Origin of the sequence: Prochlorococcus sp. MIT 0701 (genome assembly GCF_000760295.1) — a bacterium.
Lineage (GTDB): Bacteria > Cyanobacteriota > Cyanobacteriia > PCC-6307 > Cyanobiaceae > Prochlorococcus.
Map to the genome: position 1 here is coordinate 1 of NZ_JNBA01000023.1, position 43,625 is coordinate 43,625.

The 43,625-nt window shown below is 52.0% G+C and carries 50 protein-coding genes and 3 pseudogenes; 26 read left to right on the forward strand and 27 right to left on the reverse strand.

Features of this window, described 5'->3' with window-relative positions:
* A partial coding sequence (locus EV12_RS14445) for a hypothetical protein (RefSeq protein ID WP_036912948.1) occupies nucleotides 1-188 on the forward strand: 188 nt, incomplete at its 5' end.
* A 442-nt stretch (nucleotides 189-630) separates the two neighbouring features.
* Here EV12_RS14445 and EV12_RS05270 read toward each other — a convergent pair.
* Both EV12_RS05270 and EV12_RS05275 read right to left on the reverse strand, forming a co-directional pair.
* Entirely contained in the window at nucleotides 631-2,100 is a 1,470-nt protein-coding gene (locus EV12_RS05270) for a sensor histidine kinase (protein ID WP_241466463.1), read from the reverse strand.
* Nucleotides 2,097-3,083, reverse strand: a complete 987-nt coding sequence (locus EV12_RS05275) for a PhnD/SsuA/transferrin family substrate-binding protein (protein ID WP_036931202.1) — start codon at nucleotides 3,081-3,083, stop codon at nucleotides 2,097-2,099. The genes EV12_RS05270 and EV12_RS05275 overlap by 4 nt, the downstream gene beginning before the upstream one ends.
* 518 nt (nucleotides 3,084-3,601) lie before the next feature.
* On the opposite strand from EV12_RS05275, the gene EV12_RS05280 reads away from it, so the two are divergent.
* The gene (locus EV12_RS05280) at nucleotides 3,602-4,288 is read left to right on the forward strand and encodes a response regulator transcription factor (RefSeq protein ID WP_036912953.1); all 687 of its coding nucleotides are present in this window, start codon (nucleotides 3,602-3,604) and stop codon (nucleotides 4,286-4,288) included.
* 165 nt (nucleotides 4,289-4,453) lie between these two features.
* Nucleotides 4,454-5,002, forward strand: a pseudogene (locus EV12_RS13165) (transposase); the annotation flags it as partial.
* A gap of 227 nt (nucleotides 5,003-5,229) precedes the next feature.
* On the opposite strand, the gene EV12_RS05290 reads toward EV12_RS13165, so the two are convergent.
* The 3 genes from EV12_RS05290 to EV12_RS05300 form a co-directional block, all read right to left on the reverse strand.
* Entirely contained in the window at nucleotides 5,230-6,366 is a 1,137-nt protein-coding gene (locus EV12_RS05290) for a carbamoyl-phosphate synthase (RefSeq protein ID WP_241466464.1), read from the reverse strand.
* A gap of 143 nt (nucleotides 6,367-6,509) precedes the next feature.
* On the reverse strand, nucleotides 6,510-7,760 hold the full coding sequence (gene trpB / locus EV12_RS05295) for a tryptophan synthase subunit beta (protein WP_036913042.1): 1,251 nt from the start codon (nucleotides 7,758-7,760) through the stop codon (nucleotides 6,510-6,512).
* A 112-nt stretch (nucleotides 7,761-7,872) separates the two neighbouring features.
* Nucleotides 7,873-9,783: a heavy metal translocating P-type ATPase gene (locus tag EV12_RS05300; RefSeq protein ID WP_036913045.1), complete on the reverse strand. Its 1,911-nt coding sequence runs from the start codon at nucleotides 9,781-9,783 to the stop codon at nucleotides 7,873-7,875.
* Nucleotides 9,784-9,869: 86 nt separating this feature from the next.
* Between EV12_RS05300 and EV12_RS05305 the strand changes: the two genes are divergently transcribed.
* Entirely contained in the window at nucleotides 9,870-10,211 is a 342-nt protein-coding gene (locus tag EV12_RS05305) for a translation initiation factor (protein WP_036913047.1), read from the forward strand.
* 60 nt (nucleotides 10,212-10,271) lie between these two features.
* A complete protein-coding gene (cysC, locus tag EV12_RS05310; protein ID WP_193742157.1) occupies nucleotides 10,272-10,922 on the forward strand; it encodes an adenylyl-sulfate kinase in 651 nt (216 codons plus the stop codon).
* Here cysC and EV12_RS05315 read toward each other — a convergent pair.
* The 3 genes from EV12_RS05315 to purE all read right to left on the reverse strand — a co-directional run bounded on the left by EV12_RS05315 (nucleotide 10,867) and on the right by purE (nucleotide 13,240).
* Nucleotides 10,867-11,934 (reverse strand): AI-2E family transporter, encoded by a 1,068-nt coding sequence (locus EV12_RS05315; RefSeq protein WP_036912959.1) that lies wholly within the window; start codon nucleotides 11,932-11,934, stop codon nucleotides 10,867-10,869. The genes cysC and EV12_RS05315 overlap by 56 nt on opposite strands.
* Before the next feature lie 30 nt (nucleotides 11,935-11,964).
* Nucleotides 11,965-12,582 (reverse strand): hypothetical protein, encoded by a 618-nt coding sequence (locus EV12_RS05320; protein ID WP_036912962.1) that lies wholly within the window; start codon nucleotides 12,580-12,582, stop codon nucleotides 11,965-11,967.
* Nucleotides 12,583-12,658: 76 nt separating this feature from the next.
* On the reverse strand, nucleotides 12,659-13,240 hold the full coding sequence (gene purE, locus EV12_RS05325) for a 5-(carboxyamino)imidazole ribonucleotide mutase (RefSeq protein WP_255327582.1): 582 nt from the start codon (nucleotides 13,238-13,240) through the stop codon (nucleotides 12,659-12,661).
* Between purE and EV12_RS05330 the strand changes: the two genes are divergently transcribed.
* Together EV12_RS05330 and bchM are read left to right on the forward strand one after the other, a co-directional pair.
* Complete coding sequence (locus EV12_RS05330) at nucleotides 13,225-14,427, forward strand: N-acetylglucosamine-6-phosphate deacetylase (RefSeq protein WP_081939845.1); 1,203 nt, start codon at nucleotides 13,225-13,227, stop codon at nucleotides 14,425-14,427. The two genes, purE and EV12_RS05330, sit on opposite strands and share 16 nt — an antisense overlap.
* 26 nt (nucleotides 14,428-14,453) lie before the next feature.
* Complete coding sequence (gene bchM, locus EV12_RS05335; RefSeq protein ID WP_036912967.1) at nucleotides 14,454-15,167, forward strand: magnesium protoporphyrin IX methyltransferase; 714 nt, start codon at nucleotides 14,454-14,456, stop codon at nucleotides 15,165-15,167.
* 55 nt (nucleotides 15,168-15,222) lie between these two features.
* Here bchM and EV12_RS05340 read toward each other — a convergent pair whose 3' ends face one another.
* The 4 genes from EV12_RS05340 to EV12_RS05355 form a co-directional block, all read right to left on the reverse strand.
* Entirely contained in the window at nucleotides 15,223-15,837 is a 615-nt protein-coding gene (locus EV12_RS05340) for a hypothetical protein (protein WP_036912970.1), read from the reverse strand.
* A 24-nt stretch (nucleotides 15,838-15,861) separates the two neighbouring features.
* Nucleotides 15,862-16,860 carry a pseudouridine synthase gene (locus tag EV12_RS05345; RefSeq protein ID WP_241466465.1) on the reverse strand — a complete coding sequence of 333 codons (999 nt, stop codon included), beginning with the start codon at nucleotides 16,858-16,860 and terminating at the stop codon, nucleotides 15,862-15,864.
* Nucleotides 16,861-16,881: 21 nt separating this feature from the next.
* The gene (locus EV12_RS05350) at nucleotides 16,882-17,607 is read right to left on the reverse strand and encodes a response regulator transcription factor (RefSeq protein ID WP_036912975.1); all 726 of its coding nucleotides are present in this window, start codon (nucleotides 17,605-17,607) and stop codon (nucleotides 16,882-16,884) included.
* A 70-nt stretch (nucleotides 17,608-17,677) separates the two neighbouring features.
* Nucleotides 17,678-18,196, reverse strand: a complete 519-nt coding sequence (locus tag EV12_RS05355; protein ID WP_241466466.1) for a hypothetical protein — start codon at nucleotides 18,194-18,196, stop codon at nucleotides 17,678-17,680.
* Between EV12_RS05355 and EV12_RS05360 the strand changes: the two genes are divergently transcribed.
* A complete protein-coding gene (locus EV12_RS05360; RefSeq protein ID WP_241466467.1) occupies nucleotides 18,195-19,403 on the forward strand; it encodes a cysteine desulfurase family protein in 1,209 nt (402 codons plus the stop codon). The two genes, EV12_RS05355 and EV12_RS05360, sit on opposite strands and share 2 nt — an antisense overlap.
* Nucleotides 19,404-19,497: 94 nt before the next feature.
* Nucleotides 19,498-20,268: a hypothetical protein gene (locus EV12_RS05365; RefSeq protein WP_036912981.1), complete on the forward strand. Its 771-nt coding sequence runs from the start codon at nucleotides 19,498-19,500 to the stop codon at nucleotides 20,266-20,268.
* Here EV12_RS05365 and EV12_RS05370 read toward each other — a convergent pair.
* A complete protein-coding gene (locus EV12_RS05370) occupies nucleotides 20,255-20,791 on the reverse strand; it encodes a DUF456 domain-containing protein (RefSeq protein ID WP_011827295.1) in 537 nt (178 codons plus the stop codon). The genes EV12_RS05365 and EV12_RS05370 overlap by 14 nt on opposite strands.
* On the reverse strand, nucleotides 20,781-21,713 hold the full coding sequence (gene rsmH, locus EV12_RS05375; RefSeq protein WP_036912984.1) for a 16S rRNA (cytosine(1402)-N(4))-methyltransferase RsmH: 933 nt from the start codon (nucleotides 21,711-21,713) through the stop codon (nucleotides 20,781-20,783). The genes EV12_RS05370 and rsmH overlap by 11 nt, the downstream gene beginning before the upstream one ends.
* A gap of 46 nt (nucleotides 21,714-21,759) precedes the next feature.
* Between rsmH and EV12_RS05380 the strand changes: the two genes are divergently transcribed.
* From EV12_RS05380 to EV12_RS14600, 3 genes and pseudogenes are all read left to right on the forward strand, one after another.
* Nucleotides 21,760-22,944, forward strand: coding sequence for an NAD(P)H-quinone oxidoreductase subunit H (locus EV12_RS05380; RefSeq protein ID WP_036912987.1), 1,185 nt, complete (start codon nucleotides 21,760-21,762; stop codon nucleotides 22,942-22,944).
* 143 nt (nucleotides 22,945-23,087) lie between these two features.
* A pseudogene (locus tag EV12_RS14595) lies at nucleotides 23,088-23,147 on the forward strand (DUF2752 domain-containing protein); the annotation flags it as partial.
* A 14-nt stretch (nucleotides 23,148-23,161) separates the two neighbouring features.
* Nucleotides 23,162-23,374: a hypothetical protein gene (locus EV12_RS14600; protein WP_036912990.1), complete on the forward strand. Its 213-nt coding sequence runs from the start codon at nucleotides 23,162-23,164 to the stop codon at nucleotides 23,372-23,374.
* 489 nt (nucleotides 23,375-23,863) lie between these two features.
* On the opposite strand, the gene EV12_RS14105 is transcribed toward EV12_RS14600, so the two are convergent.
* Complete coding sequence (locus EV12_RS14105; RefSeq protein ID WP_193742158.1) at nucleotides 23,864-24,034, reverse strand: hypothetical protein; 171 nt, start codon at nucleotides 24,032-24,034, stop codon at nucleotides 23,864-23,866.
* On the opposite strand from EV12_RS14105, the gene EV12_RS05390 reads away from it, so the two are divergent.
* Nucleotides 24,033-24,488: an acyl-CoA thioesterase gene (locus EV12_RS05390; RefSeq protein WP_036912993.1), complete on the forward strand. Its 456-nt coding sequence runs from the start codon at nucleotides 24,033-24,035 to the stop codon at nucleotides 24,486-24,488. The two genes, EV12_RS14105 and EV12_RS05390, sit on opposite strands and share 2 nt — an antisense overlap.
* A gap of 156 nt (nucleotides 24,489-24,644) precedes the next feature.
* Here the strand turns inward: EV12_RS05390 and EV12_RS05395 are convergent, their stop codons facing one another.
* From EV12_RS05395 to menA, 4 genes are read right to left on the reverse strand one after another with little or no spacing between them, the layout of a single operon-like run.
* Entirely contained in the window at nucleotides 24,645-24,923 is a 279-nt protein-coding gene (locus tag EV12_RS05395; RefSeq protein ID WP_036912996.1) for a TM2 domain-containing protein, read from the reverse strand.
* Nucleotides 24,924-24,925: 2 nt separating this feature from the next.
* A complete protein-coding gene (locus EV12_RS05400; RefSeq protein ID WP_036912998.1) occupies nucleotides 24,926-26,164 on the reverse strand; it encodes an AMP-binding protein in 1,239 nt (412 codons plus the stop codon).
* Nucleotides 26,161-27,129 carry an o-succinylbenzoate synthase gene (locus EV12_RS05405; protein ID WP_036913001.1) on the reverse strand — a complete coding sequence of 323 codons (969 nt, stop codon included), beginning with the start codon at nucleotides 27,127-27,129 and terminating at the stop codon, nucleotides 26,161-26,163. The genes EV12_RS05400 and EV12_RS05405 overlap by 4 nt, the downstream gene beginning before the upstream one ends.
* 4 nt (nucleotides 27,130-27,133) lie before the next feature.
* Nucleotides 27,134-28,108, reverse strand: coding sequence for a 2-carboxy-1,4-naphthoquinone phytyltransferase (gene menA / locus EV12_RS05410; RefSeq protein WP_036913055.1), 975 nt, complete (start codon nucleotides 28,106-28,108; stop codon nucleotides 27,134-27,136).
* A gap of 71 nt (nucleotides 28,109-28,179) precedes the next feature.
* Here menA and EV12_RS05415 point away from each other — a divergent pair, with 71 nt between their 5' ends.
* Nucleotides 28,180-29,601 carry an isochorismate synthase gene (locus EV12_RS05415; RefSeq protein ID WP_036913003.1) on the forward strand — a complete coding sequence of 474 codons (1,422 nt, stop codon included), beginning with the start codon at nucleotides 28,180-28,182 and terminating at the stop codon, nucleotides 29,599-29,601.
* On the opposite strand, the gene gshB is transcribed toward EV12_RS05415, so the two are convergent.
* Together gshB and grxC are read right to left on the reverse strand one after the other, a co-directional pair.
* Nucleotides 29,565-30,491: a glutathione synthase gene (gene gshB / locus EV12_RS05420; RefSeq protein WP_193742159.1), complete on the reverse strand. Its 927-nt coding sequence runs from the start codon at nucleotides 30,489-30,491 to the stop codon at nucleotides 29,565-29,567. The genes EV12_RS05415 and gshB overlap by 37 nt on opposite strands.
* 4 nt (nucleotides 30,492-30,495) lie before the next feature.
* Entirely contained in the window at nucleotides 30,496-30,759 is a 264-nt protein-coding gene (gene grxC / locus EV12_RS05425) for a glutaredoxin 3 (protein WP_036913008.1), read from the reverse strand.
* 80 nt (nucleotides 30,760-30,839) lie between these two features.
* On the opposite strand from grxC, the gene prfB reads away from it, so the two are divergent.
* From prfB to EV12_RS05460, 8 genes are all read left to right on the forward strand, one after another.
* Nucleotides 30,840-31,968 (forward strand): peptide chain release factor 2 gene (gene prfB, locus EV12_RS05430; protein WP_152562288.1). Its coding sequence is split into 2 segments (ribosomal slippage): nucleotides 30,840-30,914 and nucleotides 30,916-31,968, totalling 1,128 coding nucleotides; the frame shifts between segments, so codons are not numbered across the junction.
* A gap of 12 nt (nucleotides 31,969-31,980) precedes the next feature.
* Entirely contained in the window at nucleotides 31,981-32,172 is a 192-nt protein-coding gene (locus EV12_RS05435; RefSeq protein WP_011131429.1) for a DUF3285 domain-containing protein, read from the forward strand.
* Nucleotides 32,173-32,179: 7 nt separating this feature from the next.
* Nucleotides 32,180-32,743: an rRNA maturation RNase YbeY gene (gene ybeY, locus EV12_RS05440; RefSeq protein ID WP_036913014.1), complete on the forward strand. Its 564-nt coding sequence runs from the start codon at nucleotides 32,180-32,182 to the stop codon at nucleotides 32,741-32,743.
* A 24-nt stretch (nucleotides 32,744-32,767) separates the two neighbouring features.
* Nucleotides 32,768-33,226: a diacylglycerol kinase family protein gene (locus EV12_RS05445; protein ID WP_011827314.1), complete on the forward strand. Its 459-nt coding sequence runs from the start codon at nucleotides 32,768-32,770 to the stop codon at nucleotides 33,224-33,226.
* A 14-nt stretch (nucleotides 33,227-33,240) separates the two neighbouring features.
* Entirely contained in the window at nucleotides 33,241-33,849 is a 609-nt protein-coding gene (locus EV12_RS05450) for an anthranilate synthase component II (RefSeq protein WP_036913016.1), read from the forward strand.
* Between the two features lie 26 nt (nucleotides 33,850-33,875).
* Nucleotides 33,876-34,616 (forward strand): MBL fold metallo-hydrolase, encoded by a 741-nt coding sequence (locus EV12_RS05455; protein ID WP_036913018.1) that lies wholly within the window; start codon nucleotides 33,876-33,878, stop codon nucleotides 34,614-34,616.
* Between the two features lie 275 nt (nucleotides 34,617-34,891).
* The gene (locus tag EV12_RS14110; RefSeq protein ID WP_193742160.1) at nucleotides 34,892-35,068 is read left to right on the forward strand and encodes a hypothetical protein; all 177 of its coding nucleotides are present in this window, start codon (nucleotides 34,892-34,894) and stop codon (nucleotides 35,066-35,068) included.
* Between the two features lie 371 nt (nucleotides 35,069-35,439).
* On the forward strand, nucleotides 35,440-35,670 hold the full coding sequence (locus EV12_RS05460; RefSeq protein ID WP_036913020.1) for a hypothetical protein: 231 nt from the start codon (nucleotides 35,440-35,442) through the stop codon (nucleotides 35,668-35,670).
* On the opposite strand, the gene EV12_RS14115 is transcribed toward EV12_RS05460, so the two are convergent.
* Complete coding sequence (locus tag EV12_RS14115; RefSeq protein ID WP_193742161.1) at nucleotides 35,667-35,807, reverse strand: hypothetical protein; 141 nt, start codon at nucleotides 35,805-35,807, stop codon at nucleotides 35,667-35,669. The genes EV12_RS05460 and EV12_RS14115 overlap by 4 nt on opposite strands.
* 46 nt (nucleotides 35,808-35,853) lie before the next feature.
* Here EV12_RS14115 and EV12_RS05465 point away from each other — a divergent pair, with 46 nt between their 5' ends.
* Nucleotides 35,854-36,117, forward strand: a complete 264-nt coding sequence (locus EV12_RS05465; protein WP_152563009.1) for a hypothetical protein — start codon at nucleotides 35,854-35,856, stop codon at nucleotides 36,115-36,117.
* Nucleotides 36,118-36,158: 41 nt separating this feature from the next.
* On the opposite strand, the gene EV12_RS14120 is transcribed toward EV12_RS05465, so the two are convergent.
* The 3 genes from EV12_RS14120 to argS all read right to left on the reverse strand — a co-directional run bounded on the left by EV12_RS14120 (nucleotide 36,159) and on the right by argS (nucleotide 39,732).
* Complete coding sequence (locus EV12_RS14120; protein ID WP_152563008.1) at nucleotides 36,159-36,386, reverse strand: hypothetical protein; 228 nt, start codon at nucleotides 36,384-36,386, stop codon at nucleotides 36,159-36,161.
* A gap of 401 nt (nucleotides 36,387-36,787) precedes the next feature.
* On the reverse strand, nucleotides 36,788-37,921 hold the full coding sequence (locus tag EV12_RS05475; protein WP_052039436.1) for a pyridoxal phosphate-dependent aminotransferase: 1,134 nt from the start codon (nucleotides 37,919-37,921) through the stop codon (nucleotides 36,788-36,790).
* Nucleotides 37,921-39,732: an arginine--tRNA ligase gene (gene argS / locus EV12_RS05480; protein WP_036913030.1), complete on the reverse strand. Its 1,812-nt coding sequence runs from the start codon at nucleotides 39,730-39,732 to the stop codon at nucleotides 37,921-37,923. Before argS ends, EV12_RS05475 begins: the two co-directional genes overlap by 1 nt.
* A gap of 352 nt (nucleotides 39,733-40,084) precedes the next feature.
* On the opposite strand from argS, the pseudogene EV12_RS05485 reads away from it, so the two are divergent.
* A pseudogene (locus EV12_RS05485) lies at nucleotides 40,085-40,540 on the forward strand (transposase); the annotation flags it as partial.
* Between the two features lie 142 nt (nucleotides 40,541-40,682).
* On the opposite strand, the gene EV12_RS14895 reads toward EV12_RS05485, so the two are convergent.
* Entirely contained in the window at nucleotides 40,683-41,183 is a 501-nt protein-coding gene (locus EV12_RS14895; protein WP_072014285.1) for a Nif11-like leader peptide family RiPP precursor, read from the reverse strand.
* Between the two features lie 253 nt (nucleotides 41,184-41,436).
* Here EV12_RS14895 and EV12_RS05500 point away from each other — a divergent pair, with 253 nt between their 5' ends.
* Nucleotides 41,437-42,033: a hypothetical protein gene (locus tag EV12_RS05500; protein ID WP_072014287.1), complete on the forward strand. Its 597-nt coding sequence runs from the start codon at nucleotides 41,437-41,439 to the stop codon at nucleotides 42,031-42,033.
* A 270-nt stretch (nucleotides 42,034-42,303) separates the two neighbouring features.
* Nucleotides 42,304-42,495 (forward strand): hypothetical protein, encoded by a 192-nt coding sequence (locus tag EV12_RS14615; RefSeq protein ID WP_241466468.1) that lies wholly within the window; start codon nucleotides 42,304-42,306, stop codon nucleotides 42,493-42,495.
* 337 nt (nucleotides 42,496-42,832) lie between these two features.
* Here EV12_RS14615 and EV12_RS14125 read toward each other — a convergent pair whose 3' ends face one another.
* Nucleotides 42,833-43,003, reverse strand: a complete 171-nt coding sequence (locus EV12_RS14125; protein WP_193742162.1) for a hypothetical protein — start codon at nucleotides 43,001-43,003, stop codon at nucleotides 42,833-42,835.
* Nucleotides 43,004-43,625: the final 622 nt, after the last annotated feature.

Genomic DNA, 43,625 nt, shown 5'->3' on the forward strand with positions numbered 1-43,625 from the left:
AGCTCTTGATCGAGCAGTTCAGTGTTGTTGTAGTCAGTGTTGAAAGTAGTCATTGTTTTAAAGGTGATAAGTGTGTGAATTGTGTTGGGTTGTTTTCCCTCGACTCCTACAAGATCTCAGACTTTCTGGTGAAAACTCCTATTTCTTTCTGGTGGAGAGAGCAGGGGTTACTGGTGAAAAGCTGGTGAAGCACTTAGCACTTCCCCTGCAGCGCCTCTCACAACTAGATCAATCCCTTACAAGCAATTTAAACACTGTATCAAGCAAGCAATGTGACTTCAGAAAAGCCAATTCCTGCAACCAGAAAAAATGTTGACATCAGCTGCCCGGAGTAAATCTCAGGGAAACTAAGACAAACTCTCAACTGTAGCGATATTACTTATTTAAAGCTGAAACAGCAACTCGAAAGATACAGTGGATGCAGCATTCGTAGTAATGCTATACAGAAAAGAAGCCTCCTCCAAGAGGCTTATATTGGTCGCTTCAGCTAGGGGATCTATTGACCAACAAGCTTGAGCAACTAAAAAAGATAGCGAATTGAGGCCCAGCTATTCAATAGCCAAAAGCGAATGTCACGCAAACCATTAAGCAAGTTGATTAGTCATTAAATCCTGCCAATATTTTAAATATTCACACCTGTTCATCAACCGCTTTCAAATCAATACTGAACTGACTCCCCTCCCCAACTATGGATTTAACCGTTATAAAGCCGCCCATAGCATCTACAAGCATTTTCACAATCGACAGTCCCAAGCCGGAGCTTGAGTCACCATCACGTAGAGATACTCCTTGAGCACGTTTAAATCGTTCAAAAATGATCTCAAGTTGATCTTCAGGGATACCCTGACCATAGTCAATGACAGAAATCCGCACGATATTGTCTAAAGGCATGATCTTTAACTGAACCTCGCCCGACTCTCGTGAATATTTAACAGCATTTCCAATTAGATTTTCAAGACACTGCACTAAGCGATCTGAATCTCCTCTGGCAAATACTAATGAGACTTGGTCAAGATTGTCTTTGATCAAATTTGGGAAGGCCTTTCTTGATAGCCGAAGTGCTTGATCGCATGATTGTTTAACATCAATAATCTCCTGCCTAACCGTAAGCTGATTATTGTCTAAACGACTCAGATCAAGCAAATCACTCAACATCCTATTAAGGCGTAAGGTTTCACCATTTGCGATCAAAAGCGAATCCTTAAATGGTTTGTCTAGATCAATTGCACGCTTTAATACTGATTGGATGAAACCCGATATAACTGTTAAAGGAGTACGAAATTCATGGGATATAGTGGAAGCAAATTGCTTTTGATTTAATGCTGATTGGCGTAATCGTTCAATCATTTTATTGAATTCAACTAAAATTGGCTGTAGCTCCGTGGGCCTACCCGAAACAGTTAATTCTGCAGAATCAAGATGATTTAACTGGATCGATGCAATGTCTTCTTTGATCCTTCTAACGGGTCGGAATATTAACCAGAGTGCTACAAGTAAAAACGCAGAGAGTGAAAACATCATCATTAGCTCAGAAAGCAACTTAGTTCGAGCAAGTTGCTTGATCAATGGCATCTCATAAACCGGTCTTATATATACAAGATGTCCTGTTTGCGGGCCGCCACTTAGCTTTACAGCCATGACAGCGATAGGATTGACTACGCCGTCAGTAACAACCGCAAATCCTGTGTTAGAAGCGATAGCAAGCCTTGAATATCTTTCAAGTTCTTTATTAGAGTAAAAAGCATAAGTTCCTTGTAGAGCCTGATATCCAGCACTGCCAGCTATTAAAAAAGTTTTTTCATCTCCTGGCAGGATTTCTGGAAGAAAAGACCGGTAATCCTCAAGCGAGCAACAGCGTATGGCCTCTACTTCCGTTAATTGATCAAGACGTTCTGAAATTAAATTCAATGGGCCTATAATCTGACGTTCAAGTTTTTGTTCAAGATAATTTTTTAAAAAAGCTGCTCTCAATTGTGTAGAAACCGCAATACTAATTAATGCCTGGCTTGAAATCAATAAAAAGATAATCAAAAACAAGCGACGGACTATAGACCAGCTTCTACGAGAAGAGGCTGATTTTGTTGAAAGCATTCTGCTCATGATGTTTGCCCATAGTCTTTATTACAAGTGGGTAAGCGACCAGATTTCTGAATTAATTTGTCAATCTCGAGATTAATATCCGCCGGGAATGAATCGGTTGGCAGATCAAAGCCTGTATAACCCCAAACATCGAGAACAATCTTATCTCTTACTCGTTTAGAGTTAAGAGATAAGATTGCTTGTTTGACGAGTTCAATATTGGCCCTTTTAGTTTCATCTATATCTCTAGCCTGCGCTATAATATAAGCATTACGCTTGGGTTCACTTTCCCACAATTTTTTGACTTTTGACTTAATACTAGAGGGTACATTCCTTAAAGGGTCCGGATGATAGCTATGGAGAAATGCAAAGTCAAAAAATCCCGTAGCAACAAGTGACGGCAAATTCGATACGATTGGTTCATTATTACAATGAGCAAGATCTGTAATTACAAGACTATTCTTCTGCATCTCTAGAAGAGGGTGCATAAAGGATGAGCCTGAAAAGCGGCTGCCAAAGCCAACACGTTTGCCGTGCAAAAGGGGAAAAGGGGTATTCTTTGCCTCGCCCGGGTTTAGAGCCTGTTTTTGCTTAGGAGCTGTAGTTTGCTGATTAGTGATTAAGATGTTTCTCATTGAAGGCTTCTGAATTGCAATCGGAACTGCTTCTGGATTGTTTTTTAAAATCTGATAGCCTCCGTAAATTCCAACATTTATCAAATCAACATCACCATTCCTAAACAGCGCATAACTATGCGCATAGTTTATGGCCGGCACATATGCAATCTTTAACTTTGTCATATCTTCAAGATATTGTATGAGAGTTGCCATCTTTTTATTTTTATACTTTTGCTTCTCGTATGGTTCTTCAGTAAGCCTGATATCAAACTCTTGGGTTTCTTTGAGTTCTGCTGAAGATGTAAGAGAGCTTGAGGATTTGCATGAAACAAGGCAAAGAAGCATAATTCCTGCCGCAAGGATTGACTTGGCCTTAAGACCAGGCATTGACTCAAAGTTGCTCCACATTTCATTTTAGCCTCTTTATGCAGCTTTTTTATTTAATTCACAAATTATTGCCAGTGCTTCAAGCCAAGTTTTTGGCAACACTGAGCAATCCACGGCAAGAGCAAACCTTCCGGACGAGGAGCAGGCAGGCATTCACTAGAACTTCTGCCAGGCTAGCCGTGCTGTGAACTATGAAACATTGAAATTAATGTCGCGATAGTTCCATCAGTTAAACAATGACTGTTTAACTTGCTTAACTAGAAAGTCCAACCATAGCCATGAAAGAAGTCTGTTATTATAGCGATTAAAGCAGTCTGCATTCTAATAGGTTTTGCAATGGGTCTGGAAAGTCAGATTATTGAAATACTCATACATCCCTATCCTTTATGCCAACATGCGCCAGTCAAAAAACAATCTCCTTCTCAACACCGAGAATATAATTACTCTTTTTAAATAAATCTACTTGCACCCACTGGTCATTTGGCTATAATTGAATAAGATTTAGGCTTTGAAATTGCATGGACCAAGGTCAGACAATTTTAATTGCCGATGATGAAAAAAATATCCTGACGCTCCTTGAAATGGAGCTCAGTGCCGAAGGCTATAAGGTCATCAGCTTTTCAGACAGCACGCAAGCCATGGCTTGCCTCCGACAAGGGGAAGTCGATCTTGCCCTTTTAGATTGGAATATGCCAGTAATGTCAGGTCTGGATATCTGCAAGCGACTGCGAAATACAGGCCAGTTCGTTCCTGTGATTATTATCACAGCACGAGATGAAATGGACGATCAAATTGCTGCATTAGATTCCGGTGCTGATGACTTCATTTCCAAACCTTTTAATATAAGAGAAGTGCTCGCTCGTGCCAAAGCTCTACTTCGTAGATCTAAAGGTGTTTCTTCTGATCTTCTTGTCGTAGGTGAGCTGAAGCTAAATGGAGTTGAAAGAACCTGCTCTTACAAAAGTCAAGAGCTTTTACTCACTGTCAGAGAGTTCGACCTTCTGGAATGGTTTATGCGCAATCCCAGGCAGGCCATCAGTCGCACCAAACTCATTGAGAATGTATGGGGCTATGATTACTTTGGAGATGATAATGTTGTCGATGTATACGTGCGCTATTTACGTCGCAAGCTTGAAGAGATTGATCCGGAAAGAATTATTCAGACCGTTCGTGGTGTTGGTTTTGCTCTAAAGTTTAATGAATAGAGGATTCCAAAGAGCAAGTAGCACGAATCCGGCTATCTACCAATTACTCAAAGAGAATATACTTGGCCAGCCATAAGATGGCTAATTTATGCAGCATATTTAATATCACAATTCCAAAAAGCTAAAATTAATACCAAGGCCTCAAATACGAGTGCTTAAGCTAGGTTTGCTTGGTATTCCGCCATGGCCTTAAACCGCTTGAGCGGGCCTTGTGGACACTTCTGGGAGGCCAGGTATTTCTCAACGCCGATCCACCCAAAAGATCACCTGCGAATGCTGAATACCTTGCGGACTATCCATGCCAATCCAAAGGCTGCAGGAATCAGAAAAGGGTTTTATGACCCCTATTCCAACTATGGGCATTGCGGCAGGTTGGAATGTAATGGCATCAGTGAGTGGCATCCAAGCTTTCTGCAGCTGGCATCAAGCCTGAAAGCTTGTTCCAAACGGTATGCGCGGTTCTGCCAGAACTACCGGCACCAAAGCAAAATCGGCTCAAGGTGCCATTGGGGCTCAAGGATGCTGAAACGACTGGTTGAAAAAGGCAGAGGCAGACAAAGCAGGAAGAACCGGATTTCACCAGGACAGCAAAAATTACCCTTTGCCTTTGATATTAGTCTCAATCAAATTCCAGACGAGTGGTATCAAGTTGTGGTGAGATTTAGAAAAGCCAATGGCATCCGCGATGGTGATATGAGAATGCTGCTTTCATGAATAATTTTCGCAATGAATGTCGCAACAATAGGGCAAATAACTACATTGCTAGAGGAATTAAACACAAAGGCAGCATTCACTGTGCCTGAGTTTTAATGCAACTTAGATTTTAAATAAACCGATCCAACCAAGCCAACTCTATGCTCAGATCGTGCCAGGTATTGAACCGCCAATGAGCTGCTTTTATGAGAGCTTTGATTGGATATTAAATCCCAGACAGGCCAGTACTATTGAGCGTTTTCCCAGCCGCCATTTTTATCATACCCTGGGTTACAGTGCCACTCGCCCGTTTTTTCCCAGAATCCCGTTTTTGCCCCACCAGCCGTCAAGGAAGTTTTAAATATCGTCAAGCCAGTTCGTTCGCTCCCCATGAAGGAACCGATTAACTTGCCGTCGAACGGACTCAACAACTTACACTTCGCTTTTGGATCTGTTGCATCATGAACGCGAATATTTCTGTTTTTAACGCTTTCAGATAAGGCTTGAATGGTTGGTTTTTGCCATGCATTTTTCTTGGTTTCTGCAGCTGAACTATTGCTACCAAAGCGATACTCAATGTTGCCTGAAACTCTGGTTTCAAATGCTTCGTCATAGGAAACATTGATTCCTGCTGTTAAACCATCAGCGATTAGATAATCCAGCCCCACCTGTACGCCAGAACCATCTGCTTCTCCTAGATCACCACTTTGGTAGTAGTAACCAACAGAGGCATTAAGATCAGGCGTGATGAAATAACCAACATCAAGCCCATAAGTATCAAGAGCGCCACCGAGATAACGACTATTGAGCCGCTGCTCTGTATCACCAACAGGGATTAAGGCATAGGCATTGAAGTTCCAGGTATCGGATACAGCTTCTAGACCTGCTGCGATCTGCTGGAAGAAGGCACTTTCCTTGTTGTAGAGCGTGACACCTGAATCAGCATTACCTGTATTCATCGGTCTGCTGTCATAGCCGCCGTTAATGCCATACATCCAGCTACGGTCACTATTCAGCCAGCGGTAGCCAAGTCTTGATGAGGTGCTGATCGTGGTTCCAGCAACCTCTGTATTGACGATGCTGCTGGTGCCGTCGTAATCAGCAAAGTTTGCATTGAGCAGAACATCAGCAAAGAACACACTGTTCTCGCCAACAGCAATTGGAAGGAACCCGCCGATACCTGCTTGATTCGGCGTGCCTGCTCCTTGCAGTGCGCCTTGAAAACCCCAGTTGAATTTGACCGCATCCTTGAGGTTGATCTCCATCACCCCCAGATCTGCTGCACTGCCGTCTTCTTGAGCAGCTAATGGTTGGATGGGAGTACTGGCTAAGGCAAGCGCGGCAGCACCAGTGAGCGATAAGGAAAGGCGGAGGGAACGCTGCACTTGGATTGAACGCTTAGAAGGTCAGCTCATAGTGCTTTAAAAACTGAGTTGCAGAGCAGAGCCTGAGGCAGTCGCTTGGCTGGCAAGCAAGAGAAAATACCTAGATCACAACCCTCGCCTCAGCGACTGCCGGCAGCCATCACTCAAAGCTGATTGCCTAGTTTCTCTGCCACGGTGTTGACATCCTTATCGCCGCGACCAGAGCAATTGATCACCACTTCTGTTCCAGCGGCGAGAGTGGGGCAAAGCGTCTCTAACCAAGCAAAGGCATGGGCTGTCTCCAGGGCAGGAATAATTCCCTCTAATTCACTCACCAGGCGCAAGGCATCCAAAGCCTGCTGATCGGTCACCGCGGCATACTCCGCCCGACCAATCTCACACAAGTAGCTGTGTTCTGGACCAACTCCCGGGTAGTCGAGGCCGGCACTAATCGAATGCGCTTCTTGCACCTGACCTTCATCATCCTGGAGCAACAAACTCATCGCTCCATGCAAGACGCCTACTCGACCTTCGGTGATTGTTGCTGCATGACGACCAGTTTCAACACCATCACCAGCGGCTTCAACTCCAATCATGCGCACAGAGCGGTCCTGCACGAAGGGATGAAACAAACCCATGGCATTGGACCCTCCACCAACGCACGCCAAAAGAACATCAGGCAATCGACCGAAAGCCTCAGCACACTGCTGCCTGGCCTCCTGACCGATCACGGCATGAAAGTCCCGAACAAGCATCGGATAGGGATGGGGACCAGCCACCGAACCAAGGATGTAATGGGTGCTCTCCACATTGGTGACCCAATCACGAATCGCCTCACTCGTCGCGTCCTTCAGCGTGGCCGTGCCTGCGGTTACAGGCTGCACTGTGGCTCCAAGCAGACGCATGCGGAACACATTCAAAGCCTGACGGCGCATGTCCTCAGCGCCCATGTAAACAACACACTCGAGGCCAAAGCGTGCACACACTGTGGCCGTCGCCACTCCATGTTGACCCGCACCGGTTTCGGCAATGATCCGCTTTTTACCCATGCGTAACGCCAACAGGGCCTGACCCAAAGCGTTATTGATTTTGTGGGCACCTGTGTGATTGAGATCCTCACGCTTCAGCCAGATTCTTGGCCCCCCATCAGGGCGGCAGTAATGAGCTGTGAGTCGCTCGGCCTCATAGAGCGGCGTCGCCCGGCCCACATAGCTACGCAGCAACCGATCCAACTCAGTCGTGAAGGCAGGATCTTTCCATGCCTGCGCAGCTGCTTGCTCCAGTTCAGCCAAGGCAGGCATCAAGGTTTCGGGCACGTACTGGCCCCCATATCTGCCAAAACGCCCCTGGGCAGAAGGTCGCGCACTCACAGCGAGGTCCGCATCTTTGGGCTGAGAGGGCAGAGTGCTGGTCACCGGTACGCCAGGCAAGAACGACACCACCCTAGGAATCGAAAGAATCACCCCAAGCAGCAAAGAGTGCTTTCGTTTGAAGCCGCAAAGTTAGAGGGAGTCTTTGCCAGCCAACTCAACTGCGCCAAACGCGCGAGGCATTGAGAATTGCCAGCAAGGCAACTCCTACATCAGCAAAGACAGCCGACCAAAGAGTCGCCGCACCAAAGGCAGCAAAGGCGATGAACAGCCCCTTCACGCTCAGCGCCATAGCGATGTTTTGCAAAACAATCCGCCTGGTGCGCTTGCCGATATCAATCGCCTTGGCGACCTGAGAAGGGGCATCGGTCATGATCACCACATCAGCGGTCTCAATGGCGGCATCAGAGCCGAGTGCTCCCATCGCCATGCCTACATCAGCGCGAGCAATCACCGGTGCATCGTTAATACCATCGCCCACATACGCCACCGTGCCCCCAGCTTGATGGGCGCTGCGCAGCGCGCCATCGAGTGCAGCAACCTTCCCTTCAGGCAACAGATCAGCGCGAAAGCCATCGAGACCAAGCTGATCGGCAATGATTTCAGCCACTGGATGGCTATCGCCTGTGAGCATGGAAACTTCAATTCCACGCTTATGGAGAGCGTTCACCGCATCAACAGCATCCGGCTTGATGGCATCTGCAATCAGGATGCGGCCGCTGTATTCACCATCCACCACCACATGCACCACGGTGCTGTCCACTGCACAGGCCTCATGGACGATGCCATCGCGATGCAGCAATCGATCATTACCAATCAGCACTGAATGTCCGTTCACCTCAGAACGAATGCCATGGCCTGGGATCTCCTCTACCGCGGCGATTCTGGATGAATCAATCGGGGCTGCATAGGCCTGCTTGATCGATTGAGCCACTGGATGTGTTGACTGTGACTCCGCCATGGCGGCCAATCCCAACAGCTGCTGCTCTGAGAAACCATTGGCCGAGATGACTTGCGAAACGCGAAAGCTGCCCTGAGTCAATGTGCCCGTCTTGTCGAACACCACCCTTTTCACCTTGCTAAGGGCATCGAGAAACATCGATCCCTTCACCAGAATTCCCTGCCGCGCAGCACCGCCAACCCCACCGAAATAGCCGAGGGGAATGCTGATCACCAAGCCACATGGGCATGAGATCACCAACAACACCAAAGCGCGATTCAGCCACTCAATTGGATTGGCCTGCACAACTAAAGGAGGCACGACCGCCACAAGCAGTGCCAAAGCCACCACGATCGGCGTATAAACGCGAGCAAAACTGGTGATCAGCTTTTCGGTAGGAGCCTTGCGACTGGCAGCGCTTTCCACCAGTTGAAGAATCTTGGCCACAGAGGATTCTTTCAATGGCCTGATCACCTGCAGCACCAAAGCGCCCGACTGGTTGATCGTTCCGGCCAAAGCCTTATCACCCAATTGAACGGCTCGTGGTTGCGATTCACCAGTGAGGGTCGAGGTGTCCAAACTTGAACGCCCCTCCACTACATCCCCATCCAAAGGCACCTTCTCACCAGGCCGAACCAACACCTTGTCGCCAACCTTGACACTGTTGGGATCAACCTCGATGAGCTGATCACCAACCATCAGATTGGCCCGATCAGGTTTGACTTGAAGCAAGGCCTGAATAGAGCGCCTGGAACGCCCAACCGAATAGCCCTGGAACAATTCACCAATCTGAAAAAACAACATCACAGCCACTGCCTCTGGCAGTTCGCCGATACAGATCGCGCCAATCGTTGCGATGCTCATTAAAAAGTTTTCATCAAATAGCCGACCTCGCAGGATGTTGCGACCAGCCGTATTCAGCACACCCCAACCACTAATCAAATAGGCGGGGATCATCACGGCCAACTCAACCATGCGCCCCATGGGCCCTGCCCAAGCCAGGCCAATAACGAACAGGCTGGCGGCCGCTGCGATTGGAATCAGCTCTCTACTCAAGCTGAATTCCTTCGCGTTAGCGCTGCAATCGTTGTTGCAGCAACCATCCAGCAGAGCATCACCAGCAGCCATCGAATCGCGGAGTTGCATCTGATCCCCTCGAAGATGGCATGCAGAAACACCAACCCCCGTACATTCACAACATTGGCGATCAAACAATGCCCCGAGGTGGCTGGCAAGAATTCACAGGCCCAGGTGGTTTTTCAGGACAATCCAGCGCGATGGAGCGCCCCGATATCAGCCAAGCAAATCCCAAGGAGCAGCAAGCTGTGCGGGTGCAACGCACACGCGGAGGCAAGCGTGGCAAAACAGTGACCCAGATCACTGGGCTGGCACTCCCCGCCACAGAAGCCAAAGCGTTGCTCAAGCGCCTTAAGGCCCTGGCTGGCACAGGCGGAACAGTCAAAGACGATCTACTCGAGCTACAGGGCGACCAGGTGACCCTGGTAATGGACTTCCTGCAAAGAGAGGGCTTCCGTCCCAAACAAGCTGGTGGCTGAAAGGAGCTGACAAATCAGCTAGGCGGAATGGAGAATGGCAGCCCAATCAAAACCAAGACCATGAGCTCTGCCCCGCAAGGAGATACAAACCCCAAGGGCACGAACATTGTCTGGCATGAAGCCTCGGTAGACCGTCAATCGCGAGCACAACAACGCGGCCACCGCAGTGCAATCCTCTGGTTCACTGGCCTATCCGGTTCCGGCAAGAGCACCCTTGCCAATGCAGTGAATGCGGCACTGTTTGAGCAAGGTCTTGCCACCTATGTATTAGATGGCGACAACATTCGCCATAGCCTCTGCAAAGACCTCGGATTCTCCGACTCAGATCGAGAGGAGAACATTCGCCGCATCGGCGAAGTCGCCAAGCTCTTCCTCGATGCCGGTGTCATCGTGCTCACCGCTTTCGTCTCCCCCTTTCGAGCTGACCGTGACAAAGCCCGCAAGCTTGTTGATGTTGATGATTTCATCGAAATCCACTGTGCAGCGGACCTGAACATTTGCGAAGAGCGAGACACCAAAGGGCTCTATGCCAAAGCCAGGGCAGGCGAGATCAAAGATTTCACCGGTATTTCAAGCCCCTATGAAGACCCTGCATCACCCGAACTAAAAATCAATACCGGTGAACACAGTCTGGAAACTTGCGTTGAGATCGTGCTCAAGACTCTGCTGGATCGAAAGGTAATTCCCGCCAAGCATCAACCAGTGTCTTAATGCAACTCGCCACGGGAACGGCCAGCAATAACCCCAAGAGCTGACCAAAACCAAATAATGCTCCTGTTCTGGCACCAATCGGCAGAGCAATGAGCAACCAAGCAGGCTGCAAGCCAACGATGCTTCCCATCAGGCGCGGTTGGATCACTTGATCCACGATCTGACCAACAGCAATCGCAGCGGCCAGAATCTCTAGACCCATGCGGGGGTCCTGTAATGCGAGCAATGCACTAACACCAACAATCGTGAGCGCACTGGCGTAGGGGATCAAAGTCGTAAAACCAATTAAGACCGCAAATAACACTCCAAAAGGAATGTCCAGCAAAGTAAAAACAGCGATTTGACCGCCGCTAAGAATCAATGCAAGCAAGACCTGCCCGGCAAAATAACCACGGAATGTGCCCGTGATGGTATCCACCACAAGCTCCCTCCATTGATCCGGCAGCCAACGAGCCAGCCCAGCAGTGATTGGATCGCCCCCCAGCAAAAGAAACACTGCCAAGACAAGCACCAACAACGTGTTGATGGTGATGCCAAGAGTGGCGCCAAGAATGCCGAGTAATTGCTGACTCAACTGAGTAGCCACGCCGCTAAGTCGTGTCAGTAGATCACTACTGAAGTCTCCGAATTCACTTGGCAATCCCCGACCCGAAGCCCATTCCTGCAGCCGACTCACCCAGCGTTCTGCAGCCACAAGCCAGCCGGGTAATTCATTGATCAACTGGCCAAGCTGATCAATCAGACGGGGCACCAAAGCAACGCCCGCCAACACCAACAAGCCCACCGTCAAGACTGCCACCAGAGCGATGGCCAACCAACGGGACAGTCCGCGCTGATTCAACCATCGACTGGGAATATCTAGCAAAAATGCAATGAGCGCTGCCGTGACAAACAGCCCAGGGAACGGAGCTAAAGGCAGTAGTAACTGACGCAGCACCCAAAGATTGAGGGCGAACAGAGGCAAAACCAGACTGAGCCGCAACCAGATAGGGAATACCAATGGCCCAAGCATCAGAGAACTCTCATTGAGATCCTCAGCAGATCAGTCGCTGGCGCAAAGCTTGGCTCCTCGCAAAGAAGCCTGCCACCAAAAGGCAAGCCAGCAGGCAATCCCAACAAACTTAAAGCCCTCTTCAAACAACTGCACCGTGGCGTAGCCAATGGGTAAAGACTCCTGGAAACGATCACTCAACACCGAGAGGCCCAAAAGCAAGGCCGCCGCCAAGAAAGCCACACCATCAGCCTGGAGCACAAGCTGACGAAAGCGCAACAAAATGATCACGGCAAGAACGGCATAGAGGATGTAGTAAGAGCCCTCGTGCCCTAAAACGTGGCGATCATGCAGCAAGAAGAGATCGTCGAGGCAAAGCGTGGTGGAGAAGATTCCTCCTACGAGCAGCAGCTGACGCCAACCACGCTGAACAACCAATCCCGAGAAACAAGCAAAAAAACTAATCGCCGCAGCCGCAGCCCAAAGCAGAATGCCCAAATTGGAAAGCATGCCCACACCAATTGGGTATTTACAGGTCTGCATCAGGTCACGCACAACCAACCCGGGCTCAATGCCAGCGGCAACCGCAAGGGCGAGGACGACGACATAAACGATCAGAGCCGGAACAACGGCAAAAGCCAGAAGGCGGGCCACTGGATGACTGAGCATCAAACCTCAATACGCAATGATCAAGCCGGGACCATACCCATGGCTTCATCGGAGTTGATCAGTTCCAACAGGACCGTCACATCTGCCCCAAATAAGCCTCACTGCCAAGCTCCAACAAGCGAGCATCCTTGGCTACCACGGCATCGTGAAGATCCTGGCGGTAGGCCCTCAACCGCTCTGCAAGCTGTGGATCACAGATCGCCAGGATCTGAGCCGCCAGCAAGCCAGCATTAAGCCCTCCACCAATCGCCACTGTTGCCACAGGGATTCCCCCAGGCATCTGCACAATCGAATGCAGGGAATCCACCCCGGAAAGAGCCCTGCTCTGCACAGGTACTCCAATCACTGGCAGCGTGGTGAGTGACGCCACCATGCCCGGCAAATGAGCAGCACCGCCGGCACCTGCCACGATCACCTTCAAACCTCTCTGATGAGCCTGCTGCGCAAAGGCCACCATCTCAAGGGGCGTACGGTGCGCGGAAAGCACACGCACCTCCACCTGCACACCGAACTCCTCTAAGACGGTGACAGCCGGTTGCAGGGTTGGCAAATCAGAATCACTACCCATCACCACAGCCACCTGCGGCGGCGATTCAGCAGCTGCCAAAGGCACAGGCAGAGAAGCAGAGGTCACGATGAATAATGACGACAATGCCATGGTCCCGCACTAGCACCACCTGGCCACCTCCCATGCATCGGATCACCCACATCCGCCTGCCCAAACCTCTAAACGCCATAGACACCAAGCTGTGGTGGTTGGCCGTAGATGAGCACGAGCGGGTGCTCAGTGTTCAACCCATGGCAGATGGCTCTGCCATGGACGGGGAGAGCTGGCAGGGCGACTGGATCAGCCCCATGGGCATCGATCTACAAATCAATGGAGGGCTGGGATTGGCCTTCCCCGAGCTCACCGCCAAAGACATTCCCCAGCTCCTGAAGCTGCTCGACAAACTCTGGCAAGACGGTGTACAGGCAATCTGCCCCACGCTTGTGAGCTGCGGGGTAGCAGCCCTGCGTCAATCTTTAACGGTGCTGCATGCAGCCCGAGAACAACACTGCCCACAACGCTGTGAACTGCTAGGGGCCCACCTTGAAGGCCCTTTTCTGGCAACGGCACGCCACGGCGCCCATCCCCTGGAGCATCTCTGTGCTCCGAGCCTAAGGGCACTGGATGAACGCATTCGCGGTTTTGAACAAGACATCAGTCTGATGACCCTGGCTCCAGAACTGCCCAGATCATCTGAAGTGATTGAACGACTAAGAACCCTAGGCATCGTGGTATGCCTAGGGCACTCGAACGCAGATGGGGAAGCATCTGCCGATGCCTTCTCCCAGGGAGTGGGAATGCTGACCCACTCTTTCAATGCCATGCCCGGTCTTCACCATCGTGCAGCTGGCCCAGTTGGGGAAGCCTGCATTCATGGAGAGATCGCTATGGGACTGATCGCCGATGGCGTTCATGTTGACCCCACCATGGCGGTGCTATTGCAAAGACTGGCACCACAACAGCTGGTACTTGTGAGCGATAGTCTCGCTCCCTACGGCCTCAAAGATGGCAAGTATCGCTGGGATGAAAGGGTTCTGCTGGTCGAAAAAGGAACCTGTCGCCTGGAAGATGGCACTCTGGCAGGAGTCACACTGCCCCTCCTGGAAGGAAGTCGACGTTTAGCCACTTGGAGTGGTGAACCTGCCGCGGCCATCTGGGCTGCCACCATGGCCCCTCGGCAGGTGATGGGCAATCGCCGCACACTGGATGAGCTACTTGTGAATCAGCCCTTAACAGACTTACTCCGCTGGCAGTGGAAACCAGATACTGAAGAGCTGATCTGGAAGCATGCTGCTTAAGATCCCGATCGTCTGAACCCAACTCAATGGCCATGGAACAGCGCCAAGAGCTCAAACAGGCTGAAAAAACTGAAGTGGCCAACTACTTCAACGGAACAGGATTTGATCGCTGGAATCGCATCTACAGCGAAAGTGATGACGTCAATAAAGTGCAGCGCAACATCCGCATCGGCCATCAAAAAACGGTGGATGATGTGCTCGCCTGGCTTCAGGAACGCGGTGATCTGAGTGCCATGAGTTTCTGCGACGCCGGCTGCGGGGTAGGAAGCCTCAGCCTTCCTCTGGCCGCAATGGGGGCTGGATCGATTGCCGCAAGTGACATTTCCGCCGCCATGGTGGCCGAAACCAAACGCCGTGCTGAAGATGCGGAGCTGGATCTAAGCCGACTGACCTTCACCACCTCCGACCTCGAAAGCCTGCAGGGCTGCTTTCACACCGTGATCTGCCTGGATGTCTTCATCCACTACCCCCAACAGGCAGCTGAAGAGATGGTCCGTCACCTATGCGGACTCACACAAGAAAGTTTGCTGGTGAGCTTTGCCCCTTACACCCCTCTACTAGCGGTACTCAAACGCATTGGCCAGCTGTTCCCAGGTCCTAGTAAAACCACTCGCGCATATACCCTTCGCGAAGACGGCATCATCAAAGCAGCAATGGGCTGCGGATTCGAACCCATCCGCAGCAAACTCAATCAGGCTCCATTCTACTTTTCACGACTGATTGAGTTCAAGAAAAGTTAAAATTACAGCCAAATCCTCTGGCATAAGCAATAGAGAAAGACAATATCTATTAAACTCAATCAAGCTTGAATTGGTTGAACAAATTAATATCAACCACGACTGCATCTCCGGGCTCAACAAATGCGGTGCCCACCATTCCAGTGTAAGAACCACCCTCGCCAATGACGGAAAGCCTATGGCTCTCAGGAAAGATGTTGGCAAGCACAAGATCAATAGCGCCGGATTGATTAATAGCTTTCCACTTGCTAGCGTTTAAACCGAGAGAACCCAGGCCTCGCAACTGAAGATTGCCTTTCTTCAACCTAAAAGTTCCCTGAAAATGGGTCACAAAAGTCTGCTGCCGATCATGGCCCAAAGCCTGCCTCATCACAATCTGCTCAACAGCATAAAAGGTTGATTGCGACTGAGCACAAGCAGCATCCTCAGAAACATTAAAAACATACGTCATATGATCTCCAACTGAAATTTGTCCGTCCTGATTTGCATCAGAGAAAAACGTAGATTTTATTTTGCAGACTAATAATTGCAGATCCAATCTTTCAGGCTGCAACACTTCATGCTGGCGCACAGAATTCAAAGAGCAGCCTGCAATTCCCATCAAAGAACATGCAATCAGCAACCCACGCTTCAACATCAACAAGTCACGAGCTCTTGGGGATTCAACGATCACCCTAACTGGTAAAATAGGCGCCGCTTATCTTTCCGTCTCCATCTGGAGGTGCCGCGGCGAGCAGGCTGTGAAGCCATGCAGATGGTTGCGGTAGGGCACATCCAGAAGCCTGTGAGCATGAAGACAATAACCACCATCACCTGGTGTTGCTGCTGATGAAATCTGCCCATCAAAGCCATATAAAGGATCTCCAATCAAGGGCGAACCAATCGCTGCCAGATGGATTCGGATTTGATGCGGACGCCCAGTTTGAATTGCTACCTCCAACAAATCTGCATCCGAACGTCGCTCCAGCAATCGCACAGTTGACAAGGCTGTAAGAACACGAGATTCAGACTGCTTTGAATCATGTTGAAGGGATGAATCAGCAGCAACCCAAACCTGGCCCACCATGGGGTGAGCAGTCTGCACAATCGGGACCCTGATCGTGGCAACCTCATCGCAATGGACATTCAGATTGCGGTGCGCCAAAGCGCGATAAATCTTCTTGCAGCCTTGATCACCGGCAGTGGCACGACGAAACATCGCTGAGAGTTTCGCTCGAGTCTCCCTTTGCCTAGCGCAGATCAACAGTCCCGATGTGAACCTTCCCAGGCGATGCACCGGCCGTGGCACCTGAGACTCCCCAGCCAGCTGACAACGACGTTGCAGCAGCCCCGTAAGCGTGTGATCAAGGAACCCCCCACCTGGGATCACCGGCAACCCTGAAGGTTTATTGACAACCAGCAGATCGCCATCATCAAAAATCACCTCCCAGCTCGCCGGAACCGCAGCTTCCAGCCATGGAGGGCGCTGCCAAGACACCTGATCACCTGAGGCGAGCAGCTGATCCAATCGCACCAGCTCGCCATTCAGCCGAATCTGCCCAGCCTGCAAACGCTGTTGCCATACATCGCGACTCGAGTGGGTGTAATGAACCGCAAGCAGCTCCACCAACCCTCGACCAGCATCCACAGCAGCAATGCGTTGGCTGTAGGTCCAGCCATGGTTGAAGCTGGCTGAAAGCCAATCCGCATCAGACACGCCATTGCAGCCTGCCAATGGTCATGTCACTAACTGGTTTTCCAAGGCATAACGAACCAACTCAGTGCGACTTGACGTGCCCGTTTTGATGAACAAACGACTCACGTACTTCTCAACATTGCGAATTGATGTCTCCAACTGCCGAGCGATCTCCTTATTCATCAACCCCTCAGCCACCAATTGCAGAACACTCGCCTCCCGCGGCGTGAAATTGTGAAGCGCTACATCCTTGGATGAACTGCCATCACCATGGGCAAGCATGGTGCGAATCTCTGTGATCTGGCGGGCCATCTGACCCACATCAGTATCCGCGAAACGAGCTGCTTCCCGAAGAAGACGATCTTGCCGACGAACCACGTTGCGGACACGAGCCACCAACTCCTCAGGGTCAAAGGGTTTAGGGATGTAGTCATCCACCCCAGCCAGATAACCCTCGGTGCGATCGGCCGTCATCCCCTTAGCAGTGAGAAAAATCAAAGGAGTGCCACCCAAGCGCTCGTCCTCCCGCATCCGCTTAAGCAGTCCATAGCCATCACAACGCGGCATCATCACATCGCTGATGACCAAATCAGGCAGCATCTCTTGAGCCTTCTGCCAGCCATCGTCTCCATCGACGGCAGTGGTGACCTCAAATCCTTCATCCTCCAGATAAGCCTGCACAGCCGTGCGCAGTCCCGGTTCATCATCAACCAGTAGTAACCGCGGAGACGGGGCAGCCTCCACATTCTGGGGAAGGGTCTCACTCATGGGCCAACAGGATTGCAAGCCATAAAAATCTAGAAGCGATCGCCCCAACAGTCCTGAAGCGATAGGGACCTCAACGGACTGGTCCGACCAAGACTTCTTGGGATTCAACTAACACGGTTGAATAACCGAGTGATAGAGCCTTATCTTTCAGATTGGTTGGATCTGTGCCGCCCAGCTCTGGGACACAAGCCGCCCACCACACAAGATGGTCCTCCCGATTCGCTGGGGTCACAATCCCCCCTGGATTAAGACGACGCACATACACCGCTCTGCTATCTCGGGTGATCCGTAGAGGTTCTGCGGGGCTGCAGCTCACTGACTCAGTGTGAACGTTGAGGTCATATGACCACTCCTGCCAAAGTTTGAAGCGCCGCAGATCCTGATCAAACTTGTCCGTCTTGAGCGCATACATCCCCAAGAGATAGTCGCCACCAACATCAGGGCGCTTGATTAACACCACCAAATTGGCAGGCCGACTCTTCTTCATCTGCTCAATGACCTCCTGAGGCTCAATAGCCTCTGAAGGGCGGAAACACAACAAAAACAACGCTGTGAGGCTCAGACCGACGATCCTGAAAGAACGACGCATGCGCGACAGAGCAACGGAACTTTCCACCATGCTGCCAAGCCTTTCCAGTGGATTCCTAAAACAATCCCCCATTTGCTTGGATTATCAGGCAACCACACCCTGTGCTGCCGAGGTTGTAGAGGCCATGGCCGCCTACTGGAGTGAAGACTGGGGGAATGCCTCAAGCCGTCAACATCGCTCTGGGCTGAAGGCCGCAGCCGCAGTGAGCCTCGCTCGAGAGCAACTGGCCTCCCATCTGCGCGTCACACCGCAACGCGTGATCTTTACTAGCGGGGCCACAGAAGCCAATAACATTGCGCTACTCGGTCATGCCAGGGCAAGAGCAGAACAACGCGGTTCACCAGGCCACCTGATCACGCTGATTACTGAACACCATGCCGTACTCGATCCGCTGCGCCAACTGCAAAAGGAAGGTTTCCGACTAACGGAACTAGAACCACGGGCGGATGGTCTGCTGCGACCGGAGCAGCTGGCTGAGGCATTTGAAAACGACACGCTGCTCGTGAGCGTGATGGCCGCCAACAATGAAACGGGCGTCATCCAACCCCTAGCAAAGTTGGCAGAGCTATGCCGTGCGCGTGATGTGGTTCTGCATAGCGATGCCGCACAAGCCTTTGGTCACGTCCATCTCGATCCAGATGCTCTAGCGCTCGATCTAATCAGCATCAGCGGCCACAAGCTTTACGGCCCTAAAGGGATCGGTGCACTCGTCGTACGTCCTGAAGTGCCAATCAACCCCTTGCAGTGGGGTGGAGGCCAAGAGCAGGGCCTAAGGCCTGGGACACTCCCCGTGCCATTGATTGTGGGCCTCGCTAAAGCCGTAGAACTAGCAATGAAGGACATCACGAGCCGCCAAGACAAGCTCTGCACGCTGCGCAATCAACTCTGGGATGGTTTACGAGAACGCCTCCCCGATCTCATCCTCAATGGATCGCTAGAGCACAGGCTGCCTCACAATCTCAACATCACAATTCCAGGAGTGCGCGGCAGCAGCCTGCATCAACAATTGCGACCGCTGATTGCTTGCAGCAGCGGCTCTGCCTGCAGCCAAGGAGCCCCATCGCATGTGCTGATGGCCTTAGGTCGCACATCAGCTGAGGCGGAAGCCTCGCTTCGACTGAGCTTGGGTCGCAACACCTCAAGCGAAGACATCAGCCAGGCTGTGGAGTCGATTAGCAATGTCGTGACCGACCTAAGAGCTGGCTAGCAACAACTGCCTCACAATCGATGTCGCAGTTTCAAAAAATCCTGAGCAAAACTGTTACTGCGGCTAGTTTTTAACAACATCTGTGTATTAGACGGTGGCAACTACTCCAACCGGCTCCAGCCTTCAGGTGCTCAAAGCCGTCGAGGACGGCTGGAACGCCTTCTGTAAAGCTCCCTGGAGTTTTTTGCTTTTCCAAATCCTGGTGGGGGTGGTAACGCTCCCCTTCATCGGCCTTGCCGCGCTTGGCGGTACTCGCATCGCCGCTGTCAAAGAAGTTGCATGGTTACATCCAGTCCTGGGTTATCTACTGCTGGTCGTTGGCCTGATCGGTTACATCATCGTGGTGCTATGGGGAATTGTGGGACTAATCCGAGGCGCTTGGACTGCACTCGATGGTCAAAAGCCTGACTTCGCCGTCTTTACACGTTGGGATCAAACCTCCAGCTGGCGGCTACTGGGCTCATTGATCCTTTATATCGTCGTGATTGCTGTTGCCTCGGTGATTGCCTACCTGATAGGCCTGGGGCTAGGCCAGATCAATCAAGCCCTGATTGTGATTCCAAGCATTGCCCTAGCAATCTTTGCAATCTGGTTCCTGGTAACCCAACAGTTCCTCGTTCAAAACAGCCTGCTTGGCAGCCAGAACTCAGCCAATGCATTGAGTTCTGGTATCGATGTGATCAACCCTTCCTGGTGGATCGTGCTCTGGCTGCTGATCGTGGAGGCTGTGATCCATGCCATCGCCGCCACCTTCCACTATGGAGGCCTCTTCGTGATGGTTCCTGCCATGGTTTGCATCTCAACTGCTGCCTACCGTCAGTTATTCGGCAGCACAGACAACACTGGCCTGCTTAAGCCCAACTGAGCAGCAAAAAACCAGCGATGCCGAGTAGCGCCAAAACGAATTGGGCTACTCGGCTCACCAATAGGCCAGCAACCACTGCAAGCCCGACCAGCGCACCACGACGAGCTGCAAGCAACCATCCAAGTGCTAACGGAGGTTGACTAGCCGTCAACGTTTCCACCAAAGCAGCACCCAGCCAAGGTCCAAAGAGAGCCCCTAGCAATGGGCCTCCAAAAGGCAAAGCCGGCAACAGACCCACCAAGCCAAGCAGCAGCCCCAATCCAGCACCCAAAACTGCCCAGCGGCTTGCTCGTAAACGAGCAGAAGCAAGAGCTACCGCTAACAGATCAGCGATAAGGCCAAGTAGAAAAACAATGCAGGCCAAACCAAGGCTGAGCCAACCTGCACTCCAGCCCACATGCCAAACCCATAAACCAGCACCGAGCGGCAACCACAACAAACTCGGTAGCACCGGCAACAATGCTCCAGGGAGAGCTAACAGTTGCACTCCAAAAGCCCACCACCAGATTGGATCAGAGGGCATCGGCAGTCATCGCTTGAGGCAAGCGGCGAGCGAATCGACACTTTGCACTACGGCTTCGTGGATTGGCAGCGATCTCCATCTCGCTGGCCACCAAAGGCTTACGGGTTAGCCGCTCCAGGCGCTGATCACGCAAGAAAGCGGTCTTGACGCGACGGTCTTCAAGGGAATGAAAGCTGATCACTGCGAGCAAACCACCTGGTACTAACCAGTCAGGGGCCTTTTGCAAGAAGCGATCTAAGGCATCCAATTCATCATTCACAGCAATGCGCAGGGCCTGAAAAGTGCGGGTGGCTGGATGAATACGACCACGACGGGCCTTCGGCGGATAGCAACCAGCCACCGCATAAGCCAAAGCGGCGGTGCCGGCATAGGGTCCTTGCTCTGCCAGATCGTGCTTAATACGCCGGGCGATGCGACGGGACAAGCGCTCCTCGCCATAGGCATAGATGAGATCTGCCAGCTCGGTTTCTTCGAGACGCCCAATCAGCTCAGCCGCCGTTTCGCCCACCTGGGGGTTCATGCGCATGTCGAGCGGACCATCAAGGCGAAAGCTAAAACCCCTTTTCGCCACATCCAGTTGGGGACTGCTCACTCCCAAGTCAGCCATCACCACCACTGCCGGCTCGGCTGGGCTGAAATCAACAAAATTAGTCGCCACGATCGTGACGCGATCTCCAAATAGCGCCAGTCGCTCAGCCGCCGCCGCACGAGCCGTGGGGTCTTGGTCCAAACCGATCAGGCGGAGATCTGGATGACGTTCCAGCAACAGAGCACTGTGGCCGCCACCGCCAAGGGTGGCATCGATCATCAACCCGCCATCGAGCAGCTGTGCAGGCAAAGCAGCGACAGGCTGCGACACGGCATCTGCCAGTACAGACAGATGCTTGAAACCTGAATCCGAGTTAATGGACGAATCGGGCATGGGTTCCTTCCTAAGATCCCGCTAACGCTCTGCAACTCAAGGCCCCATGTCGCAGCTGGAAACGCGTACGGAGCCAATGGTCGTCAACTTCGGCCCCCATCATCCCTCGATGCATGGAGTGCTGAGGCTGGTGGTCACCCTCGACGGTGAAGACGTCGTGGACTGCGAACCGGTGATCGGTTATCTCCATCGGGGCATGGAAAAAATTGCCGAAAACCGCACGAGTGTGATGTTCGTGCCCTACGTGAGCCGCATGGACTATGCAGCCGGAATGTTCTACGAGGCAATCGTCGTGAACGCTCCGGAGCGCTTGGCCAACATCTCTGTGCCGAAGCGAGCCAGCTACATCCGCGTGGTGATGCTCGAGCTCAATCGCATTGCCAACCACCTGCTCTGGCTTGGCCCCTTCCTGGCTGATGTGGGTGCCCAAACACCCTTTTTCTATATCTTCCGAGAAAGAGAAATGATCTACGACCTGTGGGAAGCAGCCACAGGTCAACGATTGATCAACAACAACTATTTCCGCATCGGTGGCGTCGCCTGTGATTTGCCCTGGGGTTGGCTGGAGAAATGCCAAGACTTCTGCGACTGGTTTGGTCCCAAGATCGATGAGTACGAAAAACTAATCACCAACAACCCAATCTTCCGTCGCCGCATCGAAGGTTTGGGCGCCATTGGACGAGATGAGGCGATCAACTGGAGCCTTTCGGGGCCGATGCTACGGGCTTCAGGAGTGCCATGGGATCTACGCAAAGTGGATCACTACGAGTGCTATGACGACTTCGATTGGGATGTCGCCTGGGAGAAAGAAGGCGATTGCTATGCGCGCTATCGCGTTCGAATCGAAGAAATGCGCCAATCGCTGAAGATCTTGCGACAGGCCTGCGAGATGATCCCAGGAGGACCAACAGAAAACCTCGAAGCTCAGCGAATGGCCGAGGGTAAGAAGAGCCCCTTTACCGGATTTGACTATCAATACGTCGCCAAGAAAGTTGCACCCACCTTCAAGATCCCGAATGGTGAGCTTTACACCAGGCTTGAGTCAGGCAAGGGAGAAATCGGTGTTTTCCTACAAGGCAACAATGACGTCACACCGTGGCGTTTCAAAATCCGTGCTGCTGACCTCAATAACCTGCAAATCCTTCCCCATATCCTCAAGGGAGCGAAAGTCGCAGACATCATGGCGATCCTTGGCTCCATCGACGTGATCATGGGTTCTGTGGATCGCTAAGGCACAAGGCACTGAACCGTTTTCTGCGACGGCTGCAACGGGCTGGTTATCTACTGCCTGCAACACTCACTGGCTGCCTGTGGATCAAGGGTCTGCATCCATCGCTGCCAGGCTGGCCCTGCCCACTCAGAGCTCTCAGCGGCATTCCCTGCCCAACCTGCTTCCTTACTAGGGCCACGACTGAAGCACTACATGGAGATCTGAATAGCTCAGTGCAATGGCATGCTTTTGGGCCAGTAATGGCAGCAATGTTGATCGTCTGGTCGGTGCTGGCAATCCAGCAGCGCCGATTGATGCCCTTTGCCATCCACGCTTGGCAGTTGATCGTGGCAGCCGTTGCGTTGATCAGCTACTGGCTCGTGAGAATTGGCCTGAACTTTGGCCTAGGAATGCAAGGGTTCCCCGCGCATTGAGCGAACCAAACAGATAAAAAACAAGAATAGATTTGGACTGTTAGCGAGGCTTATGCAGCCTTCTACTGAAAGCAAAATACATCGTTTCTAGTTTCTAGTTTAATCTTGTCCAAATCAGCCAAGCTGCTATCACCAATCCATTGAGACCTAATGCCAAGCCAATCGTGATATACGCGAAGACATTACCTACTGCATTCTTCTCCCCGTTGAGGTTGACTCTCATGACTAGCCATTAGGGTTCAAGGTAAGTATATGATTTCGAGAGCCTGACAGTATTAACACCGCTTCATTCACAGCATTAATTCTGATAACTATACAAGGGCCACTTGCCCAATCCATTAAAGATGTTCTTCTTTGGCTTGGATGGCTTGTCTGCCTTTACTCAGTAGATCTGTTACATCATCAGCTCGGTGGTGGAAGTAATGGTCTTGTATGTATTTCATCCTGGCGTCAGTCTTCTCTCAAAAGACAGGAACGGGAACACTGACTCTAAGCCACATGCTTGATTAAACCAATAACATCGCCAGCCAGTTATTGTCCAGCAGGTCAATCGCTAGCGCATCCGCGAAAGCATCTACAACACTCAAACGATCACAGCAGCTACCAATAAAATCTGCCGCCAACACCCCATCACAATGATGATGGTGATCTTCGCCTTCGACCAGAATCCCAAACATGAATCCAGAAAACTGGTTATTGCTGCGCCGCGTCGTGCGTTTTGGCGATACTGATGCCGCCGGCGTGATGCATTTCCATCAGCTATTCCGCTGGTGTCATGAAGCATGGGAAGAAAGTCTTGAGCAATACGGCCTAACCACCGCAGAGATCTTTCCTGGCAGCCGCAACTCTGAGATCACACCAGTAGCCGCCTTACCGATCATCCACTGTCAAGCAGATTTTCGACGTCCGCTAAAAACCGGCGACGCCTTGGTTGTCGAGCTACGCCCAGAGCCACTCAATCCAAACAGCTTCCAAGTTCACTTCGAATTCAACTGCGGAGACCAGATCGCTGCCCACGCTCTCATCCGCCATCTAGCGATCAATGCCCAGACACGTCAGCGTTGTGCACTGCCAGAAGGCATTGATCGCTGGCTGGAGGCTTCCGGCCTGGGGAAGATTGGCTCAATCTGACCCACACCAACGCCCCCAACTGCAGCGGCAAAAAACTTGCCATCAATGCAAAAGGATGAAAGGCATCATGTGGCAAAGAAGCGAAGATACTACAACTCATCAGAGCGGATCCTGCAAGCACCAGCCGTGGCAATGTTCGCATCGAAGGAACAACCATCAGAACCACTCCTTGTCACCATCAAGATAAATCTCCTTAAATTCCTTCGGTGTTTGTGTTAAATAAATAATGCCCTCAATTAAACCTATAACCTGCATGACTGCATATGCAATCCCACATGTAATGGAACCACCCGCAAGCGAAACCACCAACATAATAATAGCCGGGTTATTCTTGCCTATGACGAATTTATGAATACCTAAAGCACCAAGAAAAATCCCTAGCAAACCCGCGGCTAATTTCTTATTACTGAGCTCAGTATCAGAAAGACTGGCCATAGTCAAAGCTCTGTACTTTCCGCTTCTAGCAACCGCAACCATTGCTGCCAATGGCCCCGTTGCCATTTTCCATTAGCCATCGGAGCAAGTATTGGACAAAGCCGCCAATGCATCGGCCGATCGGCAGGAGACCAATCGGCAGTGAGATGGCGTAGTTGCTTGATCAAACCCTCTCCATTTACCCCAGCAGCAGGACGCACAAGCGCAACCAAGCGTTGACCCCATTCCCTGTCTTCAACGGCAAGCAGCAACACAGCCTCCAGAGGCAAACCTTGTGCCGCCGCTTGTAAACGGACCTCCAACTGTTCAGGGAAAACAGTTTCACCACCAGAGTGAATCGCACCATCCAAACGGCCAGCGATGCTGAGTCGAAGCTGGTTGCTCTCAGTTGTCAAACAACCAGCATCTCCAGAGGTCCACCAGCCTTGCTGATCTCGAACATCCTCCAAGCCCTCACCTGACCAGCGCGCCAACGCCAACCGCTCTGTTCGAACTTGCAGCGCACCTGCTTGCGTCAACTGCAGCTCCACATCATCAAGCGGTGATCCACAGCCCGTCGCACCCGCCAGGAAATCCTCAGGAGCTAGCGCTGTCACCATCGCCGCCGTCTCAGTGGCTCCATAGCAGGGTGCCAAGCGCAACCCTTCGGCCCGTGCCGCTTTCATCAACGCTGACGAGAGCACTGCTCCACCAACCCAAATCACAGCACAAGCTTTCAATACACGCACACCAGCGGTGTGCGTCAACAAACGCTGCAGCTGTGTTGGCACCAAAGAAATCAAGACAGGCTGCTCTCCCCATCCCGGCAACGACCCACACAACTGCTCCAAAGCGTCTGGATCCCTCATCAAGCCAGGCTGTAGCCATGCATGCCCAACTCGCCAACAACGACTACGCCACCAAGGCATCAAGCCACTAACGTGATGCAACGGCAAAGGATTAAGCAACATGCATTGCTGCAGGTCGTAACCCTGCTGCTGGAGCCATTGACCTGTGGCCGAAGCTGATAAGTCGAGATGGCTGCAAGGCTGCAAACAGTGCTGCTGTCCGCCGGATGTGCCTCCACTGGCCACCACCACACCAGGACCATCAGGCAAAAGATCCCTAGGGATCAAACCCCGAGTACCACCCACGGGCGGCAGCAATTGCACCCAATCGCCTTTTCCCAAGGCCTGAGCTAGCTGCAAGGCCTTTTGCTCCGCCTGAGCGGGATTGCAACGCAGGGCAACCAACTCCCTCATGCCGCAGCCCAGACCACTTCAGGATCAGCACTAAATAAAAGTCCATCAGGGCACCAACCCGGGGCCAGGCCAGGAGCCACTGGTGTAGGGCCCTGATGCTGCAAAGCAGCGAGATGGTGGAGCCAACGCCGACCAATGCCGGTTTCAAAGGCCGTGCTCAACATCCGGTAGCCCACACCCTCCTGCAGCTCATGTAGCAGAGGTCTTGGATCACCGTCTAAGAGCGGACGCCGCACCTGCCAACCAGACCATGACTCTCGTAGTGATGGCTCAAGCAGAAGCGACTCATCAAGAGCCACGGGAGCCTGTTGAGCCAAAGCTCTTAACCCCTCAAGATCACTAGCAGGCAAAGGTTGTTCCAACCATTCCAGCCTCGGATCCTGCAGACATCGCTCCACCCACCAGCTGACCACACTGCGATCCCAACCGCCATTGCCATCAAGCCTGAAGCGCGCATGGCCTGGCAGCCGATCCAACAGTTGCAACAAGAGACGGCGCTCCAGTGCATCCGGAGCGACCGCTACCTTCCACTTCACAGTGAAGGGATCAGCTGCTGAGGCATCCATCTCAAGCATGGAATCCAACGCATTCAAAAGGGCCTCACCGGCCGGCAACAACACAGCCGAGGCAGGCGCCGCGAGCCAACCGCCTGTTGCCACAGACCCCACGAGGCCATCCAATTCCGCCAAAGCTGCACCCACGCCAAAAGCTAAGGGCGCAGGCCAAAACGCCATGCCATCCTCCAACTCCAAACGCGTTGGTGGCAAGCGAAGCTTGACCAAACAATCGCCGCAGGCCTTTAAACCAGCGGCATCCATCGGAGCTACCTCCCCCCAACCACAACGACCAGCGGAATCCTCCAATCTCAGCAACCAACCCTGCCGTTCTTCAACAACCCCCTGAGCCGTCTGCAACACCCGACTCAAACGAAATGAAAACGGTTTGCACTGAAACTTGAAAACCATCAACTCAAGCTGCGCTAGACATCGCAAAGCCAAAGCAAGGAGCTAGCGCTAGGCCCAAGCTCAACCCCAAGCCATTGAGCGCCTGAAAGCGCAATGCCAAAAACTTGCTACCACGAATCTTCTCTGGCTGATCATGGTGATGGCGAAGCAAACGGATCAGCGCTGCTCCTGCAGGCAATCCCAGGCCGCCAAGCAGAGCCGTCAGCGGCCAATCTCCCTGCAGCACAGGGATCCACTCCAGAACAAACACAAGCGAAAGCATCCAGGGCACCAGAGCCGCCGCACGAGCTGTGCCCAAGCGCACCACAGGCGATCGTTTGCCAAAAGCCGCATCTTCAGCGACTTGATGAAAATGAGAGCAGAAGAGCACCAAGGTTGTCGCTAAGGCCGGACCACTCCCCAGGGTGAACGCCGTTGTCCATGGAATAGCTGATCCATCAGCGTTGAGCGGTGCCAACGCCAACAAGGCAGCGGCAGTAGCGAAAGGGCCAAAAGCCAACCAACACAAAGGCTCACCAAGGCCTATGTAGCCCCAGCGAAAGGGCGGCCCCTGGTAGAGGTAACCCAAACCACAACTCACCAGCACCAAAAAGAGCACAGCAGAACTACTGCGCAAAGCCAACACCAACATCAACAACAAACCCAGCACGAGCGCTAAGTGGGCAAATCGGCGCACAGGCCTCCGCTGACCCAGCAGCGCAACCACCGAATGCAACTTGGTGAAGCTGTCCACGCCGGTATCTGCATCAAAGAGGTCGTTGCTGAGGTTTTCCCAAAGCAAAAGCAGCACAGCCGCAACCAAAAAGCCAAGCAGTTGGTCAAGACGCACTGCTTCGCCGGCCCCAACCCGCCAACCTGCCGCCAGCAACGCCGGCATCACTGCCACGGAGTACATCGGCCACTTGATCGCGGCTTTCCAAAGAGCTCGCCTTGTGGAGGCCTTGGCGTAAAGGGATGCAACATCCTGCTGGTCTGGCATGGGAAAGAAGCCTGGAAACCAGGGAAAGGCCCATACATTTGAGCAGCACCCGCGCTCAACTCCCATCCCGGATGACAGCTGACCGTAGTTTCAGCAACCTTTTAACTGCCGCATCCCGGGGCTGGTGCGAACGCAAGGGCGATGAAGGTGTCCTCAGCCTGGCCCTGCCTCTCGACGAGGTGGATCCGCTGTACCACCTGCCCTTACTAGCCGATGAGCATCCCTTCCAGTTTCTCTGGGATAGTGCACCCGGCCTTTGCTTTGCAGCAGCAGGTCAGTGCCAAAGCCTTGATCTTGCAGGCCCCAGACGCTTTGAGGTGGCCCAACGATTCAGCGATACAACCCTGGCACGCCTCACAGACGCGACGCCCAACGCCCCTGCTCAGGCCCGACCAAAAATCCTGCTGGCCTTTTCCTTTTTCGACCATCCCGCAGAACGACAACGCAGCCAGATCCGCACCAGTGCAGTGCAGGCGGTACTGCCACGCTGGCAACTCAGCCGCCAGGGTCGACACGGTTGGCTGCGTCTCAATGGCGTGATCACCCAGCAAGCAGAAGCACGGGACCTGGCAGAACAACTTTGGCTGATGGCGGAAAACCTGCTCGACCCCAATCACAATTCAAAAGATTGCTGGCCCAGCAGCGTCCGCGGCACCACAGAACTCCAGCCCTGGCAGGAGTGTTACAGACCAGCTCTCAAACGGGGACTGGATTTAGTCAGCAGCGGTGAGCTCAACAAATTGGTGCTGGCTGTGCGCCAATCCATTCAGCTCCAAACACCCTTAAACCCGCTGCCAGTACTGGTCAAGCTACGCCAACAGCAATCAGGTAGCTGCCGCTTCTTATGGCGAAGAACCCACGAGGATGCCTTTTTTGGGGCTTCGCCTGAACGGCTACTGAGCCTGCAAGGTCATCAGCTACGCACCGACGCTCTGGCCGGCACTGCTGATCGCAATGACGATGGACAAGAACTGCTCCGCTCGGAAAAGGACCGCCGCGAGCATGAACTTGTCGTTGCCTCAATTACCAGTCAGCTGTGCAATCAAGGGCTGACACCACGGCGACCACGAAACCCCCAACTCGCTCGTCATGGCCAACTGGTGCATCTGCATACACCGATTACAGCCAATGCCATTGGTCAAACATCCCTCAATTTGGCCAAAATTCTGCACCCAACGCCGGCGGTAGCGGGTCTGCCTTGCCGGGAGGCGATGGCCTGGCTGCGCACATTGGAACCTTTTGAACGTGGCAGCTATGCGGCGCCGATTGGCTGGATCGACAGCCAAGGCGACACGGAACTGCGCGTGGCCATCCGTTGTGGCCACGCACGCGGGACAGTGCTTGATCTCACCGCCGGAGCTGGTTTGGTCCGAGGGTCTGTGGTCGAACGGGAATTACAAGAAGTTGGCATGAAGCTGTCTGTACTGGCCGACCAACTCGACCTGCGTACCAAGGATCAACCAAGACTGAGCAGCAAACGCGCAATCACTTGATCAGCGAGGGGAACCCCCTTGAGGCGCTCCACCTCACGAATGCCAGTGGGACTGGTGACATTGATCTCACTCAGCAGGCCATCAATCACATCAATTCCCACAAAAAACAAACCCTGTTCTCTCAAAACGGGTGCCAATTCTGCACAGATCTGCAATTCACGACTGTCTAGCTCTGTGGGTTCAGGGCGTCCACCCATGGCAAGGTTGCTGCGAAAATCTCCAGCCTTAGGACGTCGGTTCACTGCACCAAGAGGCTCTCCATCCACCAACAGGATGCGCTTGTCTCCTTCAATCACAGCCGGCAAAAACCGCTGAGCCATCACCGGTAGCTGCTCCTGATCCGTGACCAACTCCAGTAAGGCCTCAAGTCCGGGAGCGGCACCAGCGACTCGCACCAGCCCCTGACCAGCTCGACCCCCTAAAGGTTTGAGCACCACCTCTCCTTGCTCACGGGCAAAGACCGCAAGCTCACTGACCCGACTGGCCACAAGCGTGGGAGCCATCAGGCTGTTGAAACGCAGCGCACCGAGCTTTTCATTCCAGGCCCGCAACGCTGCTGGCCGATTAATCACCAACACACCAGTCCGCTCGGCCAGCTCGAGCAAATGGGTGGCATAGAGATAGGCCTCATCGACCGGAGGATCCTTACGCATCCAGATGCAGGCGAAGTCAGTCAGAGGAAGGCTCTGCGGCTCACCGGTGCTAATCCAAGGCTCAGGCACCACAGGGATGGCAATCACATAGAGCTGATCTCCGCGAGCCTGAAGATCAGCGGGTGTACAAGCCCAAACCTCAATCGATGCCCGTTGGGCCGCCTGCATCAAAGCAGCTGTGGAATCCTTGGCGGGTTGAATGCACTGCAAGGGGTCCAAAACGAACAGGTGTCGCATGGCGTCAGACCTTGCCTTGGAGCAAACCATCAAGTTTTTGAGCCCCCTCAAGGGCATGCAACTCATCACAGCCACCAATACTCAGATCATCGATAAAGATCTGGGGCAACGTGTTACTACCCCCAGCCCGGCTCGCCATCGCTGCGCGAGCTTCCTGGTCGCCATCGATGGCGTGCTCCTGGTAACTCACCCCTTTGCGATCCAAGAGAGCCTTGGCACGCAGGCAGAATGGGCATGACTGCCAGGTATAGATCTCAACCTTGGCCATGGCACTGTGATCACGTCACTGAGATCCTATTCAGGCTGGACCCGCTGATAGCGTCAGATCGCTGGACTCAAGCACCAACGTTGCTGGACCTCACCGACTTCAAACGCGATCTTTCTGAGCTCACCGACCGCCTGGGCCAAGCCCAGGACTGTCTTTGACGTCCCTGCTCTAAACGCTCGCCAACAAGATCTTGAGCAACTCGCTGCTCAACCAGATTTCTGGGACGACCAGCAAAACGCCCAGAAGCAGATGCGTCAGCTGGACGAAGTCAAAGCCCAGCTGGTGCAAATCACGCTCTGGCGTAGTGCCGTCAATGATGCCCAGGCAACCTTAGAGCTCTACGACCTCGAGCCAGACGACGAGATACTGAGCGAAGCCCAATCGGGGCTTCAACAGCTGCGCCAAGGCCTTGATCGCTGGGAGCTCGAACGACTACTGAGCGGCGAGTACGACAAGGAAGGAGCCGTGCTCTCAATTAACGCTGGGGCTGGTGGCACAGATGCTCAAGACTGGGCTCAGATGCTGCTCAGGATGTACACCCGCTGGGCAGAGGATCACGACATGAGAGTGACCGTGGACGAGCTTTCCGAAGGGGAAGAGGCAGGAATTAAAAGCGCCACGGTAGAGATTGAAGGCCGCTATGCCTACGGCTACCTGCGTAATGAAAAGGGCACCCACCGCTTGGTGAGAATCTCTCCTTTCAACGCCAATGGCAAGCGCCAAACAAGCTTTGCAGGCGTGGAGATCATGCCAAAAATCGATAAGGAAGTAGAGCTCGATATCCCCGAGAAAGATCTAGAAGTAACCACTAGCCGCTCCGGGGGCGCCGGTGGCCAAAACGTCAATAAGGTGGAGACAGCCGTACGCATTTTGCATATCCCAACAGGATTAGCCGTGCGCTGTACGCAAGAGCGCTCACAACTACAAAACAAAGAGAAGGCGTTGGCTCTCCTGAAAGCCAAACTGATGGTGATCGCCCAGGAGCAGCGTGCTGCCGAGATCGCTGACATCCGCGGCGATATCGTTGAAGCTGCCTGGGGCAATCAGATCCGCAACTATGTCTTCCATCCCTACCAAATGGTGAAAGACCTGCGCACAGCAGAAGAAACCACAGACGTGCAAGCGGTGATGAATGGTGATTTAGACCGATTCATTCAGACCCTGCTGCGTCAGGGTGTCGATCGTCCAGGCAGTGATATGGATAGCTAAATCAGACATGCAATGACGACAGATCCAAGCTCCAAGGAGCCTCCATCACAAGCAACACCACCGCCAAGTTTCGTGAAACTAGCGATGCGCAACATGGTGCGCAAAGGTGGACAAAGCCTCTGGCACTTCGGCCTCACCGCCTTTGGCGTTGTGGGGTTCATCCTGATGATCGCCTGGCTAGGCAGGCCAACACTTCCCCATTGATGCGCGAATGAGCGCAAATCAATCCTCTCCGATCAACCTCGACCTCGATCTGGCCTTTCATCCCGCCAACGATGATGCCTTGACGAGCTTGGTTGATGCAGACACAAAGCGCCGCCTCACCAATGCAAGTCCCTGGCAGCAAGACCTCAAAGCCTGGATTGAAAGCGTCCGTCGTGACCCAACCCTGACCTGTCCTGAGATTGTGCGCCTCAGCCCGATGCTCAGCCTGGGACTTCAACTCACGGATGACGCCACCATGACCGAACTGAATCACTCTTGGCGCCAACGATCTGAAACGACTGACGTCCTCTCCTTCCCAGCAGTGGATAACAGCCTCGTCCTACCAACAGACACTTGCGTCGAACTGGGCGACATTGTCGTCTCAGTGCAAACAGCACAACGCCAAGCCAAACAACACAGCCATGAACTTGGCCTAGAACTCCGCTGGCTGGTAAGCCATGGCCTCCTGCATCTACTGGGCTGGGACCACCCAACAGATCAGAGCCTGAAAACGATGCTGAGCTACCAGGAGCAACTTCTCAGCATCAACGGTAAGGTTCATCACCACTAGTGATGCAATCCAAGAGATCACTACATGCTCCCTCAGACCAACAATTTGTTGTCCGAAGAGATCACCCCACTATCCAGCCAAGGGCATCAAGCTGCCCGGCGGGGCGCCTGGCGAATTGCCGCAGACCTACCAACCAGTTTTCGCTACGCAGCCCAAGGTCTGGCCTATGGCATCGTCAGTCAGCGCAACTTCCGCATCCATGTCGTGATCGGCGCCGTCGTTTTCGGTCTGGGGCTCTGGCTGCAACTGAATCTCAACGATCTAGCCGTATTGGTTCTCACGGTGGCGGCAGTGTTGGTTCTGGAGTTGCTCAATACATCCATCGAAGCTGTGGTGGACCTAGCAATCGGTCGCCGCTTTCACCCCCTTGCCCGCATCGCCAAAGACACTGCTGCTGCTGCTGTCATGGTTGCCGCCATTAGCTCTCTACTGATTGCCCTGCTGCTGCTGCTACCTCCTCTACTGATCCGCCTAGGGCTCTGACGCCCTGCAGCCCCATGCTCCTGATTATCGACAACTACGACAGCTTCACCTTCAACCTGGTGCAGTATTTAGGGGAACTGGCCGCAAAGCATCCTGTAGCTGCTGATCTACGGGTTGAGCGCAACGATGCTCTCTGCCTAAGCCAAATCAGGGAGCTACACCCCGCCGCCATCCTGCTCTCACCTGGTCCGGGCAATCCTGATCAATCCGGAGTTTGCATGGAGGTGCTTACCGAGCTGGCTCCCACAATCCCCACCCTCGGGGTGTGCTTGGGGCATCAAGCCCTAGCTCAAGCCTACGGAGGCAAGGTGGTGCAAGCTGATGAACTGATGCATGGCAAAACCTCGCCTGTGCTGCACAACGGCGAAGGGCTGTTTAAAGGCTTACCCCTACCACTCACTGCTACCAGATATCACAGCCTGATTGCAGAGCGAGAGAGCCTGCCGGACTGCCTAGAAGTCACAGCATGGCTTGAAAACGGCACGATCATGGGCTTGCGACATCGAGCCCACCAACATCTTCAAGGTGTGCAGTTTCATCCAGAAAGTGTGTTGACTGAAGCAGGCCACCAACTGCTCAGCAACTTTTTAAGGCTGGCTGAACCAATCGAAAAGCACTGCTAACTTCCTGAGCCTGACGGCTTTTACTGATGCCCGCACGATTCAAAGCCCTGAGGTCCCTCAGCCTGTCCGCTTTTTCCGCGATAGGCCTAGTTCTCACCACCGCCCTCTCTGCCGTGGCGAACGGAGTCACCATCACCAGTTATGGCCATAGCTCCCTCATGATCCGAGGTGGTGGGCAATCGGTGTTGCTCAACCCATTCAAGGCCGTGGGCTGCGCTGCAGGCCTTGGTGAACCCCGCGTTAATGCCACGGTGATCCTTGCCAGTTCAGAGCTGGCCGACGAAGGCGCCAGAGGAGTCGCAAGCGGCAAGTTTCTTGTCGAGCCGGGCTCCTATCGCATCGGCGGACTCAACCTGGAAGGATTTGCAGCTCCTCACGACCGTCTTGGTGGTCGCCGCTTTGGCCAAGCCACACTCTGGCGCTGGAAGCAAGGGGGACTGCAGTTTGCCCACCTCGGCGGTAGCGCCGCACCGCTTTCAGGCGAAGACAAGGTGCTGCTTGGACGCCCCGATGTCTTGATCATTGGCGTTGGCGGTGGAGCCAAGGTCTATGACGGCAAAGAAGCAGCGCAAACGGTGCAGGAGCTCAATCCCCGACGGGTCATTCCAGTTCAATACGTGCGCGGCGAGGCGCCCAGCAACTGCGACCAAGGTGATATTCAACCCTTCCTTGATGCCATGGGGAGTACACCTGTGCAGCAAGTGGGCACCAGCTTCAGCTTGCCTGCAGGGCTAAGCGATGGTCCGGTAATCGATCTGATGCGCTGAGGAATCAGCAAAACTAACTCAATAGTCTCGGGGCTGAAAAGAGCCTTGGGACTAAGCATGCATTGAGGCCCGCCACGAGCGGGGTTTTTTAATGGCTTTGGTGTCTGCACTTAAGTCTCTTACTGAGATCTGTGCGGTTCACCAGAAGCTCACCAGAACCTCTTGGGGTCTACACCAGAGCTATGAAGTGGGGATCACCAGAAAGGCTGTGATCTTGAAGGAGTCGAGGGGGCAACACCCCCAATACAACTCACACACTTATCCCCTTTAAAACAATGACTACTTTCAACACTGACTACAACAACACTGAACTACTTGATCAAGAGCTGACGATTGAACAGCTTGAATGCGTGGCAGGTGGCGTAGAATTTTTAAGCTATAGAGAGCTGGTTTTAAAAGATATTAAGAAGCAGCAACAGCGTAGAGTTGATATTTTGGTTAGTAGAATGTGACTTTTACGTGTAAATGTTCGCAATATGAGTGGTTATAGGGAAGTTGTCTCGTGTAACTAGTCTGCTTGCATCAAAGCCCCTGCAACCGCAGGGCTTTTTTATTGCTTCAATAGCCTGACTAATCCCATAAATCAGCCTCCGATACCTGGCACTAATTAATACTCAGCCCCGCCACAAGCGGGGTTTTTTCATGGCTTTGGTGTCTGCACTTCAGCCTCATACAAGGATCTGAGCGGTTCACCAGAAGCTCACCAGAACTTCGAGGGGTCTACACCAGAGCTATGTAGTGGGGTTCACCAGAAGGGCTGTGATCTTGAAGGAGTCGAGGGGGCAACACCCCCACACATCACTCACTCAACTCACTTAAAACCATGTCTGATCTCAACACTGATTACAACAACACTGAACTGCTCGATCAAGAGCTGACTACTGCAGAACTATCACAAGTATCTGGTGGTACAAGTATTGCCTGTGAGACACCCGTTTATCAGCCTGCCACGGGCGATCAACTAGAGACTGTTGGTGCCAACGAAACATGTCGGCAGGTGAGTGATCCCAGAACAGGCATTAGCCGCATGGTTTGCGAGCAATACATTGGTTAATGATTCCGTAAGCGTCCATATAGAGCCCCGCCCATAGCGGGGTGTTTTATTGCCTCATCACTGATGTGAGCAACATCACAGCACTGCTTGATGCCGGTCATCACCTGTGCCATTGATTCGGGAGATGGTGTGTTCATCGGGGGGGAAACACCTCCGCGTCTAACTCACACAACACACAAAAACATGGCTCAATCAACTGCACTCATCAACGAGATCACAGATCAAGAACTCGATCTAGCCACACTTACCGCGATCAGCGGTGGCGGCAAACAAGCCAAGAAAAAAGTTGGTAAGTGGATCGAAAAAACCTTTGGAAATGGCGACGGAGAGCACACTTTTGGCGACTATGCCGATGAAGCCATCAAAATCATCACGATCATTGCGGGGAGTGCTGGCGTTCACCAAGAACCTGGAACTGAAGATCCTGGCCCAGGTGTTTTGCACTAAAGCAATCGTGCCAAGCAAAGCCCCGCCACAAGCGGGGTTTTTTATTGGCTGTGGAGTTTCACTTCCAGGCTTTGACTGGGATCTGAGCAGTTCACCAGAAGCTCACCAGAACTATTCCGGTGCTTCACCAGAGCTATGCAGTAGGGCTCACCAGAAAGGCTGTGATCTTGAAGGAGTCGAGGGGGCAACACCCCCAAACCCAAAATCACTCCTTTAAAACAATTACTGCTTTCAACACTGACTACAACAACACTGAACTGCTCGATCAAAAGCTAAACTTCGATGAACTGCAAGAAGTTAATGGGGGCGTATTACAAATTTTTTGGTTACTTCAAATTCCAGGAATTATTGCAGACACTCAAAACATAGAGAACCAAAGATATGTCGACAAGAGAACCCATGGAAATACAGCACCCCCAGGCTGGGAGACCCTAGTTACTGACCCCTTGGATTCATGAATACAGAACCCCCAGGCTGGGAAAATTGAGTTGGCAATTGACAGAACCAGTGGTACTCCATCGAACCCCGACTAGAGCGGGGTTCGATGGAGTTGAATAAAACGAGATCGCTAAAATAAGGGTGTCAGCTAGGGACATTGCAGCCCGCATTATGACTCCAAAAGAAATTCAATTCTGCATCAGGCATGTGTTGCCGCTTGTCATGGTCGGGACTAAACAGACACGATCGCTGCAAAGTTCTCCCAGAACTGCTGCATTTGCTCAATGCTGCCGATGCTGACCCGCAAGGATCCATCAATCAGAGGTTTGCCAGTCATCAGTCGAACCAAGATGCCCCGCTTGCGCAAGGCTGCTTCCACCACTGCTGGTTGCTGCTGCGGCCAGATCAACAGGTAATTCCCTCCATCGAGGTGGTAACGCAAACCAGAGGCTTCAAGCCGAGCGCGAATCCAATCACGCGCCTTCAACACATCAGCCACGTAGGCATCCACATAGGCCTGATCATTAAGAGCCGCGAAAGCTGCTGTTACCGCAAAACTATTGATGTCATAAGGCCCAGTCACACGACTGATGCGCTCCACGACATCAGCAGAGCCGATCGCAAACCCCATGCGAAGACCCGCCAAACCTGCGGTTTTGGCTAACGAACGCAACACCAACAGATTCGGGGTAACACTGAAATCTGCTTGCGGCAAAACGCTATCGCCCGTGAACGCCTCATAAAGCTCATCGACTACCACCAACGTTTCAGGCGCAGCCATAGCAAGTTGCTGAATCTGTTCTGGTGCCAAACGAGTGCCTGTGGGATTGTTGGGATTGCAGAGCAACAACAGCCTTGGCTTCTGCTCCAGCACACGCTTACGAATCGCCTCAAGCGGAAAGCAAAAGTCGCTGCCTTCATAGGGAATAGCCAGAATCTCCATCCCCTGCATCTGGGCGCAGGGCGTGTAGTAGCCAAAGGTAGGGCTCGTGGTCAGCAGGCGATCACCACGATCGCCATAGGCATGAAAAATGGCGTGAATCGCAGCATCAACGCCGTTAAATAAGCCAATCTGACTAGGGCTAAGTGGTTGGGTCAGCCCTGGTCGGCCCTGATCACGATTGCTCAAATTGGCCACCACCGCTTTTTGCAACCCGTCGTACTCCGGATAAACGGCGATCTGATCAGCAGGAATCGCTCGCAACGCCTCGACCACACGCGGGCTAGGCCCGATCGTATTTTCATTGAAATCAAGCCGTAGCAATCCACGCCGACCCTCAAGTGGAGCGCTATAGGCCTTCAGACACTCCACTTCCAACCGAGGAGCGGGGGCACCAGAACTCATTCGTGAAGGTGAAGACCCCATCACATCCGCTCCAGCGTGGGAATACCCAACAACGACAGCCCTAGTTTTAGGGTATCTGCCGTGAGCCGGCAGAGCGCTAGGCGACAGCTACGAGATGGTGGCTCAGCTTTCAACACCGGCACCTGATCGTAAAAGCGATTAAACACCTGGCTGAGCTCAAACAGATAAGTGCAGAGACGATTGGATAACAACTCCTCCTCAACTTCGGCAATCACTGCATCAAACTTGAGTAACTCCCGCACTAAAGCCCATTCCTGAGTTTCACTGAACTGAAGCTCAGCCGTAGTGGCATCAAGATCACCCCCCTTGCGCGCAATACCGGCGATACGAACAACTGCATAAAGCAGATAGGGAGCTGTATTGCCCTGCAGAGCAAGCATGCGATCAAAACTGAACTGGTAGTTGGTGATTCGGTTCTGGCTGAGATCGGCATACTTCACTGCTGCCAGCCCCACCGTGGTAGCCACATGCTCAATAAAGGATTCATCTTCATCCCGGCCCTCTTCCTGCAAACGTCTACGCAGATCTGCCTCTGCACGCTCCACGGCTTCATCAAGCAGATCACGCAAACGCACGGTGTCACCAGCACGTGTTTTGAGCTTCTTGCCATCTTCCCCCTGCACCAAGCCAAAAGGCACGTGCTGGAGACGACCAGCATCAGGGATCCAACCTGCGCGCTGAGCAACCTGAAAGACGCCAGCGAAATGATTAGCCTGGCCAGCATCGGTCACGTAAATCACACGCCGAGCGCCATCACCTTGGGGAGGAGCAGCAAAGCGATAGCGAATGGCTGCCAGATCGGTGGTGGCGTAATTGAAGCCACCATCACTCTTCTGAACAATCACAGGCAGAGGTTTGCCGTCCTTACCCGTAACACCCTCAAGAAAAACACACTGAGCGCCGTCATCGCTAACGAGCAAACCGGAGACATTTAGATCCTCAACGACGCTCTCGAGATAGGGGTTATAAAACGATTCGCCGCGTTCACAGAGACGAACATCGAGTCGATCGTAGATCTTCTGAAATTCACGACGCGACTGATCACATAGCAAACTCCAAGCCTTCAAGGAAAGAGGATCACCCCCTTGCAATTTCACCACCTCCTCACGGGAGGTGGTCTGAAAAGCCTCGTCGTCATCAAAGCGTTGCTTCGCCTGGCGATAAAACACCACAAGATCGCCAAGATCAACAGCATCAGCTGTTTCAAGAGCCTCTGGTGCCACTTGCTTCAAGTGGGTAATCAACATCCCAAACTGCGTACCCCAATCGCCTACATGGTTAAGACGCAGCACGGGGTGTCCACGAAACTCCAACACTCGAGCCAGGGAATCGCCAATGATCGTGGAACGCAAGTGCCCCACATGCATCTCCTTCGCGATGTTGGGGCTGGAGAAATCCACCACCACTAGAGCTGGTTCCTGTCCATCGCCATCAGCCTCCACCAGCGGCACGCCAAGACGGGCATCAGCAAGCCTTGCCTGCACTTCAGCAGCCAAGCATTCGGGACGGAGGGTGAGATTAATGAAGCCTGGCCCAGCAATTTCTGGCTTCAAGCAAATGGCATTGAATGCCGTATCGACCATCAGCTGATCGACAATCGCTGCAGCAATTTGACGCGGAGGCTGCTTCAGCGGCTTGGCAAGGGGTAAAGCCGCATTGGCCTGAAAGTCACCAAATTCAGGCTTGCTGGCTGGGGCCAATTGTGGATCCAATCCAGCGCCACTCACACGTGCGGAGGCTGCGGCTTCAGGGAAGGCACGGTCGATCGCCGCACGCAGTTGACTCTCCAGAGCGTGGGCAAGGCTGAGCATGAACTCCGAAGCGAAATGGGCCTGCAATCAACATGATCATCACTGACCACGATGCCGGCAGCCAGCCAGCCTGCTTCAGCACGTTCTGAAGCGATCACCATCAACAATGCGCGCTGCTCTGTTGAACGGTGAAAGAGCAGCAGGCAAAGATTGTCTGGCTATACCTGAGAGTTTCTTTCTCTGTCTAAGTTCTTGCGGAATAAGCGGTTCAATAAAAGCTGAATAAGCAGAGCCAATGCACTAATCATTTCGTTCTCGTGATCAGCTATTGGTTGTTCCCTTGCTGATGATTCTGGTCAGACCCCATAGCCCATGGCTCGGATGACCTACTGCCTACAACTGGGTACTACGCATGGTTCGAGCGCAACGCTTACTGCCATCTGGCTGCAGTTTTCAGATCACGTTGCGCTGCAATAGCCGGCAGTTCTTAATTGCCAAAGCCCTTAGGCGTGATCTGTTGTTGGCGGTACTTAAAAAGGCCCAGCAAAAGTTTGCGGTGAAGGTTTATGGGCTCTGCCTGATGGCTAACCACCTTCACTTGCTCGTTAAGCCAGAAGAAGCCAAGGAGCTGCCCAGGTTGATGCACTGGTTCGCGTGGTATTCCGCCATGGCTCTAAACCGTTTGAGCGGGCGTTGCGGGCACTTCTGGGAGGCCAGGTATTTCTCAACGCCGATCCACCCCAAAGATCACAGGCGACTGTTGAACACGCTCAGATATATCCATGCCAATCCCAAAGCTGCAGGTGCACGAAAAGGATTATTTAACCACTATAGCAATTTTGGCCACTACAACAGGTTGCAATCAGAGACATGACGGTGTCGCATTTTACGAGATAGTGATGTCAGAACTGTTATCTTCGACTTAATTGATTGCAAAAAATCATCACATTGATCCCCTCTTTCTCGAACTTCACTGAGATCCCCCAGATCAGTTGATTTAAATAAGTTTTTTACAGACCCGGATAACCCCAAGCTCCCTCTAGTGCCGCTCGCATGCCCGCACCCCGCATATGCGAATCGGGGTCGGCCGACCATGGCTGACCATTCCCCCCATCGAACCCACCACTTCTCGGACGATTATTACCTTTGCTTCCACCAGAAACCATTTCTAGTTCCTCGTCAGTGAGTTCTCTATTTTGATAAGCGACGACATCTTCTACATTAATTTCAAACCCAGCAGCTTTAGCAACCTCTACAATCGCAATAGGATCATCTCCTTTCCCTTCTAGTTGTTCCTGCAGGGAAGGATCTATTTGAACCTTGTCGAGGAATGACTTTGTTCTCCTCCTTCTTTTCACATCCTCTACATTGATTTCAAACCCTGCACTTTTTGCAATTGCTACAATCGCTTCGGGAGCAGCTCCTGTTCCTCCTTCTGATTTTAGCTGTTCCTGCAGGGAAGGTTCTATTTGAACCTTTTTAATAAATGCCTGAGTTTGCTCTTGTGACATTTGGAATTAGAAAATAAAAAATAATTAATTTACTTGATACCATAGCGAAGCATGTGACTGAATTCTGCTATGTTTAACATTTAAACATACAATGCCATGAGTAGGAAAGCCAGCGAGGCTTGATTGGAGCAAATTAGCAGCTTGATGTTTGAAAAATCTCTTAGGCTCACTTGTTTCACTCCAAACCAAATCAACCAATTCATAAAATGCAAAGTCTCAATTCTATAATGAGGTTTTTTCTATGCATAAAGGCATGAACGGTATCACCACCACAAAGCCAAATGAGGTTTTTGACTTTACTTTTGTATTTCCAGATATAAATGCAGAATATGCGTCGAAGTTCGATAGTTTTTGGGCAGAACATGAGAAATATTTCCTCGAGGAAATGAACAGCTATGGTACTGCTATCAATTATGAAAGCCTAAGCACAATTTCAACTGAACAGAGTAAACGCGATTCTAGTTTAATGCCTGCGGCCTTAGCTCTTAGCCGCTCTGGCGAAATCATTGGCGTAGCTTTTGTAAAACTAGTAAAAATGGATGTATCACTACTTTTTGGAAGCCACGCATATCATCAGACAATGTATATCCGAAAGGAAAAAAGAAAGGCTCAGTTCTTTCGCCTAGCATATCCATTATATAAAGCATTTTTCAATGGATTTACATCCGAAAGCTGCCCAAGGGATTCTCGTGCACGTTATTTAATAGCTGAAAACATCAATCCAAGCATGCGCAAGCCAAGCATGAGATACGCGAAAAGCTTGGGATTTCGTCTACTTGGCAAGCACTCATTGGGTTCAGAAACTTGGATCCTTCCTCTTCTGCCCCCTGGATGCAAACAAAAGGGTTGAATCAACTACCAAAAGCAGATTTCACTGCGCAGTTGGTTGGAACACTAAATCACAGGGGAAACAAGGGGAAAGGATAGTTTCAGGAATCACGGCTCAAACTCCTGACAAATGATTGATTAGCAGCTAAATCTTACAAGCATCAGTGACTGCCACCCGACCTTTTTAAAGCTATCGGCATCCCTGGATGGATCTGCCAAGCGCTATGAGCGTTTCTGCCAGGGTTATCGCCATCACAGTAAAAGGGCTCCGAGGAGGCACTGGGGTAGTCGCATGCTCAAACGACTAGTTAGTAGTGCAAAAACTAGAAGCAAGAAGAAGAGGGTTTCTCCAGGTCAACAACGATTGCCATGGGATTGGGATGTTCGCCTCAACCAAATCCCAGACGAGTGGTATCAAGTTGCGGTGCGATTTAGAAAAGCCAATGGAATCAGAGATGGTGATTCACGTCTGTTGCTGTGGTGATTAAGTTGAGGGTATAAGTAGTTTTAGGGCAAAAGGGTTTAAAGGCAAATTTGTGATGAATACGAAAAACTATTGCTAGTTGTTGCCTGCCAAAGAAGACATCAAGGCAACTTTCTGCAAGTCAATAGTGCCAGGTATCGGATGTCGTTTTAAGCGAATATGGAAGTGGTTAAAGAAATAAAAAGCCCCTGCATTATCAGGGGCTTTGCGTGTGTTTTAGGCTGGTGCGGTCACCTGAGGTTGTAGACCTTCTCGGCCTGTGGCCGCCAGCTCCACAGTCCCAACTGGTCTCAGCTTTCCGCGTCGCACACACAGTACTTCTGATATTCAGCTGTAGTCACCGGTAGTAAATGTACATTTTCGCTTGTGGGATAGTTCCAGCTTCTCTGTCCTTCATGCTTGGGCAATCTAGGTAAGTACAGCCTCCAGATACTTCTGATAGTTCAGCTGTAGTCAGCTCTTGATCAAGTAATTCAGTGTTGTTGTAGTCAGTGTTGAAAGTAGTCATTGTTTTAAAGGTGATAAGTGTGTGAGTTGTGTTGGGTTGTTTTCCCTCGACTCCTACAAGATCTCAGCCTTTCTGGTGAAAACTCCTATTTCTTTCTGGTGTAGACCGGAGCAGTTATTGGTGAAAAGCTGGTGACAGGCTCAGATCAACCTTCTCGTCAAAATTTTGCCCCTACCTGGAGCTGGGATTGGGATCTTCGGCTCAACCAAATTCCTGAGGAGTGGCATCAAGTTGCGGTGAGATTTAGAAAAACACATGAGATCAGAGATGGTGATATGAGGTCCGCTTCTGATGGGTTGGTTAGTTGATAATTTAAAAGAATTTAAGGAGCTAATGGTTGTATCCTATTTTTTAGTCTCAAATAAATATCAACAGCTTTACTCTGATCTAGTGCATACGTATTTGAGCAAATAAAGTCAAGAAGGAGTCAGCTATTGGATGGCTTTAGGCATTTAAAAGCCCCGCACAATGGCGGGGCTCGGGGTTCACCAACAACTCAACTCAAAAGAGGAAGCCTGTTTTGAGAAAGGAGTTAAAGGTTAAAGCTGATCACAGACCTAGATCGCATCGGCCTAAAGAGCTACATCATCGGGACTTGCCGAAGGCACGCTCTAAAAGTTCA

What these genes read in the sequence shown, in the direction of transcription:
- EV12_RS05270 (WP_241466463.1), bottom strand. Translation starts at nt 2,100, where the DNA reads ATGAGCAGAATGCTTTCAACAAAATCAGCCTCTTCTCGTAGAAGCTGG.
- EV12_RS05275 (WP_036931202.1), bottom strand. Translation starts at nt 3,083, where the DNA reads ATGCCTGGTCTTAAGGCCAAGTCAATCCTTGCGGCAGGAATTATGCTT.
- EV12_RS05280 (WP_036912953.1), top strand. Translation starts at nt 3,602, where the DNA reads ATGGACCAAGGTCAGACAATTTTAATTGCCGATGATGAAAAAAATATC.
- EV12_RS05300 (WP_036913045.1), bottom strand. Translation starts at nt 9,783, where the DNA reads ATGGCTGCTGGTGATGCTCTGCTGGATGGTTGCTGCAACAACGATTGC.
- EV12_RS05305 (WP_036913047.1), top strand. Translation starts at nt 9,870, where the DNA reads ATGCCCCGAGGTGGCTGGCAAGAATTCACAGGCCCAGGTGGTTTTTCA.
- cysC (WP_193742157.1), top strand. Translation starts at nt 10,272, where the DNA reads ATGAGCTCTGCCCCGCAAGGAGATACAAACCCCAAGGGCACGAACATT.
- EV12_RS05315 (WP_036912959.1), bottom strand. Translation starts at nt 11,934, where the DNA reads ATGCTTGGGCCATTGGTATTCCCTATCTGGTTGCGGCTCAGTCTGGTT.
- EV12_RS05320 (WP_036912962.1), bottom strand. Translation starts at nt 12,582, where the DNA reads ATGCTCAGTCATCCAGTGGCCCGCCTTCTGGCTTTTGCCGTTGTTCCG.
- EV12_RS05330 (WP_081939845.1), top strand. Translation starts at nt 13,225, where the DNA reads ATGACGACAATGCCATGGTCCCGCACTAGCACCACCTGGCCACCTCCC.
- purE (WP_255327582.1), bottom strand. Translation starts at nt 13,240, where the DNA reads ATGGCATTGTCGTCATTATTCATCGTGACCTCTGCTTCTCTGCCTGTG.
- bchM (WP_036912967.1), top strand. Translation starts at nt 14,454, where the DNA reads ATGGCCATGGAACAGCGCCAAGAGCTCAAACAGGCTGAAAAAACTGAA.
- EV12_RS05350 (WP_036912975.1), bottom strand. Translation starts at nt 17,607, where the DNA reads ATGAGTGAGACCCTTCCCCAGAATGTGGAGGCTGCCCCGTCTCCGCGG.
- EV12_RS05360 (WP_241466467.1), top strand. Translation starts at nt 18,195, where the DNA reads ATGCGCGACAGAGCAACGGAACTTTCCACCATGCTGCCAAGCCTTTCC.
- EV12_RS05355 (WP_241466466.1), bottom strand. Translation starts at nt 18,196, where the DNA reads ATGCGTCGTTCTTTCAGGATCGTCGGTCTGAGCCTCACAGCGTTGTTT.
- EV12_RS05370 (WP_011827295.1), bottom strand. Translation starts at nt 20,791, where the DNA reads ATGCCCTCTGATCCAATCTGGTGGTGGGCTTTTGGAGTGCAACTGTTA.
- rsmH (WP_036912984.1), bottom strand. Translation starts at nt 21,713, where the DNA reads ATGCCCGATTCGTCCATTAACTCGGATTCAGGTTTCAAGCATCTGTCT.
- EV12_RS05380 (WP_036912987.1), top strand. Translation starts at nt 21,760, where the DNA reads ATGTCGCAGCTGGAAACGCGTACGGAGCCAATGGTCGTCAACTTCGGC.
- EV12_RS14600 (WP_036912990.1), top strand. Translation starts at nt 23,162, where the DNA reads ATGGCATGCTTTTGGGCCAGTAATGGCAGCAATGTTGATCGTCTGGTC.
- EV12_RS05390 (WP_036912993.1), top strand. Translation starts at nt 24,033, where the DNA reads ATGAATCCAGAAAACTGGTTATTGCTGCGCCGCGTCGTGCGTTTTGGC.
- EV12_RS14105 (WP_193742158.1), bottom strand. Translation starts at nt 24,034, where the DNA reads ATGTTTGGGATTCTGGTCGAAGGCGAAGATCACCATCATCATTGTGAT.
- EV12_RS05395 (WP_036912996.1), bottom strand. Translation starts at nt 24,923, where the DNA reads ATGGCCAGTCTTTCTGATACTGAGCTCAGTAATAAGAAATTAGCCGCG.
- EV12_RS05400 (WP_036912998.1), bottom strand. Translation starts at nt 26,164, where the DNA reads ATGAGGGAGTTGGTTGCCCTGCGTTGCAATCCCGCTCAGGCGGAGCAA.
- EV12_RS05405 (WP_036913001.1), bottom strand. Translation starts at nt 27,129, where the DNA reads ATGGTTTTCAAGTTTCAGTGCAAACCGTTTTCATTTCGTTTGAGTCGG.
- menA (WP_036913055.1), bottom strand. Translation starts at nt 28,108, where the DNA reads ATGCCAGACCAGCAGGATGTTGCATCCCTTTACGCCAAGGCCTCCACA.
- EV12_RS05415 (WP_036913003.1), top strand. Translation starts at nt 28,180, where the DNA reads ATGACAGCTGACCGTAGTTTCAGCAACCTTTTAACTGCCGCATCCCGG.
- gshB (WP_193742159.1), bottom strand. Translation starts at nt 30,491, where the DNA reads ATGCGACACCTGTTCGTTTTGGACCCCTTGCAGTGCATTCAACCCGCC.
- grxC (WP_036913008.1), bottom strand. Translation starts at nt 30,759, where the DNA reads ATGGCCAAGGTTGAGATCTATACCTGGCAGTCATGCCCATTCTGCCTG.
- EV12_RS05435 (WP_011131429.1), top strand. Translation starts at nt 31,981, where the DNA reads ATGACGACAGATCCAAGCTCCAAGGAGCCTCCATCACAAGCAACACCA.
- ybeY (WP_036913014.1), top strand. Translation starts at nt 32,180, where the DNA reads ATGAGCGCAAATCAATCCTCTCCGATCAACCTCGACCTCGATCTGGCC.
- EV12_RS05445 (WP_011827314.1), top strand. Translation starts at nt 32,768, where the DNA reads ATGCTCCCTCAGACCAACAATTTGTTGTCCGAAGAGATCACCCCACTA.
- EV12_RS05450 (WP_036913016.1), top strand. Translation starts at nt 33,241, where the DNA reads ATGCTCCTGATTATCGACAACTACGACAGCTTCACCTTCAACCTGGTG.
- EV12_RS05455 (WP_036913018.1), top strand. Translation starts at nt 33,876, where the DNA reads ATGCCCGCACGATTCAAAGCCCTGAGGTCCCTCAGCCTGTCCGCTTTT.
- EV12_RS14110 (WP_193742160.1), top strand. Translation starts at nt 34,892, where the DNA reads ATGACTACTTTCAACACTGACTACAACAACACTGAACTACTTGATCAA.
- EV12_RS05460 (WP_036913020.1), top strand. Translation starts at nt 35,440, where the DNA reads ATGTCTGATCTCAACACTGATTACAACAACACTGAACTGCTCGATCAA.
- EV12_RS14115 (WP_193742161.1), bottom strand. Translation starts at nt 35,807, where the DNA reads ATGAACACACCATCTCCCGAATCAATGGCACAGGTGATGACCGGCATC.
- EV12_RS05465 (WP_152563009.1), top strand. Translation starts at nt 35,854, where the DNA reads ATGGCTCAATCAACTGCACTCATCAACGAGATCACAGATCAAGAACTC.
- EV12_RS05475 (WP_052039436.1), bottom strand. Translation starts at nt 37,921, where the DNA reads ATGGGGTCTTCACCTTCACGAATGAGTTCTGGTGCCCCCGCTCCTCGG.
- argS (WP_036913030.1), bottom strand. Translation starts at nt 39,732, where the DNA reads ATGCTCAGCCTTGCCCACGCTCTGGAGAGTCAACTGCGTGCGGCGATC.
- EV12_RS14895 (WP_072014285.1), bottom strand. Translation starts at nt 41,183, where the DNA reads ATGTCACAAGAGCAAACTCAGGCATTTATTAAAAAGGTTCAAATAGAA.
- EV12_RS05500 (WP_072014287.1), top strand. Translation starts at nt 41,437, where the DNA reads ATGAACGGTATCACCACCACAAAGCCAAATGAGGTTTTTGACTTTACT.
- EV12_RS14615 (WP_241466468.1), top strand. Translation starts at nt 42,304, where the DNA reads ATGCTCAAACGACTAGTTAGTAGTGCAAAAACTAGAAGCAAGAAGAAG.
- EV12_RS14125 (WP_193742162.1), bottom strand. Translation starts at nt 43,003, where the DNA reads ATGACTACTTTCAACACTGACTACAACAACACTGAATTACTTGATCAA.